At 50.2% G+C, this 42,679-nt stretch carries 42 protein-coding genes; 21 read left to right on the top strand and 21 right to left on the bottom strand.

What is annotated here, in order from left to right:
* The 5 genes from ACO6VE_RS18595 to tilS form a co-directional block, all read left to right on the top strand.
* The coding region (locus tag ACO6VE_RS18595; RefSeq protein WP_422462819.1) for an ankyrin repeat domain-containing protein at positions 1-653 on the top strand (653 nt) is incomplete at its 5' end.
* Positions 654-870: 217 nt separating this feature from the next.
* Positions 871-4,380 carry a DNA polymerase III subunit alpha gene (dnaE, locus tag ACO6VE_RS18590; RefSeq protein WP_422462817.1) on the top strand — a complete coding sequence of 1,170 codons (3,510 nt, stop codon included), beginning with the start codon at positions 871-873 and terminating at the stop codon, positions 4,378-4,380.
* A gap of 231 nt (positions 4,381-4,611) precedes the next feature.
* A complete protein-coding gene (locus tag ACO6VE_RS18585; RefSeq protein WP_422445331.1) occupies positions 4,612-5,517 on the top strand; it encodes a hypothetical protein in 906 nt (301 codons plus the stop codon).
* A gap of 309 nt (positions 5,518-5,826) precedes the next feature.
* The gene (gene accA / locus ACO6VE_RS18580) at positions 5,827-6,777 is read left to right on the top strand and encodes an acetyl-CoA carboxylase carboxyl transferase subunit alpha (protein ID WP_422445329.1); all 951 of its coding nucleotides are present in this window, start codon (positions 5,827-5,829) and stop codon (positions 6,775-6,777) included.
* On the top strand, positions 6,774-8,183 hold the full coding sequence (tilS, locus tag ACO6VE_RS18575; RefSeq protein WP_422445327.1) for a tRNA lysidine(34) synthetase TilS: 1,410 nt from the start codon (positions 6,774-6,776) through the stop codon (positions 8,181-8,183). The genes accA and tilS overlap by 4 nt, the downstream gene beginning before the upstream one ends.
* Positions 8,184-8,201: 18 nt before the next feature.
* Here the strand turns inward: tilS and ACO6VE_RS18570 are convergent, their stop codons facing one another.
* Positions 8,202-11,243: a hypothetical protein gene (locus ACO6VE_RS18570; RefSeq protein ID WP_422462815.1), complete on the bottom strand. Its 3,042-nt coding sequence runs from the start codon at positions 11,241-11,243 to the stop codon at positions 8,202-8,204.
* 272 nt (positions 11,244-11,515) lie between these two features.
* Between ACO6VE_RS18570 and ACO6VE_RS18565 the strand changes: the two genes are divergently transcribed.
* From ACO6VE_RS18565 to ACO6VE_RS18555, 3 genes are all read left to right on the top strand, one after another.
* Positions 11,516-13,147, top strand: coding sequence for a CTP synthase (locus ACO6VE_RS18565; RefSeq protein WP_422462813.1), 1,632 nt, complete (start codon positions 11,516-11,518; stop codon positions 13,145-13,147).
* A 59-nt stretch (positions 13,148-13,206) separates the two neighbouring features.
* A complete protein-coding gene (kdsA, locus tag ACO6VE_RS18560; protein ID WP_422445321.1) occupies positions 13,207-14,058 on the top strand; it encodes a 3-deoxy-8-phosphooctulonate synthase in 852 nt (283 codons plus the stop codon).
* 118 nt (positions 14,059-14,176) lie between these two features.
* On the top strand, positions 14,177-14,950 hold the full coding sequence (locus ACO6VE_RS18555; protein ID WP_422462812.1) for a helix-loop-helix domain-containing protein: 774 nt from the start codon (positions 14,177-14,179) through the stop codon (positions 14,948-14,950).
* Here the strand turns inward: ACO6VE_RS18555 and ACO6VE_RS18550 are convergent.
* On the bottom strand, positions 14,947-15,249 hold the full coding sequence (locus ACO6VE_RS18550) for a DUF6506 family protein (protein ID WP_422445317.1): 303 nt from the start codon (positions 15,247-15,249) through the stop codon (positions 14,947-14,949). The genes ACO6VE_RS18555 and ACO6VE_RS18550 overlap by 4 nt on opposite strands.
* Before the next feature lie 162 nt (positions 15,250-15,411).
* On the opposite strand from ACO6VE_RS18550, the gene ACO6VE_RS18545 reads away from it, so the two are divergent.
* Together ACO6VE_RS18545 and ACO6VE_RS18540 are read left to right on the top strand one after the other, a co-directional pair.
* Positions 15,412-15,882, top strand: coding sequence for a hypothetical protein (locus ACO6VE_RS18545; protein WP_422445315.1), 471 nt, complete (start codon positions 15,412-15,414; stop codon positions 15,880-15,882).
* Positions 15,883-16,190: 308 nt separating this feature from the next.
* The gene (locus ACO6VE_RS18540; protein WP_422445313.1) at positions 16,191-16,673 is read left to right on the top strand and encodes a hypothetical protein; all 483 of its coding nucleotides are present in this window, start codon (positions 16,191-16,193) and stop codon (positions 16,671-16,673) included.
* Positions 16,674-17,071: 398 nt separating this feature from the next.
* Here ACO6VE_RS18540 and ACO6VE_RS18535 read toward each other — a convergent pair whose 3' ends face one another.
* The gene (locus tag ACO6VE_RS18535) at positions 17,072-18,598 is read right to left on the bottom strand and encodes a hypothetical protein (protein ID WP_422462810.1); all 1,527 of its coding nucleotides are present in this window, start codon (positions 18,596-18,598) and stop codon (positions 17,072-17,074) included.
* Positions 18,599-18,854: 256 nt separating this feature from the next.
* Here ACO6VE_RS18535 and ACO6VE_RS18530 point away from each other — a divergent pair, with 256 nt between their 5' ends.
* Together ACO6VE_RS18530 and eno are read left to right on the top strand one after the other, a co-directional pair.
* On the top strand, positions 18,855-19,139 hold the full coding sequence (locus tag ACO6VE_RS18530) for a DUF406 family protein (RefSeq protein ID WP_422445309.1): 285 nt from the start codon (positions 18,855-18,857) through the stop codon (positions 19,137-19,139).
* A gap of 272 nt (positions 19,140-19,411) precedes the next feature.
* Positions 19,412-20,704, top strand: coding sequence for a phosphopyruvate hydratase (gene eno / locus ACO6VE_RS18525; protein WP_422445307.1), 1,293 nt, complete (start codon positions 19,412-19,414; stop codon positions 20,702-20,704).
* Positions 20,705-20,839: 135 nt separating this feature from the next.
* On the opposite strand, the gene ACO6VE_RS18520 is transcribed toward eno, so the two are convergent.
* Positions 20,840-22,807, bottom strand: coding sequence for a WD40 repeat domain-containing protein (locus ACO6VE_RS18520; protein WP_422462808.1), 1,968 nt, complete (start codon positions 22,805-22,807; stop codon positions 20,840-20,842).
* Between the two features lie 295 nt (positions 22,808-23,102).
* On the opposite strand from ACO6VE_RS18520, the gene ACO6VE_RS18515 reads away from it, so the two are divergent.
* The 9 genes from ACO6VE_RS18515 to rpoS all read left to right on the top strand — a co-directional run bounded on the left by ACO6VE_RS18515 (position 23,103) and on the right by rpoS (position 30,044).
* Positions 23,103-23,375: a septum formation initiator family protein gene (locus tag ACO6VE_RS18515; RefSeq protein WP_422446143.1), complete on the top strand. Its 273-nt coding sequence runs from the start codon at positions 23,103-23,105 to the stop codon at positions 23,373-23,375.
* Positions 23,376-23,439: 64 nt separating this feature from the next.
* Positions 23,440-24,174, top strand: coding sequence for a 2-C-methyl-D-erythritol 4-phosphate cytidylyltransferase (gene ispD, locus ACO6VE_RS18510; RefSeq protein WP_422445303.1), 735 nt, complete (start codon positions 23,440-23,442; stop codon positions 24,172-24,174).
* The gene (gene ispF, locus ACO6VE_RS18505) at positions 24,174-24,653 is read left to right on the top strand and encodes a 2-C-methyl-D-erythritol 2,4-cyclodiphosphate synthase (protein ID WP_422445301.1); all 480 of its coding nucleotides are present in this window, start codon (positions 24,174-24,176) and stop codon (positions 24,651-24,653) included. Before ispD ends, ispF begins: the two co-directional genes overlap by 1 nt.
* A 286-nt stretch (positions 24,654-24,939) precedes the next feature.
* Positions 24,940-25,521 carry a tRNA pseudouridine(13) synthase TruD gene (gene truD, locus ACO6VE_RS18500; protein WP_422445299.1) on the top strand — a complete coding sequence of 194 codons (582 nt, stop codon included), beginning with the start codon at positions 24,940-24,942 and terminating at the stop codon, positions 25,519-25,521.
* Between the two features lie 17 nt (positions 25,522-25,538).
* Complete coding sequence (gene surE / locus ACO6VE_RS18495; protein ID WP_422462806.1) at positions 25,539-26,288, top strand: 5'/3'-nucleotidase SurE; 750 nt, start codon at positions 25,539-25,541, stop codon at positions 26,286-26,288.
* A complete protein-coding gene (locus ACO6VE_RS18490; protein ID WP_422445295.1) occupies positions 26,285-26,953 on the top strand; it encodes a protein-L-isoaspartate(D-aspartate) O-methyltransferase in 669 nt (222 codons plus the stop codon). Before surE ends, ACO6VE_RS18490 begins: the two co-directional genes overlap by 4 nt.
* A gap of 107 nt (positions 26,954-27,060) precedes the next feature.
* Positions 27,061-27,990 carry a DUF368 domain-containing protein gene (locus ACO6VE_RS18485; protein WP_422462804.1) on the top strand — a complete coding sequence of 310 codons (930 nt, stop codon included), beginning with the start codon at positions 27,061-27,063 and terminating at the stop codon, positions 27,988-27,990.
* Positions 27,991-28,340: 350 nt separating this feature from the next.
* Entirely contained in the window at positions 28,341-28,910 is a 570-nt protein-coding gene (locus ACO6VE_RS18480; protein WP_422445291.1) for a peptidoglycan DD-metalloendopeptidase family protein, read from the top strand.
* Positions 28,911-29,012: 102 nt separating this feature from the next.
* Positions 29,013-30,044 carry an RNA polymerase sigma factor RpoS gene (gene rpoS / locus ACO6VE_RS18475; protein WP_101747077.1) on the top strand — a complete coding sequence of 344 codons (1,032 nt, stop codon included), beginning with the start codon at positions 29,013-29,015 and terminating at the stop codon, positions 30,042-30,044.
* A gap of 65 nt (positions 30,045-30,109) precedes the next feature.
* Here the strand turns inward: rpoS and fdxA are convergent, their stop codons facing one another.
* The 17 genes from fdxA to ACO6VE_RS18390 form a co-directional block, all read right to left on the bottom strand.
* Positions 30,110-30,433, bottom strand: coding sequence for a ferredoxin FdxA (gene fdxA, locus ACO6VE_RS18470; RefSeq protein ID WP_101747078.1), 324 nt, complete (start codon positions 30,431-30,433; stop codon positions 30,110-30,112).
* 219 nt (positions 30,434-30,652) lie between these two features.
* Positions 30,653-33,235 (bottom strand): DNA mismatch repair protein MutS, encoded by a 2,583-nt coding sequence (gene mutS / locus ACO6VE_RS18465; protein WP_422462802.1) that lies wholly within the window; start codon positions 33,233-33,235, stop codon positions 30,653-30,655.
* Positions 33,236-33,240: 5 nt separating this feature from the next.
* A complete protein-coding gene (locus ACO6VE_RS18460; RefSeq protein ID WP_422462800.1) occupies positions 33,241-34,560 on the bottom strand; it encodes an Arm DNA-binding domain-containing protein in 1,320 nt (439 codons plus the stop codon).
* Entirely contained in the window at positions 34,533-34,724 is a 192-nt protein-coding gene (locus tag ACO6VE_RS18455) for a hypothetical protein (protein ID WP_422462798.1), read from the bottom strand. Before ACO6VE_RS18455 ends, ACO6VE_RS18460 begins: the two co-directional genes overlap by 28 nt.
* A 317-nt stretch (positions 34,725-35,041) precedes the next feature.
* On the bottom strand, positions 35,042-35,431 hold the full coding sequence (locus ACO6VE_RS18450) for a hypothetical protein (RefSeq protein ID WP_422462797.1): 390 nt from the start codon (positions 35,429-35,431) through the stop codon (positions 35,042-35,044).
* Positions 35,432-35,497: 66 nt separating this feature from the next.
* Positions 35,498-35,809, bottom strand: coding sequence for a hypothetical protein (locus ACO6VE_RS18445; RefSeq protein ID WP_422462795.1), 312 nt, complete (start codon positions 35,807-35,809; stop codon positions 35,498-35,500).
* 70 nt (positions 35,810-35,879) lie between these two features.
* The gene (locus tag ACO6VE_RS18440; RefSeq protein ID WP_422462793.1) at positions 35,880-36,350 is read right to left on the bottom strand and encodes a zinc-finger-containing protein; all 471 of its coding nucleotides are present in this window, start codon (positions 36,348-36,350) and stop codon (positions 35,880-35,882) included.
* 27 nt (positions 36,351-36,377) lie between these two features.
* Positions 36,378-36,548 (bottom strand): hypothetical protein, encoded by a 171-nt coding sequence (locus tag ACO6VE_RS18435; protein ID WP_422462791.1) that lies wholly within the window; start codon positions 36,546-36,548, stop codon positions 36,378-36,380.
* Between the two features lie 74 nt (positions 36,549-36,622).
* Complete coding sequence (locus tag ACO6VE_RS18430) at positions 36,623-36,907, bottom strand: hypothetical protein (RefSeq protein WP_422462789.1); 285 nt, start codon at positions 36,905-36,907, stop codon at positions 36,623-36,625.
* Positions 36,904-37,143, bottom strand: a complete 240-nt coding sequence (locus tag ACO6VE_RS18425) for a hypothetical protein (protein WP_422462787.1) — start codon at positions 37,141-37,143, stop codon at positions 36,904-36,906. The genes ACO6VE_RS18430 and ACO6VE_RS18425 overlap by 4 nt, the downstream gene beginning before the upstream one ends.
* Positions 37,144-37,266: a hypothetical protein gene (locus tag ACO6VE_RS18420; RefSeq protein ID WP_422462785.1), complete on the bottom strand. Its 123-nt coding sequence runs from the start codon at positions 37,264-37,266 to the stop codon at positions 37,144-37,146.
* A complete protein-coding gene (locus ACO6VE_RS18415; protein WP_422462783.1) occupies positions 37,263-37,478 on the bottom strand; it encodes a hypothetical protein in 216 nt (71 codons plus the stop codon). The genes ACO6VE_RS18420 and ACO6VE_RS18415 overlap by 4 nt, the downstream gene beginning before the upstream one ends.
* A gap of 18 nt (positions 37,479-37,496) precedes the next feature.
* Complete coding sequence (locus ACO6VE_RS18410; RefSeq protein ID WP_422462781.1) at positions 37,497-39,290, bottom strand: DEAD/DEAH box helicase family protein; 1,794 nt, start codon at positions 39,288-39,290, stop codon at positions 37,497-37,499.
* Complete coding sequence (locus ACO6VE_RS18405; protein ID WP_422462779.1) at positions 39,290-39,838, bottom strand: KilA-N domain-containing protein; 549 nt, start codon at positions 39,836-39,838, stop codon at positions 39,290-39,292. Before ACO6VE_RS18405 ends, ACO6VE_RS18410 begins: the two co-directional genes overlap by 1 nt.
* Positions 39,839-39,851: 13 nt before the next feature.
* Positions 39,852-40,685, bottom strand: coding sequence for a BRO family protein (locus ACO6VE_RS18400; protein ID WP_422462777.1), 834 nt, complete (start codon positions 40,683-40,685; stop codon positions 39,852-39,854).
* Positions 40,686-40,699: 14 nt separating this feature from the next.
* Positions 40,700-41,266, bottom strand: a complete 567-nt coding sequence (locus ACO6VE_RS18395) for an ash family protein (RefSeq protein WP_422462775.1) — start codon at positions 41,264-41,266, stop codon at positions 40,700-40,702.
* A gap of 157 nt (positions 41,267-41,423) precedes the next feature.
* Complete coding sequence (locus ACO6VE_RS18390) at positions 41,424-42,467, bottom strand: PD-(D/E)XK nuclease family protein (protein ID WP_422462773.1); 1,044 nt, start codon at positions 42,465-42,467, stop codon at positions 41,424-41,426.
* Between the last annotated feature and the right edge of the window lie 212 nt (positions 42,468-42,679).

Here is a 42,679-nt window from a genome sequence, read left to right as displayed (position 1 = left end):
ATGTTGAGGTGGTTCGGCTGCTGATCAACAAAAGGGCTGATGTTAACCTGGCTACTTCAGACGGATTCACGCCGCTCAGTTTTGCAGCGGAAGAAGGGCATGTTGAGGTGGTTCGGCTGCTGATCAACAAAAGGGCTGATGTTAACCTGGCTACTTCAGACGGATTCACGCCGCTCAGTTTTGCAGCGGATAAAGGGTATGTTGAGGTGGTTCAACTGCTGCTCGACCACGAGGCCAAGGTCAATTTGGCGACGAACAAGGGCACTACGCCGCTCTCTTTTGCTGCACAAAAAGGGCATGTTGAGGTGGCCCGGCAACTGATTGAAAAGGGTGCTGATGTTGATCAGGCTACTATAAAAAAGGCCACGCCACTCTATTTTGCCGCCAAGCTGGGTAACAATAAGATGGTTCAACTGTTATTAGCCAATGGTGCAGATCCAAACAAAAAAGCGGAAAGATTTCGACTGTGGTTTTTTTCGATCACCAGGTCACCTCGTGCCGCTGCCCGACGTTATCATGGAAATAAAGAAACGGTGGATATGATAAGGGCAGCCAAAGCCCTGAAAAAAAGAAACATTGTTCGATCCAGTGAATACTCACCACTGCTTGCTGGTCAATTTCCATCTTTTGGTTCCATTCGACAAGATCTATAGCGCCAGAATAATAAGTGCAGATCAACGACAGCACACTTTAAAGGAACATTGTTGCCTGAAGGGGCAGGCCTTTGGGTGGCCAGCTGGTCACGCCGGATGCGGCGGTTGAGGACTATGAACGCGGTAGTTGGTTGCAATAAAGCAATATTTTTTATTGGTGTATTTATCAGAGGATTCATTATCATTACCGGATTGCCATTCAGGACCTCCTTCTCCCATGACAGCACAATTTATCCACTTACGGGTGCATACCGAGTTTTCCCTCAGCGACGGGCTGGTGCGAATAAAACCGTTGATCAGCGCGATTTCCGGCTCTGGCATACCGGCGGTGGCGGTGACCGACCAGTCCAATCTCTGTGCGCTGGTGAAGTTTTATTCGGGGGCCATGGGCGCAGGCATAAAGCCCATTTGTGGCGCTGACCTCTGGGTGGAAAATCCGGCGGACAAGTATGCACCGTCCCGTCTGGTGTTGCTGTGTATGGATGAGCAGGGTTATCACAATCTGACCGAGCTGATCTCCCGGGCGTTTATGGAAAATCAACACCATGAAAAAGCACTGGTCAAACGGGAGTGGATCATGGCTCAGTCAGAGGGCCTGATTGCGCTTTCCGGTGCCAGGGAAGGTGAGATTGGCCGGGCACTGTTATCGGGCAAAAAGTCGCTGGCGGGTGAGTTATTGCAGGAGTGGATGGGGGCGTTTCCTGATCGCTTCTACCTGGAATTGCACCGTACCAACCGGGCAGGGGATGAAGAGTGCGTTCATGGTTCCGTGGCTCTGGCGGCAGAATTCAACTGTCCGGTGGTGGCCACCAATGATGTGATGTTTATGACCCGGGATGATTTCGAAGCCCATGAGTCCAGGGTCTGCATCGGCGAAAGTGTGGTTCTGGATGATCCCCGCCGGGAACATCGCTACAGTGAAGAGCAGTACCTGAAGTCTGAGCAGGAGATGGCTGAACTCTTTGCGGATATTCCTGAAGCACTGGCCAACTCCGTTGCCATTGCCCAGCGCTGTTCTATTAATGTCAAACTGGGTGAGTACTTTCTGCCGGAATATCCCGTGCCAGAAGGTAAAACCATGGATCAGTTTTTCCGTGAATTTTCCCATGACGGTCTGACGGAGCGACTGGGATTTCTGTTTGATACTGCGGCACCAGACTTTCCGGAAACCGAAAAAATCTACCGGGACCGACTGGACTTTGAGCTGAACACCATTCTGCAGATGGGATTCCCGGGGTACTTCCTGATCGTTATGGACTTTATCCAGTGGTCTAAAAATAACGATATTCCCGTTGGCCCGGGTCGTGGTTCCGGTGCCGGGTCACTGGTGGCCTATGCCCAGAAAATCACCGATCTGGACCCGATCAAATACGACCTGCTGTTTGAGCGATTCCTGAATCCTGAGCGGGTGTCGATGCCCGACTTTGACGTTGACTTCTGTATGGAAGGCCGGGACCGGGTGATTGATTATGTGGCCCGGACCTATGGACGCGATGCGGTTTCCCAGATCATCACCTTCGGTACCATGGCAGCCAAGGCGGTGGTGCGGGATGTGGCCCGGGTTCAGGGTAAGTCCTACGGTCTGGCGGATCGCCTGTCGAAAATGATCCCCTTTGAAATCGGCATGACGCTCGGTAAGGCCTATGAACAGGAAGAAACCATTCGGGAGTTTCTGGAGTCCGATGAAGAGGCGGCGGAAATCTGGGAGATGGCGCTCAAGCTGGAAGGGGTCACGCGCAATGTCGGTAAGCACGCCGGTGGTGTGGTGATTGCCCCCACCAAGTTGACGGACTTTGCACCGCTTTACTGTGATGAGCACGGTAAAGGGGTGGTCACCCAGTATGACAAGAATGATGTGGAATACGCAGGTCTGGTGAAGTTCGACTTCCTGGGCCTACGCACGCTGACCATTATTGACTGGGCCCTGAAACTGATTAACCCCCGCCGGGCGCAGCGGGGTGAAGAGCCTCTGGCCATTGAAGCCATCGATCTTGAAGATAAAAGCGCCTACGAGATGCTGAAGCGGGCGGAAACCACCGCCGTCTTCCAGCTGGAATCCCGTGGGATGAAAGATCTGATCAAACGTCTCCAGCCCGACTGCTTTGAAGATATTATCGCTTTGGTAGCCCTGTTCCGTCCGGGTCCGCTGCAGTCCGGGATGGTGGACAACTTTATTAACCGTAAGCATGGCCGGGAGGAACTCTCGTTCCCGGATGCCCAGTATCAGCACGAGTGGCTTCAGCCTATTTTGCAGCCCACTTACGGCATTATCCTGTATCAGGAACAGGTGATGCAGATTGCCCAGGTGCTGGCCGGTTACACCCTGGGCGGTGCGGATATGCTGCGCCGGGCCATGGGTAAGAAAAAGCCGGAGGAGATGGCCAAGCAGCGGGCGGTGTTTGAAGAGGGCGCTATCAGCCAGGGCGTTGATGGTGAGCTGGCCATGAAGATCTTCGATCTGGTGGAGAAGTTTGCGGGCTATGGCTTTAACAAATCCCACTCGGCAGCCTACGCCCTGGTTTCCTACCAGACGCTGTGGTTGAAGGCTCACTATCCATCGGAATTTATGGCGGCGGTCATGAGCTCCGATATGCAGAATACCGATAAGGTGGTGACCTTTATCGAAGAGTGTCGGGATATGGGCCTGACCGTGCTGCCGCCCAGCGTGAACAGCGGCGAATATATGTTCGGTGTAAACGACGATGGGCATATTGTCTATGGGCTGGGGGCCATCAAGGGCGTGGGTGAAGGCCCGATTGAGGCGATTGTCCGGGCTCGTAAAGAGGGTGGTCCATTCAAGGACCTGTTTGACTTCTGTGAGCGGGTGGATGCCAAAAGCATCAACAAGCGGGTGCTGGAGGCATTGATCAAATCCGGGGCGCTGGACCTGCTTGGGCCGGTCCCACAAAAGCCGGAACAGCTGAATTTCAATCGAGCCGTGCTTGAGGCGAGTCAACTTGAGGCGATCAAAGCGGCGGACCAGGCGGCCAAAAGCCTGGATTCCGGTCATATGGATATGTTTGGTGCCCTGGTGCCCGCCGGCGAAGAGGCTGTTTACGACACCTACCTGAAAACCAGCGAATGGACCGATAAGGTTCGCCTCGGTGGCGAGAAGGATACCCTGGGGCTCTATCTGACCGGTCACCCCATTGATGAATACGAAAGTGAAATCCGGCACTTTATCCGCAACCGTATTAAAGACCTTCAGCCTGCCCGGGGCGATAGCCAGAATATCGCCGGGCTGGTGGTGGATATGCGGATCATGAAAAACAAGAAAGGGGACAAAATGGCGTTTGTTACCCTGGATGACCGCACCGGCCGGATTGAGGTGTCGGTGTTTGCCGATGTGTTTGGTGAGTATCAACACCTCCTCCATAAAGACGCGGTGCTGGTGGTGGAAGGGGAAGTCACCTTTGATGATTACTCCGGTAGCCTGAAAGTCCGCTCGAAGAAAGTGATGAAAGTGGTGGATGCCCGCAGCCATTACGCCCGTCGTCTGGTTCTTGAGGTTTCCCATGAACAGATTGATGGTCATTTTGAACGAAAATTGTCGTCCATGCTGGGCGGGCAGCCGGGTCGGCTGCCGGTCAGGATTGATTACCATCGGGACGATGCCCGTGCCAGCCTGATGCTGGGTGAGCAATGGCTGGTCAACCCCAGTGATGAATTGGTGCTGGAACTCCGGCAGTGGCTTGGCAAAAATGCGGCTAACGTTGAGTATGCCTGAGCAAGTGCTTGGGAATTGGGGTATGAAACGGAAGCTGTGGGTTTTGTGCAGTTTCCCTTTTTCGATGGAATAGTAAAATCAACTTTCCTAGAACTTTCATTGGCGTATGAGGTCTGACTTTTCGATCAGGTAAACTCACCGGTTTTCCTGGTTGCAGACTGCACCGGGCTTAAGGGCTGCCTGAATGCAAATGGTCATGTACTTGGTGAAATTTTTATGAGAGGAATTTTTATGACTCCTGTTAAAGCTCGCTCACCGATGTTGCCGAAAGAAGCCAACCAAGAGGCTACAAAAACAGCCGATCAGGGAAAGTTTAACGATCGCTCCACTACCGTTGTTAGCAGGGCTCCCGCCTCGATAACACAGGATCCTGGTTCCACTTCTGGTGGCAATACGGCTGAATCTCAAACAAGGACAATTGCAATAAGACTGGCAGAGACTGAGGCTCTGCCAGCCAAAAATGATCAGCTATGCCCCGATACCATCAAAGCGAAGACAGTCCCGGCTGATCTGATATTTCGGAAAATGGAAAAACCAATAATCGAGAACCCTGAATCAACGCCTGTCCCACCGGTAGCCTACTTCCGGCGTGCAGATGGGACATTGGGCGAGGTGGATTTCACGGAACTCGGAAATACCCTGAAAGAGGTTACCGGTGCGTTTGTTTTCAAAAAATATCATGCCGGTGAATATCATCTGAATTGGGGAAGAAGTTTTTCCGGGTTGTATGACCCTTATTCAATCCATGCGGGTCAACTTGATAATGGCAGTTTTTTCCTTCATGCATTGAAGCCTGAGCTTTGTGATCGGCTATTTACACTGGATACCGCTCGCCAGCAAATCCGTTACCTGGGGGATGATGATTTCACACCCGGCCCCGGGGAGCATGATGACCATTTCTCCCTCTATTGCGGAACCACCTATGGTGAGGCAATGGCAGCTTTTGAGCTGGCTTGCAAGGGCACCGACATAGCCAATTGCATCAGGCCACTGCTGGGATGGTCTGACGCTGTTGGCGCAAAGATGGGGCATCAACCGAAAGTCCTGGGTTTTCAGGCAGAAGCCATGGAAATGCCACAGGTAGTCCCAGACCCATACTGGGAGAAGATGGCGGAGTGTGATATGTCTTTATTCTGATGCGACTGGGCTAACTGCAGCCCTGCCTGTCCCGTTGCCCGTTGTAACTTCCGGGCATTGCGGGCCGGCTGGCTACCGGGGGGGCGCAAAATGTACCCACGGTGGAGGTTCCTCCTTTATTGTCCACTACAGGCAGTGGTTCCAGCTTTTCAAAAGGGGACATCCTATTCTCGTATTGCTTTTCTGCAGACTTCCAGGTCGACCAGCTGTTGAACTGTTTACAGGTAATTACGCTTTTTAACTCGACTTTACGGCGGTGTTTACGTATTTTGATCCTTATTTACTCTCCGGCCATGATAAGTGGACTTCATGAACCCGAATTACCTGGACTTTGAACAGCCAATTGCTGAACTGGAAGCCAAGATAGAAGAGCTTCGGCTGGTCAGCAGCGATGCAGAGCTGAATATTACTGAAGAGATTGCCACACTGCAGGATAAGTGCCGCAGTCTGACGGATGCCATTTTCAGCAACCTTTCTTCCTGGCAGGTGGCCCAGCTGGCCCGGCACCCCAGAAGGCCCTACACGCTGGACTATATTCGCCATCTTTTCACCGAGTTTGATGAACTCCATGGCGATCGCCATTTTGCCGATGACCCCTCCATTGTGGGGGGCATGGCCCGACTGGATGGTCGACCGGTGATGGTGATTGGTCATCAGAAGGGGCGTGAGATCGAAGAGAAAGTTCGCCGGAATTTCGGGATGCCCAAACCGGAAGGTTACCGCAAAGCCTGTCGCCTGATGGAAATGGCGGAACGTTTCAAGATGCCCATCCTGACCTTTATTGATACACCGGGCGCATACCCCGGTATTGGTGCAGAGGAACGTGGGCAGAGTGAGGCGATTGCCTACAACCTGGCGGTGATGTCCCGCTTGAAAGTGCCTGTGATTTCCACGGTGATCGGTGAAGGGGGTTCCGGTGGTGCATTGGCCATTGGGGTTTGTGATCATCTGGTGATGATGGGGTATTCAACTTACTCTGTTATTTCCCCTGAGGGTTGTGCCTCCATTCTCTGGAAAAAAGCCGAGTACGCATCTACTGCTGCAGAAGCCATGGGGGTAACTGCCGGGCGTTTACAGGAGCTGGGTCTGGTGGATACCCTGGTGGCAGAGCCATTGGGTGGTGCACACCGGGATCCTGAAGCAGCGGCTGCCAGTTTGAAAGCCACGCTGGTGGATCAGCTGAACATGCTTTCGGCACTGGACAGCGATACCCTGCTGGAAAATCGTTACCAGAAAATCAGGGACTTTGGGGCGCTTTGATTGCGAAAACGATGGCAAAAACCAGCGCAGAGATCACTTCCTGTCACCCGCTAAGCCCTGAGTGGGTGCTTGATCAACTATCTTCAAGCCTGCAGCTACCGGTATCTGAATGCCCTGTAACGGTGGCATTCAGTGGCGGTGTTGACTCCACCGTTTTACTCCATTTGCTGGCCTGCCTGCGTGATCGGGGAGATATTGCTGATGTGGCTGCTGTTCATGTTCATCATGGTTTGAGCCGTTACGCTGATCAGTGGGCTGAGCACTGTCAGTCGGTATGTGAACAGTGGCAGATACCGCTGACCATCGCCAGAGTTTCTCTGGAAAATGACGGCTATGGTCTGGAGCAGGCGGCCAGGGACGCTCGATACCAGGTATTTATCAATGCCGTGGAAGAGGGTGGCTGTCTGTTGCAGGGGCATCATCGGGATGATCAGGCAGAGACGGTTCTGCTCAGGTTATTCCGCGGGACCGGGGTTGATGGTGTTCAGGGGATTCCCGAACAAAGGTCCCTGGGCAATGGGCTGTTGTTACGGCCCTTACTGAATGTGGCCCGAGCATCCATTGAAGCTTACGCCCGGACAAATAACCTCCGATTTATTGAAGATGACAGTAATACGGATGAACGCTTCTCCCGCAACTTTCTCCGTCAGCGACTGATTCCCATGGTGGAAGAGCGCTGGCCGGGTGCGTCGGAACGATTGGTCGAATTTGTGCGGGATGTGGGGCAGATGAATCAAACCGTGCAGCAGCAAACTGTCGAACAGTTGGCCCTGTGTATTGATTATCGCCCGCAATGGCTGCTTGACCGGCAACCGCTGATGAATCTGGCAACGCTGCAATCCCTTGATGCCGGTTCCCAGCGTCGAGTGGTTCGCCAATGGTTGAAACAGCAGGGCATACAACTGCCCTCCAGAGACACCCTTGAACAGATCTTTGATGAAGTGGTTGAAGCTCGAATCGACGCCGAGCCGCTGCTGACAGTGGCACCTCGCTTTACCCTGACTCGCTACCAGCAAATGCTGGTGCTGCTGGATGAAGACGTGAATTTGCAGGCATTTGAGCCCATGGTATGGGACTGGCAGAAAGAGCCAATCGTGGTGTTGGGAGACCGGTCGCTGATCTGCAGTGCTAAACAGGAGCACAGTGGTAACGCCATCCGACTGCCACAAAAACCATTACTGTTAAAACGCCGTTGTCATATATCAGGGGATGAAAAGTTTGCCATTACCGGGCGGCAAGGTCGAAAAACACTGAAAAAATGGCTGCAGGACTATAAAGTGCCACCCTGGCTGAGAGAATATCTGCCATTGGTGTTTGATGGTGACCAAATGGTGGCTGCTCCCGGTCTCTGGGTGTGTGATGGCTATTATGCCAACGAGAGTGATGGTTTAGCTCTCCATTGGTAACAGCCATCCGTCTTTGTTTTACGGGTTATTGTCGTTTGAGTTACCGTTCTCTAATGCCTCCAATGCCCGCAAACGTTCTCCCTGATCTCTAAAGTAGTGACTATTTTCAGCAACCCGGGACACCGTATCGTATGGATGTTGTAATTCGTTAAAATTAAACACAGGGTTCGGGTCATTGTGACCATTTTGATGGATTGGAAAAACGTCAGAATCCTGATATTGACGCCATAATTCCCATCGGTGAATCTTGGCAAAACGCTGTTTCTTTGCCTGGTAATTTTCCAGCCAGTGTGCCGAGTCAATATCCTCTTTTTGCTTGAAACTATCGATCATTTTGTGGGTCACTTTGACGAGTTGGCGATAGCGAACGTGGTACCATTTCTCCTTGAGCATTCGGGCAGCCAAAGCGCGAAATTCGATGAGTATCTCTTGTATCAGCTCTTTGCTTCCGGGCTCAGGGTAGCTGGCATCGACGACTTGTTGTAAGCAGGTTAAGCGCTTCTTCAATGCGCTCTTATCGATGCTGGCTGTCCACTTTAATCGACGGAACGCTTTATGTTCATCCACAAGATCTGAGAGTAGGGCTTTTTTCAAGGCTTCACGGTCTTCTGTGATGTTGTTTTGAACCAGCTGAATTTTTTTCTGCAGGGGCAGACTTTTTAGTAAGCCGTAGACGTTACTTGGGTGAAGGACGTAATCAGAGCGATCGCTTTCGTCAGGTTGTTTGGATAGATTGGTAATCATGTGTTTCGTCGGCGAAAGAACAGAGGTCAGTGTTCCAATCTGATGTTTTTTTAATCCGTACGTTCCGATAATGGGTAGGCTATTTCTTGGTAGCGGTAGATCTTCGTAGTTATAAACGACGGTAAATCTTTTTTCAGGCCACTTATTTCGCAATTTTTTTGCCTGTTTTTTTGCTGCTTTTATCAGTCTGTCCTCGGATGATCTCATAGTGCGGATGTAGTTCTCTACTAACGTTTTCCTCGCGCGTCCGCTGAGGTTTGCAGCAAGGTCTTTTTCTGGATAAAACAGCTCTTCCCTGACTTCTTCTGGCCCCACGATGTAGCTTCTGACGCCGCTGTTGGCAGATCGGAATAAATCGCAGGGCGGAAGGGATTTTACACAGGTATCGTCATTGTTCAGAAAAACAATGGTTTTGTCTTTAAAGTGATCAACTAACGTGACGCCGGTATCTGCATGTACCCCGGTCGCGGGCAACGGTGCAGTGTCGGTTTCGACAGCTGGATGCCCTTCGGTTTCCCTGGATTGCAGCTCATGGAACAGGCTTATCCCATTGTTGAGCGAGCTGTTCCAGGTGGCAAAAGTCAGTCCAAGTCGCTCGGCCAGGGCTTCCCATTGATTCCATTCTGGCAAAGAAGTGTTGGCGTTGGTAACTAACAGAAAATCTGCATCAGGATTGTACTGGTAACCCTCGGCAAGCTGAACTTGAAACACTCTTCGTTGTACCACTTCCACCAATTGGGGATCTGTCGGGCAATCTAAACGTCCCAGTTCGAGTTCTGCGAATAGTGTGACTTTTGTGTAAAGGTGCTGTGCAGGATTGCTGAAGGTGATCGAACCTGAAAGTCTGTCCTGACCATGGGGAGGAAGTTCATTGATCGATTTCGTGAGCCCCTGGTTACCGCTGAACGGTACACCATCTCTACTGTAAAAAGTTACGTCGGCGCTTCTCGTCTGGCCATTATTGGTATCTGCGGTGTCTGCGGTATCTGCGGTATCTGCGGTATCTGCTGTAAAGTGCAAGTTGAGCAACCGCTGTTGGCTGCCCTGCAAACCAAGGGCTTTCGGAGAAATATTGTTCACTTTTACCGACAGCAGTGCTTCTTCATCGCGGCTGATTGATTTGCTCCCTTCTATCGTATCGATATCCGCTGGATATCTTACGGGAAACCTTATTTGCTCTGTGGCTACTTTTGAGAACTGTCGCTCAACCCGTCCAACAGTGGCGCTAAAGTTGGCGACACCCGTTTCATGCAGCGGCTCACCTGTGGGTATTGTTTGAGGTCTATTAATGGTAAATTCCAGGCGATTCTGTGGGTGAACTTCCTGGCCAGGCGGTATAGCGCAAGGGAGGTTGAAAACAGAGCGGGGGTTGAAGCTGACCCATTTATTATTCACCATGCTCATTCTGATGGGTTGTTTATTGGGTGTTGGCATGTCACCGGTATTAGTGACTGACAAATCAACAGAGACCTCTTTGCCGGGTTCGAAAAAACCATTGCCGCCAGGCTTTTTTGCCAGCAGTGTGGAGTCTGTAACGGACAGGTCATAAGGCCCGGTATACCGGTTGTTGCCCACAGCAATATGAAAACTGCCAGAGTTTCCGCAACGTCCATCAGGGGCGTTACGCCCGACTCGTCCCCGGAGGCCGCAGGGGCCATCAAATCCTCCCGGATTAAAACGGAGTGTTATGCGGCTTTGGGTCTGCCCGCTTGAGTCGGTGTAGATCTCAGTATCGGGATACCAGCATGATTCCCCACCTTTTCCTCCGTCTCCTCCCAGGCCACCGTCTCCGCCTTTTCCACCCCGGCCTTGTGTGCCACCCCGAACGTCAGGAATGTTGGTGAGCATGAGCAAATCGGTTTGCGAAGGTGCTACTGTGAGGGTTACTTTACCGCCATTGCCACCATCGCCACCCCGTGCGCCATTGCCACCATTGCCCCCGGTGCCGCCTTGACCTCCGTTTTCACCCCACAGAAATCTGTTGGCATTTCTCCCCTTTTTCCCGGTTAGCCCTTTGCCCCCATCACCGCCGTTGCCCCCATGGCCTGCATCACCGCCACGGGCTTCAAGAAAGATTGATGTTTTTCTATCGAACAGGCTTAACTGAAGTGATGTCCCGTTCCCTTTAATCAAAACACCGGCATTATTGGTTGACAACGCGACATTCAGTTCGCGAGCGTTTTGGCCGTGTTCTCCCTGAGCGCCGTCCTGCCCGCGATAACCGCCGAATTGACCGTTTGCACCGCAGGCTCCATTTTTGCCGACGGCTCCGTTGGTAACGTACCTTAAAGTGTTCCCGGAATGTAAAGGAGACATAAATAGATCCCAGCGTAATTGTGAGTGTGATAGTCAGCTTATTGTTATGGTCTGACCATGAACTGCCGGTTTTTTATCCCCGGCGCAAATAAAAATGAGTGGTCGATCTGATATCAGAGTGAGTGACCGCCTCGGTGATTGGCACGAAGCATTTTTTAAGGGGTGTATTGATGCAATAACGGTTTTACGTTCACTGCCGGTTTTGGTATCCTGATATCCCATCTTGAGACTCTCTTTTCACCCCGCTTTTATTATATTCACAGCAGGTAAGCATGACGCGTTATATTTTCGTCACCGGCGGTGTTGTTTCTTCGTTAGGCAAAGGCATCGCATCGGCATCTCTCGCCGCCATTCTTGAGGCACGTGGTCTCAAGGTGACGATGCTCAAGTTGGACCCTTATATCAACGTCGATCCGGGTACCATGAGCCCTTTTCAGCATGGCGAGGTTTTCGTTACCGAAGATGGTGCCGAGACTGACCTGGACCTGGGGCATTACGAGCGTTTTATCCGAACCACCATGAAGCAGGGTAATAACTTTACTTCTGGCCGGATTTACCAGGATGTTCTGCGTAAAGAGCGTCGTGGTGACTATCTCGGTGGTACGGTACAGGTTATTCCGCACATCACCGATGAGATCAAGCGCCGGGTGGTTAATGGCGCGGGCGATGCGGATATCGCCCTGGTGGAAGTGGGTGGGACTGTGGGTGATATCGAATCCCAGCCATTCCTGGAAGCCATTCGTCAGTTGAAGGTAGAGCTCGGATTTCAACGTGCCATGCTGATGCACCTGACCCTGGTGCCTTACATCAAAACCGCCGGTGAGACCAAGACCAAACCAACCCAGCACTCTGTTAAAGAGCTGCGTTCGATTGGCCTTCAGCCAGATATCCTGGTGTGTCGCAGCGAACAGTACATTGATGCCTCGGCCCGCCGCAAGATTGCCCTGTTTACCAACGTTGAAGAGCGTGCGGTTATCTCCCTGGAAGATGCGGACAGCATTTACAAAATTCCTCGGATGCTCCACGAGCAGAGTCTGGATCAGATCATTGTGGATCGCTTCAACCTGGGCTGCCAGCCAGCGGACCTCTCTGAGTGGGACGATGTGGTGGATCGTGAGTTTAACTACTCCGAAGAGATCACCATCGCCATGGTGGGCAAATACATGGAACTGCTGGATGCCTATAAGTCGCTGATTGAGGCGATCAAGCATGCCGGTCTGAAAACCCGTACCAAGGTCAATATTCGTTACATTGACTCTGAAACCACTGAACAGGATGGTCTATCTGCCCTGGAAGGGGTATCTGCCATTCTGGTGCCCGGTGGCTTTGGTCACCGTGGTGTGGAAGGCAAGATTCAGACCGTGCGCTATGCCCGTGAGAACAAGATTCCTTTCCTGGGTATCTGCCTTGGCATGCAGGTGGCGGTCATTGAGTACGCCCGCCATGTTGCCGGTCTGGCAGGGGCGAACAGTACGGAATTTGATCGTCAGGCGGCCCATCCGGTGGTGGGTCTTATTACTGAGTGGATCGACGCTGACGGTATGGTTGAAAAGCGTGATGAAGGTTCTGATCTGGGCGGCACCATGCGTCTGGGTGCCCAGAACTGTAACCTGGTTGCCGGTACACTCTCCCGTGAAGCCTATGGCCAGGATGTTATTACCGAGCGCCACCGTCACCGTTATGAAGTGAATAACCATTACGTTGAGGCACTGGAAGAGGCGGGTCTGGTCATTGCCGGTCGCTCAGAAGACAACAGTCTGGTAGAGATCGTTGAGGTTGCCGACCATCCATGGTTTGTCGCCTGTCAATTCCACCCGGAATTTACCTCAACACCCCGGGATGGCCATGGTCTGTTTTCTGCCTTTATTCATGCAGCGCAGGCTTTTAAGCACGCTTCTCACTGAAGCCAATTGTTGATACCTGCTTTTGCAGGTTTTTTTCTGGAACGCCTGAAGGAACGTTTGTGAAAAGCAAAATTGTTGATGTCAATGGCATTCAGGTCGCTAATGACCTGCCGTTTGTCCTGTTTGCCGGGATGAACGTGCTGGAATCAAGAGACCTGGTCATGAAAGTGGCGGAAGAGTATGTACGGGTTACCGAAAAGCTCGGTATTCCCTATATCTTCAAGGCTTCCTTTGATAAGGCTAACCGTTCTTCAATCGCCTCCTACCGTGGTCCGGGCATTGATGAGGGGTTAAAGATTTTTCAGGAGCTGAAAGCGACCTTTGGTTTTCCGGTGATTACTGATGTCCATGAACCTCATCAGTGCCAGTCTGTGGCGGAAGTGGTGGATGTGATTCAGTTGCCGGCGTTTCTGGCCCGCCAGACGGACCTGGTCGAAGCCATGGCCAAAACCGGTGCTGTCATTAACATCAAGAAGCCGCAGTTTCTCAGCCCCGGCCAGATGGGGAATATTACCGATAAATTCCGTGAAGCGGGCAATGACCGTTTGATCCTCTGTGAGCGTGGTGTGAACTTTGGCTATGACAACCTGGTGGTTGATATGCTTGGCTTTCATACCATGAAGCAGGTGAGCGGCGGTGCACCGGTTATCTTCGATGTGACTCATTCGCTGCAGTGCCGTGATCCAATGGGGGCCGCCTCCGGTGGCCGCCGCCACCAGGTGACTGAACTGGCCCGTGCCGGTATGGCGGTTGGCCTGGCAGGACTGTTCCTGGAGGCTCATCCTGATCCTGATAATGCCCGCTGTGATGGCCCTTCAGCACTGCGCCTGTCCATGCTTGAGTCCTTCCTGACTCAGATGAAAGCTCTGGATGAGCTGATTAAATCATTTGAAGCACTGGATACTCTCTAAGTTCAGCTGTTTAACTCAGAACCTCCTGCTTTTGTTCAGAAGCGGGAGGTTTTTTTATGAACTAATGTTTTTGAAATTGGTCATATAGTTATAAATAAAATAAATCTGGAGCACATTTATGAACGGGACGGGTAATTTCAATATATTTCCAGGCGATTTTTCTCAACGTCAATATGGCCCTTTGAAATATCTCTTTGATGAGGAGGATCCCGGTTATCAAGAGTCTGCAGGTCCTGATCCTTTATTCAACGGGCGCGCACTTCAGAAAGTAGAAGATAAACCTGTATTACATCCTGAGAGCCAATCAGCACAGTTCAGTTCACTTACTGATAGTCAATTATCCAGTTTCAAAATCGGTACTGTTAATGCAGACCCTGCAAGGCATTGCCCTGAGAAATTTAATGAAATTGCAGTTTCTCTTGCAACAACTCCTGAAAATACAGACAAATCTCAAAGCGGGCCATTGAACGGCTGCCTGGCGGGTACTGATAAGATGCCCCGGGAACAGGCAGCGATAAAGCCACTTCCTGCTATCGAAAGCAGAACCGAAAATATCAGTCAAATCAACCAGCCGCCAGTTGATGATACGGAATCATTATCCAAGAATAGAAGACTGGCACACCAGACAGGAGTCAGTGAGAAACGACTCGAGCATAATGCCCGAGAACGGAAACGTACGGCAATAATGAGGGTTGCAATGGATGATTTAAAAGAACGGCTCTGTGGAACTTATTTCTCCGAAGGGATTCGTAAGAAGAAATTAAAGAATGTTGATGTGTTGCGTGGAGCCATTGGTTATATCAAAATGCTGAATGATATTCTGGCAAAGGGTTCGTCGGAGCAATCTCATTTCATTCCGCGTAGCGGAGATAAAGGCTTTTCAAATGGCTAAATGCCCATCAGTTCAATCAGGGGCTTTCTACTTTCAGGTCCATAAAATACTGCCCCAACAGGTACCCTGTTTTCGGTTTCTTCCTTTACCAGTGCAATAATTTCAGCGCTGGCTAACCCACCACTAAGTTCAATCATCTGTACACCGTTTTTCTCAACCAGTTCTCTGGCGATATCTGCGGCGGTTTCCCTGTGGTTCATATCAACGGATACACAATAAAAGTGGGCTTTTTCAGTAACATTCTCCTGGATGGATGAGGACTGTAGGCCGGGCATGGCATAGATAAATGCAAACTTCATGTTGACTCCTTTTAATTCTGTGTCAGGCAGGCTGGATTTATTGAAAAGTTAAAAATGAATTCTGGCAGAGGATGAAGGAAGTGCAAGAAAGAATGTCAATAAAAAAAATGAACGAAATACTATCTGATAGTGTCCAAAAAAACGACAATCGAGGATATTAACATGACGCTATGCTGTGCAACTAATAATACTGGACGAGTGCTACCACGTAATATGGATGCAACTACTCTATCACCTGATAATTCAACCCGGCGAAATGGCAAACATCTTTTGCAGACCACGCTCACGCATGCAGCTCGTGCATTAGTTTTTGGATCGTATACTACCCTGGTAAACCAATTCGTTGTTTCAAAACTGAATCAACCTCGCGATGATTTTTTGGCCTATCATTGTTTCAATAATTTGACCCGTGCTGAGAGAATCGAGTACATAGATCTAACTCCGTATGCTCCGGTTCATTTGTCACAGGTGGCCGTTGCCTCAACAGCTTTTTTTCTTGCCACCGGTGGCTTTTGCACATTGTATGAGGGATGCAAATCTATTTATGACCGGGCATGCACCTGTTTTTCAGGGCCTGATGTCGCAACAAATCAACCCGCAGGAGACTATCCAGAAGTCTATGATGAAGTCTAAGTCTCTTCCCCTGTCTGAATTCCTGACCAGATAGCAGCCATAATGCTATACAGGTGTTATGGTTTTCGGATGACTCTGGTCATCTCTTATCCGGGATGACCATTCACCATTCCAGCGCTTTCCCATTCCATTTGCCCGTGGCAGGAAAAAAGCCCGCAGCTAACCTGAAAGGCCAAACCGGGAAAATTTCCACCGACATCAAAATATGAATCATTGATAGTAAAAATAATTAGAAAAAAGTTGATTAGAATTGAACGAAATACCTCCTGATATTGTCTGAGAAATGACAACCAGTAAGGATATTAAGAATGACTTTAACAATTGGTACTGCCGGTATTAACGCTGGATCATCGATGCCTGGCAATCCCGAACTCCAGGCTGCGACTAATCCACCTGATAATTCAACCCAGCGAGAACGCAATGATATTTTTTCATCAACTTTCTTTCACGCCTTATTTTCAATTGGAGTTGGGACGTGTACTACCTATGTAAAAAATCGGGTCGTTTCACCACTGAATGATCCTGGTAAAGTCTTTTTGAGGGAGCATTGTTTTAATAATATGACCCTTTTTGATGAGTACGGAGAACTAACTCCGTTTACCCCGCTCTTTTTGACAGAGATAGCAGTAACGTCGACAGCCTTTTTTGTTGCCAGCGGTGGCTTGTGCAAGGCGTATAACGGATGTAAATCAATCTATGACCGGCTATGCCATACTCCGGCATATGAACGGCTACGCCATATTCCGGCACATGATGCCATCGCAATGCAACCTGAACCTGAAGAAGTCTAGGATTTTTCATTTGTGAGGTGAAGCGGTTCTATTTACCAAACCCGTCGTAAAGCATCGCCCAATCGGGCGGTGATATAAGACAGGAGCGCGCAGAGCGCTCCGCTTGAGTGTTTGTTCATTCCTTGCTAACTTTATCCAGTCTTTTGTAGACCTACCGTCGGGCAGACGGGATGTAAAGTCTGCGGAGTTCGTGTGAGACTTGGGGAGCATGGGTTGATTCGCCATCGTAAAAGCTCCCACTGTGGAACTTTTATGCGATAACCAAGCCTGTTCCCTGAGCTACGGACCGTGAAACAGAAACGTTCTTGAGCGATCAAGAACCCTCGTCCGCCAGGGCGGGGAGTGTCAGGGAACTGCTTCCCAAATCACCATGGCGCAGTCTTTTTTTGGTTTAATCGCTATTTATCAACAGATTTGATCAATTTTTTGGGGGAATCGCTGGGTAGTAAGTATTGTGGAAATTCAGTGGCAGTATCCTTAGGGGGGGCGAAATCAATCCCTTCCTTTTTATGCTTAAGCCTCCTTTGATTTAGCATATTGACTGTTTCAGCTTGTCTTTGGGACAAGGGAACCTTCTCTGGCTTGTCAAAGTGTATTTTCAGATTTTTAGCATCACGCTGACTGGCCTCCATCGCGATTTTTTGTTGTTTGACGTGTTCTAGTGCTGAATCTATATCCGGGTGTTCCAACCGTGGCCCTCTGAGGCTAACTAATTTCTCCTCCTGCTGGCGCATTCTCCTCTTGACCGCTTCAATGACGTCAGTTCCTTCTTTATCAGTGACGGCGCTGATACCCTGATTGCAACAAAAATATTTTACCTGTTCTATGCTTTTCGGATGCATATACGTTGGCATCGTGATTCTTAATGATTCCATTCTCAATTTATTTTCTTTGATTTTATTTTCTTCAATTTTATTTTCTTCAATTTTATTTTCTTCAATTTTATTTTCTTCAATTTTATTTTCTTTAATTTTATTTTCTTCAATTTTATTGTCTTTACCGCCTTTATCGTCTTTTATTTTGTTTGTTCCCATGACCTTTGGGCTAAGACGCTTTTTTAATTCCTCCTTGAAAAATTTATAGTGAGGAGCATACTCATTTTTTGTCTCTGTGAGATACGAATCCAGCTGATATTGGGTGACCGGAAGCTTGATGTTGGTTTCTACATTGATATAAAAAAGAGTCAATAACTGTTCCAGACCATTGATCGTTACCTGGGCGATAATAGCACCGGTTCCTGCCTGATAAAACACTTTGTCAACGGTGACTTTACCCGAAATGCCAAGCTGATTGGCAAGTTCACTGCCCTTAATGATGTCAATAGTATGAATATCCAGTTGATCCTCATCGTTAGCAATGTAAATCATACTGTCAGTTTCAAAGCAGTGCCGACTCATGGGAGGGATTATGCTATCAGGGCCATTAACAGGCGTCGTTTCTTCGAAAAATTGATCATCTGCATCGCTATCATCCGCAATAGCAACACATAATGAATCCTTGACATTTAGTGATGCGGACGCCTGATCAGTGGATTTGCCCGGGGAGGCATTCTCATTAAACCAGAATGAAAAGTATCGTCGCGGATCATCTTCATCATCATCGGGAATACGCCAATCTAGTTGGTCAGAATCTTCTGTTGATGGGGGATTCGCTGTCGTGGTTTTATCGGGATGAGTATCCTTTTCAGAAGGGAGAGATACCAGGAGATAATCACCAACTCTACGAACTGATATATTGTATGAAGAGATTTTTTCTGGTTGAGGGCTGCTTTCTTGAGAAGACCAAGCTTGAGAAGACAAAGTTAAGTTTGAAAATAAAGCCTTGGCGACAGTAACCGGGCTTTTCAGAAGACTGGCAAAATTACAGTTATCTTGAAGATAGCCAGTGTATTTTGAACCCACTAAATTTGATACTGTGTTAGACATTGGTTGCTCTATAATAACTTTCGTTTATAAATAAGAATTTTTTAATTTGATTCGGTTTTTCCTGTTTTTACGTCCAGCCCTTTTCACAGGATCTGGTTCTTACATTATTTGACCAGTAATTTGGAATATGGTTCCATTTTATTTCCGATTTTTCTTATTCACTCATTTTTCAAGGCCATTGTGCTATCTTATGGTTGATTTTTTCAGAAAATGATTCCTTGCATATCATCATCTGCCATTCAACAGGAGGCCTGATATGGACAATACCACCGCTGAACTGGAAGTTGATGCCGATCACTGTTTAGAGATTGGCCAGGTGATTGCACCCGGGGATACTCACCTCGAAATGACCATAAAGGGGGATACTGAGCAACAGGCAAACGACCAGATGGCAACGATGGAAGCCCTGGCCAACCGTATTTCTGACCACTGTCAGGTAAAGAAAACGGTGAATCTCCATCAGGGCAGTGCCACCATTGATGCCATGTTTGATTTTGACTGCACAGCAGAAAAACTGATTTTTGAATTGTATCTCAGGTAGTAATTTTACTTATCATTGTTAGGGCTGTTTGATGATTATTTGACCATTGATGCCTGGTTTAAACGATGGTTAACAGGCGATTAACAGTCGTTAACAGTAACGATCAGAAATCCACGAAGCTCAATGTTGGCGCGGTGTCCAGCGAAATTGTAAGGCTTTGACACAGGATTTTCCGGTGGTATAGTTGCCGCTCCCGTAACAATGCCACCGCTCTTTTACGGTATTGCTTACCTCTCACTTGAAATTTCCGAATTCTTCACCCGGAGTATCTCATGACCGCTATCAAGGAAATCAAGGCTCGCGAAGTCCTCGATTCTCGTGGTAATCCCACTGTTGAAGCTGACGTCATTCTTGAGTCTGGTGCCTTTGGTACTGCCTGTGCTCCCAGTGGCGCTTCCACGGGTTCCCGCGAAGCTCTGGAGCTGCGTGATGGTGACAAGTCCCGCTACCTGGGCAAGGGCGTTCTGCAAGCCGTTGCCAATGTTAACGGTCCTATCCGTGAAGCACTGCTTGGTTTTGATGCTAATGACCAGCGTGGCCTGGATCAGAAGATGATCGATCTGGACGGCACTGACAACAAAGCCAAGCTGGGCGCTAACGCCATCCTGGCGGTGTCTCTGGCCGCTGCCAAAGCCGCTGCCGTTGATAAAGGCATGCCTCTGTACGTGCACATTGCTGAGCTGAACGGTACTGCTGGCCAGTTCACCATGCCAGTGCCAATGATGAACATCCTGAACGGCGGTGAGCACGCTGACAACAACGTTGATATTCAGGAATTCATGATCCAGCCGGTTGGTGCCAAAAACTTTGCTGAAGCGCTGCGCATGGGTGCTGAAGTATTCCACGCTCTGAAGAAAGTTCTCTCCGACAAGGGCCTGAACACTGCCGTGGGTGACGAAGGTGGTTTTGCACCAAACCTGGCTTCCAATGCAGACGCTCTGGCGGTCATCAAAGAAGCTGTTGCTGCGGCCGGTTACACTCTGGGCACCGACATCACTCTGGCTATGGACTGTGCAGCTTCCGAGTTCTACGAAGATGGCAAGTACAACCTGAAAGGCGAAGGCAAAGTCTTCACTTCCAATGAGTTCTCTGACTACCTGAAAGGTCTGACCGAAGAATACCCGATTATCTCCATTGAAGATGGTCTGGATGAATCTGACTGGGACGGCTTCAAGTACCAGACTGAACTGCTGGGTGACAAGATCCAGATCGTTGGTGACGACCTGTTTGTAACCAACACCAGGATCCTGAAAGAAGGTATCGATAAGGGCATCGCCAATTCTATCCTGATCAAGTTCAACCAGATCGGCTCTCTGAGCGAAACTCTGGATGCGATCAAGATGGCCAAAGATGCTGGCTACACTGCCGTTATCTCTCACCGTTCCGGTGAGACCGAAGACGCCACCATCGCTGACCTGGCGGTAGGTACCTGTGCTGGCCAGATCAAGACCGGTTCACTGTGCCGTTCTGACCGTGTAGCCAAGTACAACCAGCTGATCCGTATCGAAGAGCAGCTGGAAGGCAAAGCGCCTTACCGTGGTATTGCTGAATTCAAGCGTGCCTGATTAGCGGTCGCTGCTGATGGAAAGGGGAGGCTTTAAGCCTCCCTTTTTGTTTGCCTGGCGAAGCGGGCAAACCCGTCAGGCTCAAAGAAGCCTGAGCCGCCCCGACCGGCGGAAAGTCAATCCGTCGATCGCCCTTTACCTGTGAACTTTTGGAGCAGACTTTCGGGTCTTTTTTCTAGGGGGAGGCATCAGTTCATTTAAAGAGCACTGGGGATGTGGTGCTAAATCTTCCTTATAAAGGTGCCAGACCTGCACCAGTTGAGCGTCGTTACTGATAGCCATTAAATGTCCTCCGTTGGCACTGAATGTTACCAGGTCAAGCTTGTAATGTTGGTGCAGCGTCGATTTGTGTATCCAGTTGCCATCTGCCGTAAGGCCATAGATTATGATGGCGTCATCATTTCTGGCTTCGATGACAATATGGGAGCCATCGTGGTTAAATTTGGCCGAGTAAACCCCGCCTGCTGTCGTAAAATTGAGGCTGGTTATCCAGTTGCCACCGGCCGTACAAGTGTGGATTCTGGCGTTGCATACAGGCAGGGATATGGGTGAGTAATTGCGGGAAAATGTCAGAATATGGCGGCCGTCAGCGCTGAACGTGGCTGAGGTAATATACATATCATCATGGACGATAATCTGTTGTTTTGACCAGCGCCTGGCGTTTGCGTCATACCGGTAGATTTTTGCTGTATGATCGCTACTGGCCGTGACTAGATAGTGGCTATCGGGGCTAAATCTAGTAGAAGAAATCCGTCGTTTATGCTTAATCGTGGTTTTATGCTGCCAGTTGTCGTGGGTATCAAAGCTCAGGATTCTGGCAGTATAATCGAAGCTCTCCGTTACTGCATGACGACTGTCAGGACTGAATGAAGTGTCGGTGATTTCCAGGGAGTGGTTAACACAGGTTTTTTTTACCCAATGGTTATCGGTGTTGCTGAAAATCGTTGCGGTACGATCTGGTTGGTTATTCTTGTCGCTAATGGTGATGATATGTTTGCCATCAGGGCTGAATTCAGCGGCAGTGACCTTACCATTATGGTCCAGGGTAGTCAGCTCCAGCCAGTTGCCGTTGCTGTCACGGGCATGGATTTTCGCTGTGTGATCGACACTGGTGGTGACTATCAAGCGGCTGTCAGGGCTGAATGTTGTTGAAAGAATCCTCCCTTTATGTCCCATTGTTGTTGTTACTATCCAGCGGCCAGCCTGGTTCATTGTGCATATTATGGCTCTGCGACCACTCCTGGCCATCACTGCATGGCGGCTGTCGGGGCTGAAAGTCGCCGAGCTGATAAATCGATCAGAAATGATGATGAGTTTTTCTGTCCAGCTGCCGTCGGCATTACAGCTGGTGATTTTTGCGGTTGAAGCCGTGTAGCTCAATATATGCCGGTTATCAGTGCTGAAGGTGATCCGCCGCACTCTGTCTTCATGGGCAATGGCTATCTCTGCGGGCCTTGCGGTGATTTCCGTCCTGCCATAATCCGAACCACAGCGCGCGTAACTGTTGGTCGCCAGAAAGCGTCCATCGCTGCTGAGTTTGGCTGATGCAGCCGTAAAGGGGATGCAGTCAATGGATATTGCCAATTCCGGCTGGAAAGTACGACAGTTAACCATCAACTGGTTCACTGTGTAAAACAGGATTTGCGGGAAATATTTCCCTTTTTGTGGTTCCCGTGGCGGTATGTCATTGTCTGTCACTTCCCCGGCTGAATGGCCGCAAATAGTGCTGATCAGCGTTTCATTGCCGGTGAATTGCCTCAGCCAGGCTTCCAGTTCATGGTTGCTGATGTTTTTGGCAATCTGGATGAATTGCTGCTGCTGTCGTGGCTCGAGCTGTTTAAACCAGATCCTGGCGGGCAGATGATCTGCACGGATGATAGCCAGCAAAGACGAACAGGTCTGTGCCATGGCCTTGATATCACGGTCCCCTAAAAAACCCAGTATGTGCCTTATGGGTTGCTCTGGAAGATCCAGCAATAGCAATGGCCCCGGGTTGGTAACGGCGGTGATTCGGTTTCTGGTTCTGTGTTCCACGGGCGGGATGGTGGTGGCAGCCGGAGGGGTATGGCTGTTGGTACTGCCAATGGGGTTGCCAGTCGGCATATTCCGAACTCCCGGGTCTTTGGCCTACGGGTGATGGGTAGCCAGTACCAGATTGAACTCAACAGCAGTCCGGGTGTAGAACGCTGTCTTTCGTTAATAAATACCCGGGATAGTAAGAGCGGTCATTTGAGTTGCTTATTTTGATGTCTGGCTTTTTCTAATGACCTTCATTAATGTGAAACAGTTCAAAGATCCGGTTATATGTTAAACCACGGGTACTCCTGTTAAACTTCACCGTTAAGTCTCTATTACTGCCCCTGCTGCTGGATAGTGACGGTTTAAAGCGGAACTGATGATGAAAAAACTGGCAATAGCCCTGTTGACACTGCTGCTGGTTTACCTGCAAACCAGGCTCTGGATTGGTGAAGGCAGTGTGGCTGAAATGTTGACACAACAAGATAACCTTGAGCGGTTCAGACTGGAAAATGAACGTTTGTACCAGCGTAATCGTCTGCTGGCCAAAGAGGTTGTGGAGCTGCAGCAGGGGATGGAAACGGTTGAAGAGAGAGCCCGTCAGGAGCTGGGTATGATCCGCAGTGATGAAACGTTCTTTTTGACTTACGATTAAATCCTGTATTGGTCAGGAGCCGTTTCTGAGCGGGCTTCTGGATGTTCAAATTAAGGGTGTCAGAGTGAGTAGCGTAGAAACCATGAATACGGTTCGTTACTGGGCGGTTGTTCCGGCAGCGGGCGTTGGCCGCCGAATGAATATCGATATTCCCAAACAGTACCTTGAAATCAAGGGTAAGCCTCTGATGGTGCATACTCTGGAGCGGTTGCTGGATTTTCCCAGGCTGGAAAAGATCGTGGTGGTGCTTGATCATAATGATGAGTATCACCAATCCATTGAATTACTCCGCAACCCGGGAATTCTCCTGGCCCAGGGGGGGGATGAGCGTTACCACTCGGTACTTAATGGTTTGAAAGTGCTATTGGATATTGGTTCCCCTGATGACTGGGTACTGGTTCATGATGTGGCCCGCCCCTGCATTCGTCGTTCTGATATGGAGTGGCTGGTGAACCAGCTCCATGACCACCCTGTAGGCGGTCTGCTGGGTTGCCCGGTTACCGATACCATCAAGCGGGCCGGGGGCAATGATGTTGTGTCTGAAACGGTAGACCGTCAGGGGCTCTGGCATGCCATGACACCGCAGATGTTCCGTCTGGGCATGCTGCATGACGCCATGGCAAAAGCGATAGCGGATAAGATGCCGGTAACGGATGAGGCCAGTGCCATTGAATACGCTGGCAAGCAGCCCGTGATGGTGGAAGGACATGCCGATAATATTAAGGTGACCCGGGGAACTGATCTGGCTCTGGCCACTCTATATATAGAACAGCAGTCGAAACTTATTGAGGTCACTTGATGCGTATTGGTCATGGTTTTGATGTTCACCGCTTTGGTGAAGGTGATTATATTGTTCTGGGTGGGGTAAAAATCCCTCACACCCATGGGCTGGTGGCGCATTCTGATGGCGATGTGCTGCTTCATGCACTTTGCGACGCACTTCTGGGAGCGGCAGGTCTGGGTGATATTGGCAAGCATTTTCCGGACACTGATGAACGCTATGCTGGCATTGATAGTCGCAAGTTACTGCGTCATGTTATTGCTCTGCTTGAGCAGCACAACCTGGTTCCCGTCAATATGGACAGTACCATCATTGCCCAGTCGCCTAAAATGGTACCGCACATTGATCAGATGCGGCAGAATATCAGCGAAGACATGGGGATTGACCCATCTCTGGTGAATGTCAAAGCGACCACCACTGAAAAGCTGGGCTATACCGGTAGAAAAGAGGGTATTGCAGTTCACGCCGTTGTTCTGTTGACCGATTTGGGATCGTGATCCATAGGGTGGAGTCTTCTGGGAGGCTGTCCGAGAATAGCGCCCGTAGCGAGGATGGCAGAAAATTGAGGATAAAAAGTCGGAAATTTTTAGTGAATAGTGGTTCTATTGACTAAAAATTTCCGACTTTTTAGACCAATTTGCTGCCACCGCAGTAGGGCAGTCTATTCTCGGACAGCCTCCTGGGAGGCCCGCCACCCATGGTTATTTTTCGGTATTTCCTTTCAAAAACTGCGTCAAACGCGGTATTGTTTATTGTTAATTTTTGCTTTGTTGAGTGCGCATCATGGATGCAGATGTACCGATGCCTGCCGATTACTCCGTTGATTGGTATTACGCCTTTGGTGGTCCTTTAGGCAGCTGTCTTTTCAAATCCTGTCATGAAGATTTTCTGGTTGATGAGCTACTGCCTTTTGAGCCCGAAGGTGAAGGTGAGCACCTTTTCCTGCTGATTGAAAAAAAAGGGGAGAATACCGACTGGGTCGCAGGGCTTCTGGCGAGACATGCAGGGGTCAGAAGACAGTCGGTAAGTTATGCCGGGAGAAAGGATCGCCATGGAATTACACGTCAATGGTTTTGTGTTTCCCTGCCTGGTATGGCTGATCCCGACTGGAGTGGACTGGAGAGTGACACCATACGGATCCTTCGACAGGCCCGCCACCGGAAAAAACTGAAAACCGGAGCCCTGAAGGCAAATGATTTCTGCATCACATTGCGGAATGTAGATGCTGATCCTGCGCTGGTTAATGCCCGGTTAGAGCAGATATCTCGTGCAGGGGTGCCCAATTACTTCGGTGAACAGCGCTTTGGTCATGAGGGGCGTAATATTGACAAGGCCGTCGATGGGCTTAAGAAAAGTTTGGATTAATTCAGGATTGAGGGACTATGACCATATTGCTATCCAATGATGATGGCGTTACCGCCAGGGGATTGGCCCTTTCGTTTGCCACCATGAAATCACACGGTCAGTGCTGGGTAGTGGCTCCGGATAATGACTGTTCTGGCAAGGGCCATTCCCTCACTCTGGACCGGCCACTGTGCATGAAAGAACACGACAATGGGTTCTTCAGTGTGAACGGAACACCGGCAGATTGTGTCAATCTCGCTGCCAGTGGGCTGTTTGGCCGCCTTCCGGAACGCGTAGTTTCCGGTATTAACAGTTGCGCAAACCTGGGCGATGATGTGCTCTACTCGGGGACTGTGGCTGCGGCTATGGAAGGACGCATGCTGGCAAAAACTGCAATCGCTGTTTCATCCTGTGGTCAAGAGGATCACCACCTGGAAGTGAGCGCCAGAGTGTTGCACGATTTGATGTTGCGCCTTGATGATCAGGTTCTGCCAGAAGGCACGATACTCAATGTCAATGTCCCGGCCTGTGACTATGAAGAGATCCGTGGGATGAAAATTACCCGGCTCGGCCATCGTCACCCGTCAAAGCCTCCGGTAAAAATAACCGATCCCCGCGGCAATACGGTGTGGTGGATCGGTGGTGTTGGTAAGCCCCTGGTTGCTGAGGAAGGGACTGATTTTCATGCGGTGGCTTCTGGCTATGTATCCATTACCCCATTGCAATACGATAAGACCGGCCATGCAACGTTATCACTGATGGAGGATTGGCTTGGAGCCTGTGTATGAGGGATCTTGAAATTGATGGTATCGGTATGACATCACGCCGGACCAGAGAGCGGCTGATCCAGCGTCTGATGGATCAGGGTATTCAGTCCGGCAAGGTTCTGGATGCCATTCGCACCATTCCCCGTCATCTTTTTCTTGATGAGGCGCTGGCACATCGTGCTTATGAAGACACAGCTCTGCCGATTGGTCATAATCAGACGCTGTCCCAGCCTTATATTGTGGCCAAAATGACGGAAGTGCTGTTGGCCCGGGGTGAACTGAACAAGGTGCTGGAAATTGGCACCGGATCCGGTTATCAGACGGCTGTGCTTGCTTCGCTGGTGGCCAGGGTCTGCTCCGTGGAGCGCATCAGGCCATTGCAGGAGAAGGCACAGCAGAGGCTCTCCAGGCTCTCTCTGAAGAATGTTCGTCTTCGTCATACCGATGGTGGTATGGGCTGGCCGGAAGAAAGTCCATTTGATGGGATTATCGTCACGGCGGCACCGGGAGAAATTCCTGCAGCGTTATTGAGCCAGCTGTCTCCGGAAGGTGGCAGGCTGGTCATTCCGGTTGGAGGAAACAACTTTCAGGATCTTGTGTTAGTGACCAGAAACGGTGATGAGTATCAGCGCAAGGTGTTGGAAGCTGTCCGGTTTGTACCGTTGCTGGCGGGTGTTATACGCTAATACGTTATTAAAAAGACGTTGCTTTCTTGAACGTACCCACACAAAAAAGCAGTCAGTCAGGGATGACTGATGGCATTTTACTTAACTTCTGTTCCAAAGGTCAGAACATGTCGAATCATTCTTCGTACTTTGCCCTCATCGCCAGGGGAATGGCTATGGGGGCCGCCGATGTTGTGCCGGGCGTATCCGGTGGAACCATCGCATTTATTACTGGCATTTATGACCGGCTGCTGAATGCCTTGAAAAGTGTTAACCCATCGTTACTGAAGGTACTTGGTGAGGAAGGGGTTGCCGGTGTGTGGCAGAGAATAGACGGCACATTTCTGGTGTGTGTGTTTGGTGGTGTGCTGACCAGTATTCTGTCCTTTGCCCATGTGATTACCTGGTTCCTTGCGACGTATCCGGAGATGCTCTGGGCATTCTTTTTTGGTCTGATTCTGGTGTCCGGATTGCAGATGATTCGTCAGGTTGATCAGTGGAATGTGACGACTGTCATCACCCTGATCGCTGGTATTGTGATTGCTTATGCTGTGGGTGTATTAACCCCGACCAGTCTTGAACCAGAGCCGGTGACGCTGTTTTTTGCCGGTAGCATTGCTATCTGCGCGATGATTCTGCCCGGTATTTCCGGTAGCTTTATGTTACTGATGATGGGGCTGTATGGTCCGGTCATTGATGCTGTGAAGAGTTTGAATTTCAGTGTACTGACCGTTTTTGGCCTGGGCTGTATCGGTGGTTTGCTCAGCTTTTCCCATGTGTTGTCATGGCTGCTAAAAAAGCACCGCGATCTGGCGATTTCACTACTGACCGGCCTGATGCTTGGAGCTCTGGGCAAAGTCTGGCCATGGAAGGAGACACTGGAAACACGGGTTAACAGTTCCGGGGAGCTGGTCCCGCTGATTCAGGCGAATGTGTCGCCGATGAATTATCAGGGAATTACCGGGCAGCCTGCTTATCTGGTTGAATCTATTGGGCTGATGATTTTTGCCATTGCTTTGGTGGCGATGATTGAGCGGGTGGGTAGTAAAAATCACTAAACCAGCGCACCAATATAGGTGAAAATACTGATATTGGTATAATATTTCAAACCATAAGTTACGGTTTATATTCTTTTATTGAATAAATGATTTTTGTGGGCAGCCAGGGTAATGGAGTTGATAAAGTGTTGGATTTCATGAAAATCACTCTGATTAATTTGAGTGATTGCTCAAAAAAAATACTTTTTCTAACAGCCTGCCTGCTAATCGCAAGTTGCAGCCATGATCCGGCCAGGGTTACGGTCACTGACCTGAGATCACCACCGAAGGTGACTTCAGGTCAGCATGTTGTCCAAAGAGGAGAAACCCTTTATTCAATAGCCTGGCTCTATAGCAGAGACTTCAGAGAGTTGGCCCGAAAGAATAGCATTCGAAGTCCTTATACTATCTATCCGGGGCAGAAAATAAACTTATCTATCCGCCGGTCCGTGGTTGCTGCTCCGTCGGTGACTCCAGTCAGGCAGCCAAAGAAAACCGTTGCCAAAAGCAGCGCTCCGGTCAAAAAATATACAGCAAAGAGTTCGACGCCAAAAAGTACCGCTTCCGGCAGCAGTGGCTGGCAATGGCCTGCGAACGGAAAAATTATTTCCGCCTATTCGCTCAAAATGCCCGTTAACAAGGGGATTGATATTGGCGGCAAATTAGGAGAGCCTGTAAAGGCAGCAGCCAGTGGTGAGGTAGTGTACGCAGGAAGCGACCTGTCCGGCTATGGCAGGCTGATCATTTTGAAACATAATAGTAGCTATCTGAGCGCATATGCGCACAACAGGGATCTATTGGTGAATGAGGGAGACTCAGTTAAAGCGGGCCAGAAGATAGCCGAAATAGGTTCTACAGGAACGACGGAGCCTAAGCTGCACTTCGAAATTCGGCGTGATGGTAAACCGGTCGACCCGATGGGGTACCTTCCAGGGCGCTGATAGCGAAGGTCAGTGGCTGTTGTAGTAGAGGGATCTCACGGGTGTCGGCGCAACTTCGGGTTGCCCGGCATAGAGTGGGACTTTCGGATAGGACTAACTCTTATGGCATCGAAGAGGGATGACGCAGAGCTAAGCAGTTATGCTGACGATGTAATCCAGGGACAGGATGAATTGAGCCCGGACGAAAATGCCGGTGACCTCATTGAAGTGGTTGACGAGAACGATGATATCGATAAGCCGCGGCCTGCGGCTGTGTCTCCGGTGAGTACCGGTCGTCGAAAAGAAGACGATGGATTTTACAAATCCATCGATGCAACCCAGCTGTACCTGAATGAGATTGGCTTTTCACCTCTCCTCACCCCCGAGGAAGAGGTTCACTACGCCCGCCTTGCCCGAAAAGGGGTAGAAGCGGGCAGACGCCGGATGATTGAAAGTAATCTCCGGCTGGTTGTTAAAATCTCCAGGCGCTATGTCAACCGTGGACTGACACTGCTTGATCTGATTGAAGAGGGTAACCTCGGACTGATTCGTGCGGTTGAGAAATTTGATCCGGAACGTGGATTCCGTTTTTCAACCTACGCGACCTGGTGGATACGACAGACGATTGAGCGGGCGATCATGAATCAGACCCGCACCATACGTCTGCCCATTCATGTGGTTAAAGAACTGAACGTCTATCTCAGGGCTGCCAGGGAGTTAACCCAGAAGCTGGATCATGATCCCAGCCCGGAAGAAATTGCCGAGTTGCTGGATAAGCCGGTGGCTGATGTAAAACGGATGCTCGGTCTTAATGAGCGAGTGACATCGGTTGATACACCACTGGGACCTGACTCTGATAAATCCATTCTGGATACGATCTCTGATGAAAAAGGTGCCGACCCGGCCGAATTGCTACAGGATCTGGATCTCAATGACAGTCTTGACCGCTGGTTAGGTGAGTTATCAGAAAAACAGCGAGAGGTGGTTGCCCGCCGGTTTGGTCTCAGGGGGTATGAAACCAGTACGCTTGAGGAAGTCGGTAAGGAGATTGGCCTGACCCGTGAACGGGTAAGACAGATTCAGGTAGAGGCTTTAAAACGGCTTCGATCTATTCTTGAAAAGCAGGGGTTGTCAGGAGAGTCCCTGTTTAACTGATGGCCTGACATTCTCTGTTAATAAAAAAGCCATGGGTAACCCCCATGGCTTTTTTACTATTGAACTCAGCGTTCCAGCTGGTCCAGCTTGCCCTTCACGCCATCCCACTCTGCTGCATCAGGGAGAGGGTCTTTCTTCTCAGTAATGTTATCCCAGACATCTGCGAGCACGGCGTTCAGTTCGATGAACTCCTGCTGATCATCGGGAACCTCATCTTCGGAGAAAATAGCGTTTGCCGGACACTCTGGCTCACAAAGAGCGCAGTCAATACATTCATCCGGGTGAATAACCAGGAAGTTTGGTCCTTCATAGAAGCAGTCCACAGGACAGACTTCCACGCAATCGGTGTATTTGCACTTGATGCAGTTTTCACCCACTACGAAAGCCATGGTGGTTAAACTCCATTTGATCTGACTAAAAAAAAGTACTGCCCGGTTTTGCTGTTATATTCGTGATTCACGAAAGCATGTCATAATGTGACATTCAGGTTCTCTTAACAGAACCTGAGGCAATACAAAAATATCGGGCAAGTCTACCAGAGTTGTAAACCCGCTGGATAGCCGTGATGAACATAAACTTATACCGGTCAGGGTATAAGCACCATTAAATCATTTTCCCAGCCCCTTGAGCGTATAAAGAAGCTCCAGAGCCTGGCGGGGTGTCAGGTTATCCACGTCTGTTTTATCCAGGGCTTCAACCGCCGGGTGTGGCTCAGGGCTGGCAAAAAGATCAGCCTGAGGTGTGAAAGTAGCCTTTCCCAATGGTTTTGCAACAGGTTGTGGAGCGGGTTCCTGCTGCTCCAGCATGGCCAGTTTCTGCCGTGCCTGGTTAATGACATGTCGGGGTACACCGGCCAGTTGTGCCACCTGCAGGCCATAGCTCTGGCTGGCAGGACCTTCCTGAACCGCATGAAGAAAGACAATGCTATCGTCATGTTCGGTCGCATTGAGATGTACGTTCACTACCGTATTGCACTCTTCGGGCAGCTGGGTCAACTCAAAGTAGTGGGTGGCAAACAGGGTGAATGCCCGTACTGAATCCGCCAGATATTGAGCGCAGGCCCAGGCCAGGGATAGCCCATCGAAGGTGCTGGTTCCTCGGCCGATTTCATCCATCAGCACCAGACTCTGCTCGGTGGCGTTATGCAGAATATTGGCGGTTTCCGTCATTTCCACCATAAAGGTTGAACGACCACCGGCCAGGTCATCCGAAGAGCCGATGCGGGTGAAAATCCGATCCACCAGACCAATACGCGCACGGGATGCCGGTACAAAGCTGCCAATATGAGCCAGCAGCACAATCAACGCCGTCTGTCGCATATAGGTGGATTTACCGCCCATATTGGGACCGGTGATAATCAGCATACGACGCTGAACATTGAAGGTGACATTGTTTGCCACAAACGGTTCGTCCAAAACCTGCTCAACAACCGGATGGCGGCCTTCAACAATATCAATACCGGGGCTCTGCAGGATTTCAGGACGGCAGAAGTTCAGTGTCTCAGCGCGTTCAGCCAGGTTGCTGAGCGCATCCAGCTCTGACAGGGCCATGGAGCACTCCTGGAGCGGTCCCAGCTCTGCCACCAGTTTGTCCAGAAGTTCATCGTACAGTGCTTTTTCCCGGGCCAGGGCACGGCTTTTGCTGGACAGCGCCTTGTCTTCAAACTCTTTCAGCTCCGGGGTAATAAAGCGTTCAGTGTTTTTCAGGGTCTGGCGGCGAATGTAGTCTACCGGGGCGTTTTCGGATTCACGGCGACTCAACTCGATATAGTAACCATGTACCCGGTTGTAACCGACTTTAAGGCTGGGCAGACCCGTACGCTCACGCTCCCGTAATTCCATTTGAACCAGATAGTCACCCGCATTCTCACTGATGGAACGAAGCTCATCCAGCTCGGCGTCATAACCTTCGCCGATCACCCCGCCATCACGGATCACCACAGGTGGGTTCTCAATGATGGCCCGGGTCAATAATGCTTCGAGTACAGGGTGTTCACTGATGCTTTTTGCCAGTTGATGTACTGTCTGGCTATCAATTGTCGCCAGCTGCTGCTGCAGTTCTGGCAGTTGCTGCAGGGCATCCCTTAACCGTGCCAGATCCCGTGGTCGGGCAGATTTCAGGGCAACCCTGGCAAGAATACGTTCAATGTCGCCAATATGTTTGAGAATGGGGTAAAGGGACTCAAAATGGCAGCCATCTTTCAGGGCGGTGATTGCTGACTGGCGGGCCTGCAGTTTGTCAATATTGCGCAGTGGCCGGTTGATCCATCGTCCGAGCAGACGGCTGCCCATGGCCGTGGCTGTGCGATCCAGCACGGCCGCCACGGTGTGCTCCCGGCCGCCATTCATATTGGTGGTCAGTTCCAGGTTTCTCCGGCTGGCGGCATCCAGCACCACGCTCTCTTCCCGGTTTTCCTGGGCCAGGGCGCGAATGTGGGGCAGGGCGGTGCGCTGTGTTTCCCGGGCGTACTGCAGCAGACAGCCAGCCGCTTCAATAGCCAGTGTTAAGTGGCTGCAGCCAAAGCCATCAAGGCTTTGCGTCTGGAACTGTCGGGTTAATTGCTCAACAGCACTCTCATGGTCAAAGTCCCACGGGGGGCGTTTGCTGGAACCGGGGCGACGCAGTAATATCTCAGGCCAGTTGCGGTCATCATTCAGCAATACTTCGGCCGGGCTCAGGCGCTCAACTTCAGAAAGCAGTGCCTCTTCACTGGTCACTTCAAGCACATTGAACCGACCACTGCTGATATCGAGAAATGCCAGCCCATAGCGGTTTTCCCGCTGGTTGACCGCCATCAGCAGATTATCCTGACGCTCATCCAGCAAAGCCTCATCACTGACGGTACCAGGGGTCAGAATACGAACCACCTTACGCTCCACCGGCCCTTTGCTGGTGGCCGGATCACCAATCTGCTCGGCAATGGCAACGGACTGACGCAACCGGATCAACCTGGCCAGATAACCCTCCACCGCATGGTATGGAATACCCGCCATGGGGATGGGTTCGCCACCGGATTGCCCTCGTTTGGTCAGGGTAATGTCCAGCAGGTGGGCAGCCTTTTTGGCGTCGTCATAAAACAGCTCGTAGAAATCACCCATCCGGTAAAACACCAGGTGATCCCTGTGCTGCTGTTTGATGCGCAAATACTGCTGCATCATCGGAGTGTGGTTGGAGAGGTCGCTTTTTTCCATTAAATTCAATGCTTTATGTCAGGTGACTGGAATCGTGGGGCGTTTTTGGGGCCTTTTTTATCAGTACAATGCCCCTTGTTTGCCAGTGCTGACCAGATGCGAGCCACTTCATTTTGACTTTCTGTGTTCATCCAACGCCCGTATTTTTTCACTAGCATGGAGTAGTCCGTGTGTCCCATCTGATCAGCAATGAACGCGATATTACCATGAGCAGTTAGTTGCCAGCAGGCAAAAGTATGTCGGGTTTGGTAAATTCTGCGATAGGTGACTTTGCACCGTTTGAGAATGTTTCGCCACTGGCTGCTTAGCGAGCTTTCAGAGTACCAGACTGAATCAATAGCATGGTGGTTTTCATGGGGCAGAGCAGTGGTTGGCCTGAAGACTGGACGAACCTTTTGCTCTTCTCTTGTTTGCTTATCAAGATGAATCTCTATATTGGTTGCAGGAAACATCTCTGTAAATCGTCGCTGGGCTTTCAATGCTTCCAGTGCTGGCGGCAGCAGGTATATGGTCCTGATACTGTCTGTTTTTGGAAGCTTGAAAAACTCGCCTTCATCATCCTTTGCGATGTTTCTCTGAACCTTGATTGTGCCTTTTTCAAGATCAATGTCTTCCCAGGCTAACGCCCTGGCCTCTCCGGTTCGCAAACCAGTATATACAGACATTGTGATCAGGTTTCTGTGAGACGGGTGAAGCATGGGGTCATTCATGATTCGTTGATACTCTTCCAATTCAAGCGGGTAGGGCTGAGATCTGCCAATTTTAAATTTCTTGCAGCATTTGCTCAGATTTAAGTCCGTATATCGATTTGCTTCCGCAAACTCAAGCATACCCCGGAGACAGGAAAGGTAATGGTTGGCCGTAGATGGCTTGCGAGTAGCAATAAGGTCCGCTCGCAGTCTATTAATGTCCTCAGGCGTTAATGAGGAAACCATTTGCATACCATCAAGCAGGGCAATACAGATCTTCAGGCTATCCCTGTACCGCCTTAAAGTTTGTGAACCAATGTCAACCGCTTTTATGGGAAGATATTTTTTGTAAAGATCATCCAGTTTTATTTCTTTCAGAGTATCAATTCGGCCGAACCGAACCGCGTTGCTGCTATCAGGAAATCTTGCCTGATAATCAAAGCATTTGGTTTTGATTTCATGGAGTACTGTCGATCTTAGGCCGACAGCGAACTTTACATTTTTTTTGGTTGGGGCCAGCCCCAGGGATTCGCGACAGCGAACCCCTTTGTAATAGAAAATAATTCTAAGGGAGTTGCCGTGTACTTCAACACCGGCAATCCCTTTTACTAACTCAGCGGCCTCGACTCTGCCCATTTGTTGTAACCTGATTTACTGAATAATAAACGGTTGTCCGGGGCATGACGCCAGACCAGGCCCTGAGGCCAGTTGCCTTTAGAGACTTTTTCCCGGATAGCTTTTTCTGTGTAGCCGGTTTCCTCGGCCATTTTTTTAACGGTAATCCACTCAATCCCTGACATAATTACCACCATTCCTGACTTTGCTCTTTGCCAAAAAGAGCGTCATTGACAGCTTTAAGCTGCTGTTCTGTAAGTAGCTGGTTTGACTCTTTATTAGATGTTTCCATGGTACAAAAGTTCCTTTTTCCTCAGGCCACTTGTCTGGCCGGTCTGGTGAGATTTGCCAGAGCCAATGTTTGGTTGGTTTTAGTTTTGGTTTTCATGGCGCAAAAGATCCCCTCCGCTGAATTAAGCGGTTTTAAAAAGTTCTGGTTTGTTTAAAGGTTTGGTACTTTAGTTATGTCACTTATGCGAACTGGGTTCGCATAAGCGCAGTGTTATGTGAACTTAATGCCCATCTCGCCAAACCGGATAACTTTCGGGTCTGAGTCTTCAATTGGTTGGATTATGCTTTTCATCAAATCGTAGGTTTTGCTGGCTCTATCGCCTTTAGACCAATTAAGGCCAACTTCAGCGAGGAAGATTTGTTCTATTTCATCAAACCGCTCAATCAGTGCTTTCCAGTAGCTAGATAGTTCAGCAACTTTATCCAGGTGGTTTCTTGCTTCTGGAACAGCATCAAGGAACAGCAAGCAGCGGTTAAAATCGTCAGGGTCGTGAGGGTGTGACTTTTCATTTCCCTCAATTCCAGCAATCGCCATAGCCATAGCTTTTGAAGAAGACCCAACGCGGCCATTAGCGAACCAATTTAAAATTTTATCTTTCATTATTTAGTCCTGATTTTATCGTTCATATAACAACCCGCTCAACCGGACAAGCCGGTTAGCTGTCGGTTATACGCCACTATCCAGCATTGAAAAAACTTCGCACATTGCAGTGTTAAGCTTTCCCACATCGTCATGGTTGTAGTTGCACATATTCAATTCTGGTGAAGTGAAGGCAACTTCCTTAGTCTCTTTGATAAGTTTTTCCAAAGCTTCTATTCGCTCGTTTGCTTCGTTGAGTAAACCGTTAAGCCTGTTAATATCGCGCTCTGCTTCATAGTCGCGCATGACAGCTTTTTGTTGGTTTTCCATTGCTCTATCATATTCTGCTTGTTCGTCGAGTATTCTGTTTTCCCATTCGACTGTACCTTCATCAAACATAATCAGCCCTCTAGTTCCCAGTTCAGCGCATAACAACAGCTTCGTGCGGACTGCGCCGCACAAGCGGGGGTTATATGCCTAAATAAATCTCACGGGCAGCGGCAGCAGCTTTTTTGCACATCGCTGTATCAAACCACCCAAAATGGCATTCTTCTTTCGGAATGCCCAGCTTGTCTGCCAGCTTTTGATAAGCAGCGTTGCGTGTCATCTTTCCCGTTCTGTGCAGAGCCTCAAAAGGTGCTTTGCCTTCCTTTCTGGCCTCTCTGGTAGCAGCATCAGCCAGCGTCCCAAGTGGTATGTCAGTGAATGGGTGCATTCCAACGTAAGAGTTGCACCCTTCACAAATATAAACCCAAGGCCATTCACCATATTTTCTGCCGTATATCTCAGCGTTGCTCTTTATAACCACAGTTTCACGGCCGCAACAGTTGCATTGCTCTGGTTTGGGTAATGGATTTTTTACCCGCTTTATTGCTCGTTTACTTGGGTTCCAAGGCGTCTTATTCATAGTCTTTCCCTTACCGGCATATAACAACCGCATAAACGGACTGCGCCGGTTAGCGCAAGGTTATGCGTCTTGTTGATCTTTAGGTATCGCTGCCAGTTTGTTTCTTAGCCTTATTGCCTCACGCTGGATGGTTTCTTTCTTGGTTCGCAATTCGTTAATCTCATCTTGTAGTCGCTCAACCTCGGCTTCCATATCTGAAACATGGTTTTTTAGCATTTGCACAATATTCATAATTTCCCTTTTATTGACCTACCTGCTAGCGCATAACAACAGCGTCAAGGGGACTATCGCCCCTTACGCAAGGGTTATGCGTTAAAACCAGCTTTGGTTAATGCTTCCTCAAGGCGTAAATTACCCCCTGACTTTCTGATCTCTGTTTGCATAGCTTCAACCAGAATGTTTATTTTGTTCTCAACTCCCATCCCCTCTTGAGGAATTAGTTCCCTCAGTGGGTGCCATTTGTTATCTGCATGAAACCAGATCGTTCCATCATCGCAAAGGGCAGACAAATATCCTTGACCAAAGCTCGAATGAGGTGTGTCAAAAATCTGAATAATCCTTCTCATATATTGTTGTTCTCTCTGTTTCATTGCCTACCTCCATCCGGCAGCAAAACATAAACCCCATCAGCCACCCTGAATTGAAACTTGTAGCTGTTGTTTTGCGCTTTCAGAAAATCTACAAACTTAAAAAACTCGCGTGAATCAAATTGAATCTCCTTGCCGGATTCAATGGTCTCCAGTTGCGATTTAAAGAACAGCCGCTCCTGGTTTCGAATCTCTGAATTGGCGATCTCTTTTCCCCAGGTTGCCTTGCTAAACATCATTCACTCCCCTCGCAGTAATTCATTCAGCTGATACCTGGTCAGGTTGGTACTCAGCAAAACTTCCCTGAATCCAAACCGTTCAACCAGTTCGATAATGGCCCAGCGATTCACAACTCCCTTCATGGCTGGGTTGCCATCATCTGTTCAATGGCCTTGTTGGCAACGGCCGCGCTGGCCATGGCCGCCGGTACAGGCTGGCCATCCGGGCAGAACACCACCCATTCCCTGAGCCAGGGCTCACGGTTGCCACTTTTAACCGAACGACTCACGCCTTCCATTCGCACAAGATCAAACGCCAGGCTGTGCAGCATTTTTCTTTCCATCTTTCCTGCCATGATCATCTCCCTGAACTGTTAAAAAGGAATGGTGTCGTCTTCAAAAGTTGCCCCGGGCTGATCCCAGACGGTGTCCAGCGCATCGCCCCAGCTGTCCAATTCATCATTAATGGCGCTGAAGTCATCGCTGCCCGGTGGTTTCAAGGGTTCCTGCCGTGGGCGTGCTGCCGGGTTGTCATTCCATTCGCTGGGTGTACCAGGCATCGGGCTCATGTCGTAGTTCAGGATCCGCTGGAAACGACCCTCCGGTTTCACCTGGATACGGCTGGGTACCACAAACGGAATCTGCTGCTCCCTTATCCGGTCCAGGGCATCGGCCACGGTTCTTGGGCATGGGGCATGGAACCCGGCACGTTTGAACCACCACATCTGGGCCTTGTTCTGGGCAAAGCCGGTATGCTCAAAACAGACCCACTCGGAATAGGCGTCAAAGCCACAGCGATAGGTCACCTTCAAGGAAGGGGGCTTGTCCTTTTTTTCGTGCAGGTCGTAATGAACGTCATCCACGTTGTACCACTCGGCCTCGACCTGGCTGGCCAGTACGGCCGCACCGCTGGCACTCTCTTCATGCTGTGGCTTTTCCGGCCATTGGTAGGCGCAGTCCGGGCACTCGCGAGTAAAGGCCAGTACAAAGGTCTGGCACTGGGGGCACTCTTTCATGGGTGCCTCACCCGTCACGCCTTTTTTCTTACGACGGATACTGTCTACATTGATCCGGTCAATGGGGCCATGGCGTTCCACATTGCCACCGTAGTCCAGCACCAGGCAGTCGGTCTTGCCGGTCTGTGGGCTGATGCGCAGGCCACGGCCAAGGATCTGCACATAAAGCCCCGGTGATTTGGTCGGGCGCAGCAGGGCGATCAGGTCGGTCAGTGGGGCATCAAAGCCGGTGGTCAATACCCCCTGACTGGTGAGCGCCTGAATTCTGCCCGCCTTGTAGTCACTGAGGATCTGCTCCCGTTCCGCTGCTGGGGTGCCACCGTGCACACAGGCCGTGGTAATCCCTTCATACTCCAGCAGCTCCTTGACTTCCTCCGCATGGGCGACACTGACACAGAATATCAGCCAGGCTTTGCGATCCTTGCCGTAGTGGATGATCTCGTTCACCGCCTTGTCAGTCACATCGTTGCGGTGCACTGCTTCTTCCAGGTCTTTGGTCATGAACTCGCCGGTACGGGTACGGACGCCGGCCATATCAATCTTCTCTTTGCCGCCCTTGCTGATCAGAGGGGAAAGAAAGTCTTCATCAATCAACCGCTGAATATCGGTTTCATAGACCACTTCATCAAACAGGGCGTTCTCACCCTCGGTCAGCAGCCCGGACTTCATCCGGTAGGGCGTGGCACTGAAGCCGATCACCTTCACCCTGGGGTTCATCAGCTTCAGGTTATGAAAGAAACCGGTGTACATGGTGTCGTCTTTCTCGGCATTGATCAGGTGACACTCGTCCACAATCACCAGATCAAAGGCACCCAGGTCAAAGGCCTTGTTATGAACCGACTGGATACCGGCAAACAGAATGGCGGAATCGGTGTCCCGTCGGTTCAGGCCTGCGGAGTAAACACCGGCCGGTGCCAGTGGCCAGATGGCGGTGATCTTGTCGAAGTTCTGTTCCAGGATCTCCTTCACATGGGCCAGCACCAGAATCCGCTGATCTGGCCAGGCCTCCATCACCTGCTGGATAAAGGCGGCGATAATCACCGACTTGCCGCCGCCGGTGCTGACACAGACCAGGGGGTTGCCCTGGGCCCGGCCAAAATACTCGTAAATGGCGGTGATGGCTTCTGACTGGTACCAGCGCAGGTCGTACATCACAACACCTCCCGGGTAAACGTCAGTTGCAGTTGATAACGCTTGACCAGTTTTCTGCCTTCCCGATCCAGATCGAGCTTTTCCATTCGACGCTGTGAAAGGCCTTTACCGTGAAAGCTCCCCAGTTGCTCCGAGATTTTGACCCTGAGCACATGGTCATGCAGTTCCTGAAATGGATTAACGACCAGTTCACCAGAGAAGAATTTATCGAGGACTGTGTAAACACCGACTTCAAATTCGGGATCAATCCAGGCTGCGTACTTATAAGCCAGCAACTTATCTGCCCATGTTCCGGCATCACTACCGCCCCGGCTTTTTCTCAAACTAGGAAATCCTAGTTTGGCATTAAGCACTTCAATAAAAGCGGCGGTTCCATCGTTTGCCAAAAACAGGGAAGGCTGCTTTTTGTTCGCCTTGCCACTCGCCTTCCACATATCGGTCAGGCTCACCATACCGTCCTGATCAATCCTTACCGGGCTATCGAACAGCTCCACCATCTGCAAATCGTTTTTCATGGTATGGGCTCCCTGCCTGTTATGATTATTCATGATCGACCCCGAATTAGTTCGCCATCGGTATAGTGGGTTGCCCGGCCTGCATGGAAAACAGATCATCCATGCCGAACTTTTTGGCAAAGTATTGAATGCCTTTCGGAGTAACGTAGGTTTGCAGGCGGGCTTTGTCGTCCACGATGGTGGATTTCATTTCAAATAAGCCCATGGTTGTGTACTTCGCTTTCGCCACCAGTGACTTGCCCTGATAGAACAGGTACTCCCCTTTCAGGTCGCCGATAAACTTGTTGGGTTTGCCTGTTACCACTCGCCCGGCATTTTGCAGGGTATACAGTCCCTCGGCGTCGGCATACTGCTGGTAAAAGCACACTTTCGGCTGGTCAGCTTCGATTTTGCTGGCCTGCTGCTGGATGGTCAGCTGGTGTTTTTGCACCTGTTCCAGGGACTGGCTGAGCAAACCGGCGACTTGTGCCGTGTTGCTCCAGTCGATGGACTGTTGACCATAACCGCCGGTTTTGCGGATGGAGGGCAGCACTTCAGCGACGACCCACTCTTCGAACTTTTCTGCCGCTGGCAGTTTGGAGCGCATGACCAGGCGGTATACGTCACGTTCGGGGATGATCTGAAATTTTCTCACTAAATCATTATGTGAGTATCCACTAGCCCGTAGTTCATTATAACTACTGGCATCCCCTGATTTGTGGAGTTCCAAAATAGAGGTGGTTTTAAATGCTTTGCAATGCGTGGAGATGGCGTTTTCTGGTTTTTCATAACCCAGAGTTTCGGCAATGTCCTTCGCAACAAACCATACGTCATTGTCATTTTGTTCAACGGTGCGCACATCGCCAAAGATCGGGTGTGTATAAGTATTCACTTGATTCATGATATTCCCTCCCGTTATTGGTTCAGTGCGTCAGCAGCATCAATCAGGTTTTCGACGCTGCGATCCATGCACTCATTTACGCACTGGATGGCATTGGCAATGCTGACCAGGTGTTTTTTCGGGAGTTCGGCGGGTTGCTCGCACTCTTCGTCGAGACAATCCTTGAGCAAATCCGCCAGATCGTGCAGTACCACGCTTTTGTCGTAGTAGTTGCTCATGATGTGGCTGATGCGCAGTTGCTCGGCAAGGGTTGGGTGTTTTTCGGTTTTATTATTAGTAGGCATAACGAGCCCCCTCAGGTCGGTTTTTAAACCGCCTCGCAGAGCTGCTAATCTCGAAATGGAGGCGGATCGAGCAGGGTTAGCAGTACCGGGACCTAAGGAAACCGGCCTACCCGAAGGTAGCCCCACCCGACCCGCCATAATTCTGGAATGGGTACAGATGTTACGCACAAAAAAAGCCGCATTAGTAACGGGCGACTTGTGCGCCTTAAGTCCATCCGGGCTGCTAATCCCGACACTGGATTTTGCCAGTGCGTGATCATCGTAGTTTGCTGCTGTTTGCATTGTCAAGTTTTCCATTAAAAAATACGCTTTCGGTAACTGTTCAATAAATCTCTTTTCGCGTTAGAGTCCTTAGTTTCTTGAAGCCGGAAAACCGCCTTCCAGGTTTCTCAAAGTGGGTTTTCCCACTTTGAGATATACCGCAAATCCGGTAGCAAGAATCCTTGGCTAGTAACTAAATCAACGTGCCCTGGAACGACTGGCGAATAGTCTGCACATCGGGATCGGTTAACAGCTCCTTCTGATCCACGGCGCGGATCTCGGAGGACTTCAGCTGCTCCGGTGCTTCCCCAGTCACAAACAGCTGGCCATTGCTTTTCAGCCGGTATTGAATCCAGTACTCCCCGGAGTCCACCGGTTCGGCAAAGCCAAACAACAGGTCCGGCAGATACAGGTGCGATTGGCACCCCTTGCGCTGCTGCTCCGTGGGAATCAGGCAGTCATAACGGGCGCAGTGCCATTCACCGTTTTCAATGGCGGTGCTGTGCAGGCAGGTGCGGCAGTTGACGACAGGTGCCTGCTGGCCATGGCAGACGGCGGCATGGTCACAGAACTTGCACTGGTACCAGCTGGGGTCCTGGTGGATCTTCTCCGGTGGTGTGTCGCTGGCAATAATGGCGGCCGCCTTGCTCACCAGTGCGGTTGCCTTGGTTTTGTCGTATTTCACCCGCTCGCCATAGAGCGCATCGGTATTCTTGTTCACCGCCAGGTAGTAGGCCCGTTTCAGTGGGCCGTTCTCCGCCAGGTGCATATAGACCTGCATCTGGGCAAAGTGGCGGGGCTTGGACTCTTCAACACCTTTGTTCACCAGCTCTTTGAACGACTTCTCCGAGTGGGTTTTCATCTCGATGACGTGCCAGCTCTTGGGGGCTTCCACAAACCCGAGGCCTACCCCGTCCATGGAGCCGCCAAAATGACCATCGCAGGCAGTAACCCGGAACTGCTGGCCGGTTTGTGGATCCTCTTCATAAACCTGAACACCGGCGGCCCGAAGATTGTCGGCAAAGCGGGCTTCTGCCAGCTGGCCGGTTTCAAACAGACGCAGCATACGGCCATCAAAGTTGGCAACGGTGCACCAGTGGAAGCTATACCAGAGGGAACGGCTGCAGGGCTCACCAATCAGGGAGGCACCCAGGTGTGGACGAAAACCGTTGTCTGCCTGTGCCTCGTAGTGACGGTAAATCCGCTGGATAGTGCTGTCCGCTTCCGGGATCTTCATTTGGATGCCTCTTTTGTTGCGTTGCTAATTAACGACTTCTGTTTGCAGACAATCGTTTGACGACGTTTGTAATACGACGATATTTAAATAGGCTTCCGGTGAAGGAAGCCCGTTACCCGCTTATTAATTCCAGGGTGGTGCCGTGCTGCCCGGTACCTGGGGTGCCTGGGCAGGCTGGGGCGCTGGCGCCTGTTGCGCTACCGTCGCCGGAG

This window comes from Endozoicomonas sp. ALB115, from assembly GCF_049310245.1.
Classification (GTDB): Bacteria; Pseudomonadota; Gammaproteobacteria; order Pseudomonadales; family Endozoicomonadaceae; genus Endozoicomonas.
Note: the sequence above shows the minus strand (reverse complement) of the source record. Positions and strands in the feature narration are given on the sequence as shown.

What these genes read in the sequence shown, in the direction of transcription:
- ACO6VE_RS18585 (WP_422445331.1), top strand. Translation starts at nt 4,612, where the DNA reads ATGACTCCTGTTAAAGCTCGCTCACCGATGTTGCCGAAAGAAGCCAAC.
- ACO6VE_RS18405 (WP_422462779.1), bottom strand. Translation starts at nt 39,838, where the DNA reads ATGAATAATCATAACAGGCAGGGAGCCCATACCATGAAAAACGATTTG.
- ispF (WP_422445301.1), top strand. Translation starts at nt 24,174, where the DNA reads ATGCGTATTGGTCATGGTTTTGATGTTCACCGCTTTGGTGAAGGTGAT.
- eno (WP_422445307.1), top strand. Translation starts at nt 19,412, where the DNA reads ATGACCGCTATCAAGGAAATCAAGGCTCGCGAAGTCCTCGATTCTCGT.
- ACO6VE_RS18520 (WP_422462808.1), bottom strand. Translation starts at nt 22,807, where the DNA reads ATGCCGACTGGCAACCCCATTGGCAGTACCAACAGCCATACCCCTCCG.
- ACO6VE_RS18410 (WP_422462781.1), bottom strand. Translation starts at nt 39,290, where the DNA reads ATGTACGACCTGCGCTGGTACCAGTCAGAAGCCATCACCGCCATTTAC.
- ACO6VE_RS18535 (WP_422462810.1), bottom strand. Translation starts at nt 18,598, where the DNA reads ATGTCTAACACAGTATCAAATTTAGTGGGTTCAAAATACACTGGCTAT.
- rpoS (WP_101747077.1), top strand. Translation starts at nt 29,013, where the DNA reads ATGGCATCGAAGAGGGATGACGCAGAGCTAAGCAGTTATGCTGACGAT.
- ACO6VE_RS18515 (WP_422446143.1), top strand. Translation starts at nt 23,103, where the DNA reads ATGAAAAAACTGGCAATAGCCCTGTTGACACTGCTGCTGGTTTACCTG.
- ACO6VE_RS18490 (WP_422445295.1), top strand. Translation starts at nt 26,285, where the DNA reads ATGAGGGATCTTGAAATTGATGGTATCGGTATGACATCACGCCGGACC.
- truD (WP_422445299.1), top strand. Translation starts at nt 24,940, where the DNA reads ATGGATGCAGATGTACCGATGCCTGCCGATTACTCCGTTGATTGGTAT.
- ACO6VE_RS18545 (WP_422445315.1), top strand. Translation starts at nt 15,412, where the DNA reads ATGACGCTATGCTGTGCAACTAATAATACTGGACGAGTGCTACCACGT.
- ACO6VE_RS18390 (WP_422462773.1), bottom strand. Translation starts at nt 42,467, where the DNA reads ATGAAGATCCCGGAAGCGGACAGCACTATCCAGCGGATTTACCGTCAC.
- ACO6VE_RS18455 (WP_422462798.1), bottom strand. Translation starts at nt 34,724, where the DNA reads ATGTCAGGGATTGAGTGGATTACCGTTAAAAAAATGGCCGAGGAAACC.
- ACO6VE_RS18440 (WP_422462793.1), bottom strand. Translation starts at nt 36,350, where the DNA reads ATGCGGTTGTTATATGCCGGTAAGGGAAAGACTATGAATAAGACGCCT.
- ACO6VE_RS18450 (WP_422462797.1), bottom strand. Translation starts at nt 35,431, where the DNA reads ATGAAAGATAAAATTTTAAATTGGTTCGCTAATGGCCGCGTTGGGTCT.
- ACO6VE_RS18460 (WP_422462800.1), bottom strand. Translation starts at nt 34,560, where the DNA reads ATGGGCAGAGTCGAGGCCGCTGAGTTAGTAAAAGGGATTGCCGGTGTT.
- ACO6VE_RS18550 (WP_422445317.1), bottom strand. Translation starts at nt 15,249, where the DNA reads ATGAAGTTTGCATTTATCTATGCCATGCCCGGCCTACAGTCCTCATCC.
- ACO6VE_RS18435 (WP_422462791.1), bottom strand. Translation starts at nt 36,548, where the DNA reads ATGAATATTGTGCAAATGCTAAAAAACCATGTTTCAGATATGGAAGCC.
- mutS (WP_422462802.1), bottom strand. Translation starts at nt 33,235, where the DNA reads ATGGAAAAAAGCGACCTCTCCAACCACACTCCGATGATGCAGCAGTAT.
- surE (WP_422462806.1), top strand. Translation starts at nt 25,539, where the DNA reads ATGACCATATTGCTATCCAATGATGATGGCGTTACCGCCAGGGGATTG.
- fdxA (WP_101747078.1), bottom strand. Translation starts at nt 30,433, where the DNA reads ATGGCTTTCGTAGTGGGTGAAAACTGCATCAAGTGCAAATACACCGAT.
- ACO6VE_RS18565 (WP_422462813.1), top strand. Translation starts at nt 11,516, where the DNA reads ATGACGCGTTATATTTTCGTCACCGGCGGTGTTGTTTCTTCGTTAGGC.
- ACO6VE_RS18395 (WP_422462775.1), bottom strand. Translation starts at nt 41,266, where the DNA reads ATGGAAAACTTGACAATGCAAACAGCAGCAAACTACGATGATCACGCA.
- ACO6VE_RS18555 (WP_422462812.1), top strand. Translation starts at nt 14,177, where the DNA reads ATGAACGGGACGGGTAATTTCAATATATTTCCAGGCGATTTTTCTCAA.
- ACO6VE_RS18415 (WP_422462783.1), bottom strand. Translation starts at nt 37,478, where the DNA reads ATGGCAGGAAAGATGGAAAGAAAAATGCTGCACAGCCTGGCGTTTGAT.
- ACO6VE_RS18445 (WP_422462795.1), bottom strand. Translation starts at nt 35,809, where the DNA reads ATGTTTGATGAAGGTACAGTCGAATGGGAAAACAGAATACTCGACGAA.
- ACO6VE_RS18530 (WP_422445309.1), top strand. Translation starts at nt 18,855, where the DNA reads ATGGACAATACCACCGCTGAACTGGAAGTTGATGCCGATCACTGTTTA.
- ACO6VE_RS18425 (WP_422462787.1), bottom strand. Translation starts at nt 37,143, where the DNA reads ATGATGTTTAGCAAGGCAACCTGGGGAAAAGAGATCGCCAATTCAGAG.
- ACO6VE_RS18540 (WP_422445313.1), top strand. Translation starts at nt 16,191, where the DNA reads ATGACTTTAACAATTGGTACTGCCGGTATTAACGCTGGATCATCGATG.
- dnaE (WP_422462817.1), top strand. Translation starts at nt 871, where the DNA reads ATGACAGCACAATTTATCCACTTACGGGTGCATACCGAGTTTTCCCTC.
- accA (WP_422445329.1), top strand. Translation starts at nt 5,827, where the DNA reads ATGAACCCGAATTACCTGGACTTTGAACAGCCAATTGCTGAACTGGAA.
- ACO6VE_RS18420 (WP_422462785.1), bottom strand. Translation starts at nt 37,266, where the DNA reads ATGAAGGGAGTTGTGAATCGCTGGGCCATTATCGAACTGGTTGAACGG.
- ACO6VE_RS18570 (WP_422462815.1), bottom strand. Translation starts at nt 11,243, where the DNA reads ATGTCTCCTTTACATTCCGGGAACACTTTAAGGTACGTTACCAACGGA.
- ACO6VE_RS18485 (WP_422462804.1), top strand. Translation starts at nt 27,061, where the DNA reads ATGTCGAATCATTCTTCGTACTTTGCCCTCATCGCCAGGGGAATGGCT.
- ACO6VE_RS18400 (WP_422462777.1), bottom strand. Translation starts at nt 40,685, where the DNA reads ATGAATCAAGTGAATACTTATACACACCCGATCTTTGGCGATGTGCGC.
- ACO6VE_RS18430 (WP_422462789.1), bottom strand. Translation starts at nt 36,907, where the DNA reads ATGAAACAGAGAGAACAACAATATATGAGAAGGATTATTCAGATTTTT.